The following is a 44,242-nucleotide window of genomic DNA, read 5'->3' as shown; positions in this document are numbered from 1 at the left end:
TACTGCGCGACCTGCCCGTCCTTGGGTGCGCGATACATCTTCCACAGCAGCTTGGGCATCCCGCGCACCGGCAGCGGCTTCGGCCAGTCCCGCGTGCGCATCAGAGCCTCGGTCCCGCCGTCGACGGTGATGACGGCGCCGGCCATGAAGTCGGCGGCCGGCGACAACATGATCATCACCCACGCGGCGAGCTGCTCCGGGGTTCCGTACTCGCGAACCGGAACCGGGAACGACTTCACGCTCTTGGCCTGTGGGCTGTCGAGCTGGGATCGCAGCAGGGGCGTCATCACCGGGCCGGGCGCGATCACGTTGACCCGGATGCCCTCCCCGGCCCACTCCGGCTTGGTGCCCTGCCAGCGTGACCACTGGGTGACCGCGATCTTCGATGCTGCATACGCGACCGGCGCGGTGACGCCGCGGCGTCGCAGGATCTGCCGGGTCGCCCCGGCGGTGTCGCCGTTGATGAGCCGCCGGATCGCACCGCGCGGCACCAACGGTGTCACGGTCGTCGAATTGGAGCCGAAGACAACCACTTTCGCCTTGTCCGCAGCAGCCAGAGCCGGGCGCCAGGCAGTCAGCAGATCAGTGACGCCGAGGACGTTGACCTCGGTGATCATTCGCTCGCGCCCCTTGGTCGGCCCCATCCCGGCGGCGAGGACCGCACCGTCGAGCGTGCCCTCGGCCTTGGCGAGGACCTCCTCGGCGGCCTTCTGCCGACCGTGCGCGGTCGACAGGTCGGCGACGACGTCGGCATCGCGCAGATCGACGCCGATCACCGTGTGCCCTTCCGCGCGTAGGGATTCGGCCACAGCCGCGCCCATCCCCGACGCCGACCCGGTCACCACGTATGTGCCGCCTCCAGTGGTCATACCATCCCTCTCTTGAATCTCTGATCGCTCTTGCTGTCACGCCGGCCGGCGCCGTGCCGGTCCTGCGTCCGTTCATAGGCGTCGTTGAACGCCCGCAACTCGTGGAGCAACGCCTCCGGGCTGCCCGGAGCGAGATCGGCGAAGACCTGCTCGAGTCGCTCGGCACGTAGCAATCCGTCCCGCCGGAAGGCCTCGCGTCCCGCATCGGTGGGACGGATCAGCTTGGAGAGCGAGTCCTCGACCTCGAAACGCTCGAGGTAGCCGTGTTTGATCGCGGCATTGACCTGCCGGTTGACGGTCGACTGCTCGAGTTCGAGTTCTTCGGTCAGTTGGCGAAGCGTGCGGGGCCGACCGTCGGACAGAACCCACAGGATGGCGAAGGCGGATTTCTCCAGCCCGACCGACGGCGGGAGCAGCCCCTTGCGCCGGGACATACGCAGCAACTCGGCCACCAGGTCTCGGTGTACCGGCGATTGCCACGGTTCGTGGTCCTCGGACATTGCTCCTCCATCACATCGACCAGGACGAATCTACTGTCCGGTTTGCCTATGTACGTTACATATGTATGCTGCATACCTCGAAGGAGGTCTCGCAGATGAGCCAAACACAAGGCCAGTTACCCCAGGAGGGAACCGAACAGGCACCCGCCGGCGCCGTCGGCAGCGTCGTGGCGCTCTGCTTCGGCGGACTCGTCGCGTCACTGATGCAGACCTTGATCATCCCGATCCAGCCGGATCTTCCGCGTCTGCTGGGAACCTCGATCGGCAACGCGTCGTGGATCATCACCGCCACCCTGCTCGCCGCGGCGGTCGCCATGCCCATCGCCGGTCGCCTCGGCGACATGTTCGGCAAGCAGCGCGTCCTGCTCGCCAGCGCCGTCCTGCTGACCCTCGGATCGCTGCTGTGCGCGGTGGGCGATTCACTCGTTCCGCTGATCATCGGTCGTGGCGTGCAGGGCCTCGCGATGGGTTTCATTCCGGTCGGCATGAGCTTGATCCGCGAGATCACCCCGCCTCACATCACGTCGATGGCCGTCGCCGCGATGAGTGCGACGCTCGGCGTCGGCGGTGCGATCGGTCTGCCCCTGTCGCGTGGATCGTCGAGACGTGGGACTGGCATGCCCTGTTCTACGTCGCGACGGGCCTCGGTGTGCTCATCATCGCCGCGGTCCTGCTCCTCGTCCCGCGGGTCAACACCTCCGCCGGCGGCCGCCTCGACATCCCCGGTGCCGTCGGTTTGGCCATCGGCCTCTCGGCCTTCCTGATCGCGGTGTCGAAGGCCAATGACTGGGGCTGGACCTCGGGCAAGACCCTCGGCCTGGGCCTCGGCGGCATCGCCGTTCTCGTCGTCTGGGGATTCTTCGAGCTCCGCCAGAAGGAGCCCCTGGTCGATCTCCGGACGACGGCCCGGCCGGCCGTGCTGCTGACGAACATCGCCGCGGCTGCCATCGGTTTCGGCATGATGGCGCAGTCGATCATACTGCCGATGCTGCTGCGGCTGCCCGAGGCGACCGGTTACGGCCTGGGCCAGTCGATCCTGGCTGCGGGTCTGTGGATGGCGCCCGGCGGTCTGATGATGATGTTCTTCGCACCGCTGTCGGGCCTGCTGATCAACAAGATCGGCGCGAAGTACACCCTTGCCATCGGCGCCAGCATCCTCGGCTGCGGCTACCTCTTCGCCTTCTTCCTCATGGACGCGGCGTGGAAGCTGATGCTGGCCTCGATCATCTGCGCCATCGGGGTGGGCGTCGGATACGCGGCGATGCCGACCCTGATCATGGGGTCGGTGCCGGCCACCGAAGCCGGCGCCGCGGTCGGACTGAACGGCCTGATGCGATCGCTGGGCACCACCGTCGCCTCCGCCGTCATGGCCCTCATCCTGGCCAGCGCGACCATCTCGCTGGGCGGCACCGAGGTCCCCGACGAGTCGACGTTCACCTGGTGCTTCCTGATCGCGGCCGCCGCCGCCTTCGTCGGCGTGGCGATCACCATGCTCATCCCCTCAAAGGGAAGAACATCGGGCATCGTCGAGGAGCAACCGGTACGCGTCCGTCACTGACCCTCCCCGAGCTGCCAAGCGGCCCGGTGGTCCTCGTGATCACCGGGCCGCTTCGCGTCTGCTTCACATGCCGCTGCGCCGCAACGTCACGCGGTAGGTGTAGTGCTCGGGCAGGAAGTGGCTGATCGCGAGTTCGACCGCCCGGCCACGCGAGTCGGTGTACAGCCGGTCGACGCGCAACACGGCGTGACCCACCGGACACCCGAGCCGCCCTGCGGTCTCGGCATCGGCGGTGGTGGCCGTGATCGATTGCGCGCATTCCTCGATCGGATACTGCAGGTGCGGTTCGAGCAGACCGATCATCGTGTGCTCGCTCGTCGCACCTGCCTTCACCTCGGGCGCATCGATCACGAGCCGAGCCACCGACTCCGGCCATGACACGGTCGTGACCACGAACGGCACCCCGTCGTGGAATCGCTGGAACACGATCCGGTAGACGACGTCGGTGTCGAGCCGCAGGCGTCCGGCAGCCTCGAGATCGACTCGGCGCGAGGGTGATTCGAGGACCTGCATCTCGGTGTCGGTCGAGAGGTTCATCAGGTCGTCGATCGAACCCAGTTGCCGCAGATACTGACCGGCGTTCTCGGTCGCGAAGGTCCCACGGCCGGGTACGCGATACACCGAGCCCTCGGTGACCAACTCGAGAAAGGCACGGCGTACCGTCTGCCTGCTCAGGCCGTACTCCTGTGACAGCTCGGACTCGGTGGGGAGCCGTACACCCCCCTTGTAGCGGCCCTGGGCGATGTGCGATCGCAGTTCGGCGGCCAGCACCTTGTACGCCGGCTCGGACTGCCCGACCTCGCTCATCCCACTCCCCTGTTCGAGTACGGCGGCTTCTGACGAGTCGACGCCGTCAGATACCGCCCCGTGCCACGAGTTGCGCGGCGATCACGTTGCGCTGGATCTCGTTGGTGCCCTCACCGACGATCATCAGCGGTGCGTCGCGGAAGTACCGTTCGACGTCGAACTCGGTGGAGTAACCGTAGCCGCCGTGGATGCGAACGGCATTGAGGGCGACCTCCATCGCGACCTCGGAGGCGTAGAGCTTGGCCATGCCGGCTTCCATGTCGCACCGCTCGCCCCGGTCGTACTGCTCGGCGGCGTGCCAGGTGAGCTGCCGGGCCGCGGTCAGCTTGGTGGCCATGTCCGCCAGGTAGTTGCCGATCGACTGGTGCTTCCAGATGGGCTGCCCGAAGGACTCGCGCTGCTGCGCATAGGCCAGCGAGTCCTCGAGTGCTGCGGTCGCGACACCCAGTGCGCGACAGGCAACCTGGATGCGGCCGGTTTCCAGCCCCTTCATCATCTGGCCGAAGCCCTTGCCGGGTACGGCGCCGAGGATCGCCGACTTCGGTGCGCGGTACCCGTCGAAGGAGAGCTCACAGCTCTCGACGCCCTTGTAACCGAGCTTGGGCAGGTCGCGCGAGACGGTCAGTCCGGGACCGTGTTCGACGAGGACGATGGAGATGCCCTTGTGCCGCGGCCGCGCAGCCGGATCGGTCTTGCACAGCAGGGCGATGAGCCCGGACCGTCGCGCGTTGCTGATCCAGGTCTTCGCGCCGCTGATCACCAGTTCGTCGCCGTCCTCCTTGGCCACGGTCGACATCGCCTGCAGATCGGAACCGCCGCCCGGCTCGGTCAGCGCCATGGTCGCCCGCATCTCCCCGGTGGCCATTCGCGGCAGGTAGTTCTGCTTCTGCTCCTCGGTGCCGAACAGCGTGAGCAGCTTCGCGACGACGGTGTGGCCGCCCATCGCACCCGCGAGGCTCATCCAGCCCCGGGCGAGTTCCTGGGTGACCTGCGCGTAGCACGGCATCGAGACGGGCGAGCCGCCGTACGCCTCGGGCACGGCCAGGCCGTAGATCCCGATCTGCTTCATCTGCTCGATCCACTTCTCGGGGTATTCGTTGGCGTGCTCGACCTCCTGCACGGTCGGCTTGACCTCGCGGTCGATGAACGACCGGACGGTCTCGACGAGGAAGGATTCTTCGGCTGACAGCGTGCTCATGAAGGGGTTCACCTGTGTTCTTCGCGGAGGGGCTGATTTGTACGGCCATTTTGTCGATAGGCCGTACCTATGTCAACCTTCCCATCGGACATCGAGGTCTGATAGAACCGTGAAGGCACGACTTTGGCCGCACATTTGAACCCGACAACCGGGTTGACACGATCACTGGGAGCAATGGTGCAGAGAAGACGAGGCGTTTTGGTGGCGCCGGCCTCCGACGACCGCAAGGCACGCAAGGCGCTGGCCTCCATCGCCGACGAGGTGGTCCTCGACCTCGAGGACGCGGTCACCCCGGCCAACAAGGACTCGGCGCGCGTCGCCGCCGCCGAACTCGTCGCCGAGTTCGGGGCCGAGCGCGCTGTCTCCCTGCGCATCAACGCCATCGACACCCCGTGGGCATCGGACGATCTGGCCGCCTGCGCCCAGATGCCGAACCTGACGTCGGTGGTGCTCCCGAAGGCCGACACCCCCGGCGATCTCCAGGAGGCCGACAAGCAGCTCGGCGATTCCGCCGTTCGTCTCCAGGCACTGCTCGAGACCCCACGTGGGATTCGCGACGCCGGAACGATCTGCGCGGCCACCGACCGTCTCGACGCCGTTCTGATCGGTTATGCCGATCTCGGCGCATCGCTCGGCCGGGCGTCGGGCCTGCCCATGCGGACCTGGCACGTCGTGCAGGACTCGGTCCTGCTCGCCGCACGCGCCGCCGGGGTCGACGTGATCGACGGCCCCCATCTCACCATCGCCGACGCCGACACCTTCCGTGACGCCAAGCGATGGGTCCGCGACCTCGGCTTCGACGGCACCTGGGTGATCCACCCGACCCAATTGGCAAGTGCGATCGAGATATTCACCCCGGACGCGGACGCCATCGAGGACGCGCGACGCGTACTCGAGGCACTGGAGAAAGCGGCCGCCGCGGGCGCCGGTGCCGCCGAGCTCGACGGCCGGATGCTCGACGAGGCTCTCGCCGTCTCGGCGCGCCGAGTCCTCGCGAAGGGAGCGGTCGATGAGTGAGGCGATCGCGGTCGGCGGGCCGTACTTCGACGAGCTGACGCACGGGCAGGTGTTCGACGACGCACCGTCGCTGACGCTGACCTCCGGACTCGCCGCCTCGCATCAGGCGATCCTCGGTGACCGACTCCGACTCTCGCTGGACGCACATCTGGCGGGCCGCGTGCTGGGCAAGGGCACGCTCGCTCATCCCGGCCTGGTGACCGACGTCGCGATCGGACAGTCGACGCTGGCCACCCACCACGTGAAGGCCAACCTCTTCTACCGTGGGCTGCGTTTTCTCAGCTATCCGAAGATCGGCGACACCCTCACCACCGTGACCGAGGTGGTCGGGCTGCGGGAGAACAAGTCCAAGCCCGGTCGCGCCCCGACCGGCCTGGCCGCCCTGCACATGGTCACCACCGACCAGAACGGCGCCACGGTTCTCGACTTCTACCGCTGCGCGATGCTGCCGCTGTCCCCGGCCCCCGACCCGGGACGCACCGTGCACGCCGACGACCTGAGCACCATCGGCCCCGGCGCGGATGCCGAACCGGCACTGCCCGACTGGGACCTGGCCACCTACCGGTCATCGGTCCGCGGACAACATTTCTCCCCCGAGCTCGCCGGACGCGTCTACCGCTCGAGCGCCGACGTGGTCTCCAGCGCACCGGAACTCGCTCGTCTGTCGCTGAACATCGCCGCCACCCACCACGACGAGCGAGTGGCCGGCAAGGCGGCCGGCGGACGGCTCGTCTACGGCGGGCACACCATCGGACTCGCTCTGTCGCAAGCCAACCGGGCCCTGCCGAACCTCGTCACCGTGGTGGCGTGGGACTCGTGCGACCACACCGGGCCCGTCCGCGAGGGCGACACACTCAGCTCGGAGATCCACGTCGAGGACGCCACCCCGCTCGACGGCGGGGGTGGAATCCTGCGGCTCCGGTCGAAGGTCGTCGCCCACGGCGACCGTGACCACCAGGCAGGGGAGGACCGCGACGTCCTCGACTGGCGCTACCACGTCCTGATGGCCTGACCCGAACACCTTTCCTCGGAGGATCTTTCGCATGAGCACCACACCCCGCCCGCTCGAGGGCCTGCGCATCGTGGAGGTGTCGAGCTTCGTCGCGTCACCGCTATGCGGTCTGACGCTGTCCCAGCTCGGCGCCGAGGTGATCCGCGTCGACCCCCTCGGCGGCGCCGCCGACACCAACCGGTGGCCGGTCACCGCCGACGGCAACTCCATCTACTGGACCGGCCTCAACCGCGGCAAGAAGTCGGTGACCGCGAACTTCCGGGAACCCGAGGGCCAGAAGCTGATCCAGGATCTCGTCACCGAGAGCGGGCCCGGTGGCGGCATCCTCGTCACCAACGCCGGCGGTCGTGCATGGATGAGCCACGAGACCCTGTCCGCGAAGCGCTCCGACGTCATCACCCTCGAACTGCTCGGACGCACTGACGGGACACCCGGTGTCGACTACACCGTCAATGCGGCACTGGGCTTCCCGGCGATCACCGGCCCAACCGACTACGCCGGCGTGGTCAACCACGCCCTGCCCGCATGGGACGTGGCCTGTGGCCTGTACGCAGCGCTCGCCATCACCGCGGCGGTACGACGCCGCGACCAGACCGGTGCCGGCGCTCAGATCACGCTGCCGCTGGAGGACACCGCCCTGGCGGTCGCGGGAACGCTCGGTTACCTCACCGAGCCGCAACTCGGCGGCGGTAGCCGGCCCGCGACCGGCAACGACGTCTACGGCACGTACGGAACGGATTTCGTCGCCTCCGACGGTGGCCGCTTCATGCTCGTCGCCCTCACCCCGCGCCACTTCCGGGACCTGGTCGCGATGACCGAGACCGGGGATGCGGTGGCAGCGGTCGAGAAGGCGCTCGGTGCGGACTTCACCGCGGAAGCAGACCGTTACACCCACCGCGGGATCCTCACCCCGCTGTTCGCCGCGTGGTTCGCCCGCCACTCCACCGCCGAGGTGGAGGCCGCCCTGGCGCAGAGCTCGGTGCTGTCGGAGCGTTACCGCACGTTCGACGAGGTGGTGGAATCCGGCGTTCTACAGAAGAATCCGCTGTTCACGGAACTGGAGCAGCCGGGTATCGGCAGATACCTCGCGGGCGGTCTCCCGGCCCGGTTCGACGGTGAGCACTACTTCACCGGCCCCGCCCCGGAGCTGGGATCTTCGACGGGTTTCTGACCCTTCGATACGGCCCTCCGCAAGCTCCGGGCCTACTCAGGGAGCGGAGAAATCCCGCCGGCTGAGGTGCGAGCGAACACCTCAGCCAGCGAGAGGGTCACCTGTGCGCGAGGTGATCCGGACGAGGTGCCGTACCGTCGAACGGTTCCTGCAGGGCATTCGACTTCGCGTTGAACACGACGAAGAGGTTGCTCCGCGGGTACGGGGTGATGTTGCCGGCCGAGGCGTGCAGGCAGTTGGAGTCGAAGTAGAGCGCCGAACCCGCGGGGCCGGTGATCGTGTCGATCCCGAGTTCGTCGGCGAGGGTCGCGACATCCTCCTCGTCCGGCGTGCCGAAGGGCGGGCGGTACGAGGTCAGCGATTCCCGGTGGTAGCCATCGGGTGTCGCGCCGACGCAGCTGACGAACCGACGGTGCGAGCCGGGGATGATCATCAGCGGCCCGTTGGTGGACAGGTTCGGGGTGAGTGCCAGCGACACGCTGAGTGCTCGCGGTGCGGGCATCCCGTCCTCGGCGTGCCAGGTCTCGAAGTCGGAGTGCCAGTAGAACGGTCCTCCGGCGAAGCCCGGCTTCAGGTTGATCCGGCTCTGGTGGATCGCGACCTCGTCGTCCAGGATCTGTTCGGCGACACCGCGGATCGAGTCGCGGTCACAGATCTCGGCGATGATGTCGCTGAGGCGGTGCACCGCGAACAGCGAACGCACGTCGCCATTCGAGGACTCACGGATGACCCGGTCGTCCTCTCCGAGTCGATCGGTGATGTCGGAGACCTCACGGAGACACGCGTCGATGTCGGCGGCCGACAGGACCTTGTTCTCGGTGTGGTACCCGCGGTCGGCATAGTGGCGCAGCTCGGGCGCCGACAGCGGCCCCGGGTTCCCCATGCTGCCCCACACGGTGTTGTGGGGTCGCGGTTCGATCTGGCTGCGGTGGGCGAGACGGGTCCGGTACACGTCGACGCCTCGGGTCGGGCTCTCGGTACGGGCATTGCGGATGTCGATGTTCTGGCTTGCTGTTTGAGTTACCACGATCGATTCGATCCTTTCCCTCATCCGGCAGGCCGCTCGGGACAGGGCATTCCGGCGGCAGGCAAGGTGATTGTGTTGTGCGCGAATCCGTCTCACGGGAACGGACCGCGAAAGATACGGCCGCAGGAGGCACGCGGTGATCTGCACGCACCTGATCAGGGCCGTATGTGTGCAGCCTGCCAGGGAAATGCGGTCCCCCGCAACCATGCTGGTATGCCGGTTGCGAAGGCCGCGCATCGTCGCGATCTCAGATGTGTTGCAGGACCACGGTCGCGATCGACGACGGTTTGCCCGACGAATTCGCCGATATGACGCGCACCACGGACAGGCTTCGGCCACGGTGCAGGGTTTCCGACGTGAAGGTCGTGGTGTCGGCGGCGTTGCACGGGCGGACGTAGGTGATGTCGATGCTGGTGGTGCGCAACTGCCCGTCCGCCTCGACCGACGACATCGCCGCGAGTTCGGAGGCGCAGATCAGGATTCCGCCGTGCACGCTGCCCATCCCGTTGGCCGAGAGGAAGGTCGGGGGCATGGTCAGCACGCCGGGCGCGGTGGGGACCAGGCCGAGCTGGTCGCGAACCGGGCTGGCCGGCGCGTCGAGGACGTCGGCGGTCGCATGCGCACCCGGTGAAGTCGGGGCGTCGATGAGGTGCGACCGCTGGACGATCGTCGCGATCGTGCGACCGGAGGGATCCGAGACCCTTCCGGTGGTCATCGCGCCTCGCTCGTCGCGGGCGACGAGTTCGCCGGTGACGTCCAGGACCGTCCCGTCGAGCGGCGGGTCGGCGACGAAGTCCATCCGGATCCCGAGGGACACCGGCCAGCGCCCCTCGGCGCTACCCGCGTCCACGACATATCCCGTCACGTCGTCACAGACGACGGCCAGCGCCCCCCCCGGGTGACGCCGGCGGCGGGATCGGCGAGCCACGGCCCGGTCTCGATTCGGGCCTCACCGCGTTCGGCGGACATCGAGAGTCCCCTGATCCGCAGCATGACCTCGGGTCCGCCGAGGTAGAAGTCAGACGAAGTCGTCGGCATGGAACGAACTTACTCAGCGTCGGGAATCGGCGTACTCCAGGATCACGTCGACGGCCCGCGCCGCGCTCTGGCAGGCGCCCTCCATCGTGGTGGTCCAGTCCGTCCTGGTCCAGTCGCCGGCGAGGGCCAGACCGTCGACCGTGGTGCGCTGGTCCGGCCGGATTCCCGCGGTTCCGGGACGCTGCGCGAACGTCGATTTCGGCATCCGAACCACATGACTGTGGATGACCTGCGCGTCCGCGGCCTGCGGGTAGTACCTGCGCAGCATGTCCATCTGGATGTCGGTGATCTCGGCGTTGGTCTTGCCGATCAGGTCATACGAGGCCGACACCGTCGTCGAGTAGAACCAGTTGTCCTTCGGTTCCCGTCCGTGCATGCGCTGCCGGTCCCAGACCTGTTCCAGCACTCCCTCACCGCCGTGGAGGATCTCACCCCAGTCGGTCATCCCGATCGACCGGTCGAGGTAGAGGTTGACGCTCACGATCGGGACGGGCGTGAGGTTGTCGACGGCCTCGTAGATCCGTTCGTGTCCCGGGACCTGATCGAGCAGCCCCTTGACGCTCCACACGGGTACCGCGCAGATGACCGCATCCGCCGCGACCTTCTCTCCGTCGGCGAGTGTCACCCCGGTGACGGTGCCGTCGGCGACGTCGATCGTCGAGACCACGGCGCGATGCCGGACGTCGACGCCCGCGTCGGCGAAGCGTTTCTCCGCGCCCGCTATGAACAGGGTGTCGAGGTCCACGGTCGGGAATCCGATGGAGACCGGGGTGCGGGTCGCGAGAGCGCGCCGCGCACCTGTGACGAGCAGATCGGCGGGCACCTTCGCCGACGAGATCTCGGTCTTGTCGCCGGTCAGGCCGATGACGATGCCATCCCACAGTGCGTCGCGTGCCGACTGTGGCATGCCGATGCGGCGGAACCACTCGTCGGCGGTCACCTCGTCGAGCCACTCGGGCTGGCGGAACGCATGCCGGATCAGCCGTGCCTGGGCGATCGCGGTCCGCACGCGGTCCACACCGGTCACCCCGGGGAGGTCGCCGATCGCGGCACGCAGTCCGGTCAACCCGCCGAACGCCGACTTGCGGGTGGCGCCGCCGGGCAACCGGAACGTCATGTGCCCCGGGAACTCGACGTGTTCGCGGGTTCCGACACTCTCGAGGTACCGCATGAGGTGCTCGTATCCACTGGCGAAGACGTGCTGCCCGTTGTCGGGGACGTCGTCCACCGCCGCCAGCGGCATCGAGATGGTGCGGCCACCGAGCGAACCGCGCCGCTCGAGGAGCGTGACCCGCTGCCCCGCCTCCGCGAGCCACACCGCCGACGCCAGACCGGCGAGTCCCCCACCCACGACAACGCAATGCATGCGCCACAGCGTATCGGTCAGCGGTGACCGATGTGAGATGGTTCGCCCCTTGCGTCTCAGTTCGTCATCCTGACGTTCCCGGCAGCAGGAGGACCGCTGCTGACAGGAGGACACCGGTCAGCCCGGCAACGTCTCACCACCGATCGGGGCGAGCACCTCACCGGTGTAGTAGGACGACAGCTGCTCGGCCGCGAAGAACACATACGACGGCGCGATCTCATCGGGCTGGGCGGCTCGGCCCATCGGCGCCTGCGTTCCGAAGTCCTTCACCGCCTCGGCCGGCATCGTCGCCGGGATCAGCGGGGTCCACACCGGTCCGGGCGCGACGCAGTTGACGCGGATCTTCCTCTCCAGCAACGACTGTGCGAGCGAATAGGTCAACGCCAGGACCGCGCCCTTGGTCGCCGAGTAGTCGATGAGACTGTCGTTGCCGCGCAATCCGTTGATCGACGAGGTGTTGATGATCGCGCCACCACCGGTGAGGTGGGGCACGGCGGCGCGGGTGGTGTGGAAGAAACTGTGGATGTTCACGTCGAACGTCCGGTACCACTGTTCGGGGTCCACTTCGAGGAAGTCGTCGACGACCTTCTGGTAGGCGACGTTGTTCACAAGGATGTCCAGACCACCGAGTTCGGCGACGGTACGTTCCACGACCTGGGCACAGTGATCCGGATCGCCCAGGTCGCCTCGGTACGCGCGGGCCTTGCGACCCTCCGCCTCGATGAGTCCGACGGTGTGGCGCGCGTCCTCGTCCTCTTCGAGGTACGCGATCGCGACGTCGGCCCCTTCCTTGGCGAAGGCGATCGCGGTGGCCCGGCCGATACCCGAGTCGCCGCCGGTGATCAGCGCCTTCTTGCCGGCCAGCAGGTCGCGGCCGCGGTACTCGCGCATCTCGTCGCGCGGACGGTCCGGCATGTCCCCGGTCTCGCCCGGATAGGGAATCGTTTTCGCTTCGTGTGGGGAGTTGCCCTGATCGGTCATGGTCGCCGGTTGCCCGCTGTGCCGCAATCGAAAACCTGAGACCGCACGAGCTCTCCGAGACGTGGCGATCCTGTGGCGCCCCGGGGATCAGGGATTCTCGTCGGGGACCTCCTGATCGAGCTTCTCGTCGAGCGTCTCTCCCTCACGCTGCTCGCGGGCCGTCGTCCCGATGCGGTCACTGGCCGACCAATCATCCGGTGGGTCCATCCCGTCCTCGAGCGGATCGCGGGCGAGATGGTCCTCGTCGAGGTCCTCGGCGCCCACCGTCGAGGTCAGATCGGGGTTGACTCCCTCCGTCGCCGCGGTGGCGTCGGTGCTCTCACTGTCGGTACTCATCACGACCTCCTCAATCTCGTCGGGCAACGATCTCGTCGGCGACACTTACGTTCGCCACGGCACCGTGCCTACCCGAGCACCGAACGACCAAAACAAGAGCGTTGACCTGCTAGTTCGTCCATGTCTCCGATCGGTCCGCGACACGGGTCGGGTCGATTCTTGCCGCTGATGAAACCCGGGTAAGCTCATATTTCGCCCGAGACCGCCGGCGCTGTCGTTTTTGCGTGCCTTCTTAGCTCTAGGGGTGACCGTGCCAAAGACCAACAACATTCCTGCCGATGATTCTCGGATTCGTCACGTCGGCAGCTTTCGGTTCCTCTTCGACACCGAGGAGTGGTGGTGGTCCGACGAGGTGGCCGAGATGCACGGCTACCAGCCGGGTGAGGTCACCCCGACCACCGAGCTGCTGGCCGGTCACAAGCATCCCGACGACCGCCACGCCTTCGACAAGATGGTCGCGACGATGCTGAGCCGACGCACGCCGTTCTCCAGCCGTCATCGCATCATCGACACCTCCGGCGCCGTCCACCACGTCGCGGTGGTCTCGCAGCAGATCATCGACGAGCACGGCGTACCCATCGGGGCCGAGGGCTTCTACCTCGATCTGACCGGGTACGACGAGCAAACCGTCAAGTTCCAGGTCGACGAGCACGTCGCCCGCTTCCGCGAGAACCAGGGCGTGATCGAACAGGCCAAGGGCATGATCTCGATGGCATATGGGGTCAGTCCCGAGCGCGCGTTCGAGGTGATGCGCTGGCGTTCGCAGACGGCCAACGTCAAGGTCAACGAGCTGGCCAAGAACATCGTCTCGGGCGTCCACAGGTACGTCGTGCTTCCCGACCCGGTGCGACAGTCCTTCGACCACCTCCTCCTGAACGCTCACCAGAACGAGAACTGAGACCTTCCCGACACGCATCGTCGTCGGGTTTCACAATCGTCGTACCGGGGTATCCGCAAGCCAACTGCCGACTCTCGGCAATTCTGCGGTGAAGAGCCGCAATTCTGCGGACCCGGTTGAGCCAACAGCCGTTCATGTCTCGAAGTGAACGGATGGAACAGTGGACGGACGTGTTATCGGGCAGCTCGGCGGTGCGGCGACCCTCGAGAAGGTGCACAGCTCACGGACGACGCGGTCGAGCACCGCGCACATCCGCGTCGCTTCCGTCCCGCAGTCGCATGTCTACGTCCGGCATCTCTCGCCGGTGAACGGGTCGGTCAGCCTCCTGGACACCGGTGCCGTGTCGGTGACCCGACTGCCCGATCCGGTGCCTGCTGACGGCGCCAAGGTGCCCGGCGGATGGTGGCCGCCGCTGATGCTCGACCCGCGGTGGATTGCCGAGCACCACAACGAGTTCGACGTGTTCCACATCCACTTCGGCTTCGACGCGGTCGAACCGTCGGTGATGGCCGACGTCCTCGGTGAACTCGACCGTCACGACAAGCCGCTCGTCTACACACTGCACGACCTCCGCAACCCACACCACCCGGAGCCCGGCGCCCACGAGGAGGTCCTCGACCTCCTCGTCCCGGCCGCGGACGAGGTCATCACGCTGACCCCGGGTGCGGCCCAACAGATCTCGCAGCGTTGGGGTCGGTCCGCGACCGTCCTCCCGCACCCCCACGTGGTGCCGCCCGCCCGCTTCGCCCCGCGCGAGGCACCGACCGACGAGTTCATCGTCGGCGTACACGCCAAGAGTGTGCGCGCCAACATGGACCCGCTCCCCGTCATCATGACCCTGCTGGACGCCGCCTCCGACTATCCGGACATGACGATTCAGATCAACCTCCACGACGAGGTCTTCGTCCCCGGGAACCACTGGTACAAACCGGACTTCGGCACCACCGCACTCGCGCTGTCGCGCCACCCGTATGCCCGCGTGCGGGTGCACGATTACTACACGGACGATCAGCTGTGGGACTACCTCGGCGCACTCTCGGTCTCGGTCCTGCCCTACCGGTTCGGTACCCACTCGGGCTGGCTGGAGGCCTGCCACGACCTGGGCACCGCGGTGATCGCGCCCAGCTGCGGCTTCTACCACGAACAGCAGGAGTGCTTCACCTACGACTTCACCGAGGACCATTTCGATCCGGAGTCGCTGGTTGCCGCACTGGCACAGGCATATTCCGCGCGTCCGGCACCGGCGATGTGGCGCGATCGCCGCGCGCAGCGGTTGTCGTTCGCCGAAGCCCACGCGGGCCTCTACACCCGGGTATTGGATGCGTGAACCGCTGCGGATCGCCATCGTCGCATCCAGCAGGTACCCGATAGCGCAACCGTTCGCCGGCGGCCTCGAAGCCCATGTCTGGCATCTGACGCGGGCGCTGACCCTTGCCGGTCACGAGGTCACGCTGTTCGCGGGAGCCGGCAGCGACCTACCGGTCGAGTCGGACCGATTACGTGGCGAGCTGTTCGAGCCGTCGGCGGCGGCCCGGTCGGATGTGTCGATGCCGCCGGTCGAGGTGCTGCACGATCACCACGCCTATCTGTCACTGATGCTCTCGTTCACCCGGAACCCGGATGATTTCGACGTCATCCACAACCACAGCCTGCACTACCTGCCGGTCGCGATGGGTCCCGCCGTCGACACCCCGATGGTCACCACGTTGCACACCCCGCCCACGCCGTGGCTCGAATCGGCACTGGCGCTTGCACCGGATACCAGGTGCGTCGCGGTGAGCCGGCACACCGCCCACGCGTGGTCGCATGTTCTCGGTTCGATACCGGTGGTACACAACGGTGTTCAGTTGGATCGTTGGCCGATCGGCACCGGCGGTGACGACCTGGCGTGGTTCGGCCGACTCGTGCCGGAGAAGGGCGCCCACCTCGCCATCGAGGCCGCCCGCATCACCGGTCGTCGGCTCCGGCTCGCCGGACCGATCAGCGACAAGACCTACTTCCGTGATCACGTCGCGCCGGCCCTCGGCGACCGGGTCAGCTACGAAGGTCATCTGCACCAGCACGAACTGGCCCGGCTGGTCGGGTCGTGCGGCGCTGCGCTCGTCACACCGGTGTGGGACGAGCCCTACGGACTCGTCGTCGCCGAATCCCTCGCCTGCGGAACACCAGTGGCGGGATTCGCTCGCGGCGGCATCCCGGAGATCGTCGGTGACACCGCCGGCATGCTGGTCCCGGGCGATGATGTCGTCGCGCTCGCCGAGGCCGCCGAGAAGGCATTCACGATCGACCGACGGGAGGTGCGCCGTCGCGCCGAGCAGCATTGTTCCGACATCGCGATGATCGATCGGTACACCGACATCTACGCCGAACTCGTGGCCGATCGAGAGCGCCGAGGCTCCGGCCGACTCGCCGGGGCGTTGTCGGCATGATCGGCTATTACGTCCACCATCAGGGTCGCGGGCACTGTTCGCGGGCCGCCGCCATCGCCGCGCACTTACCGACCGGCGTCGTCGCGCTCACCAGCGCCGAACTGACCGATCCCGCCTTCGACGAGGTCGTCGTCCTGGACCGTGACGACGCCGATCCCTCTCCCTCCGGCATCGACGCCGGCGGTCTGCTGCATTGGGCACCTCGGCACGACGCCGGGTTGCGCAACCGGATGGCCCGACTGGCGGATTGCGTCGCGACGCGGCGGCCGGCCGCGGTGGTCGTCGACGTGTCGGTGGAGGTCACTCTGTTCCTCCGGCTGCTCGGCGTACCGGTCGTGGTCATGGCGATGCCGGGCCTCCGCGACGATCTGCCCCACCAACTCGCCTACCGCGCCGCCGACGCCATCATCGCTCCCTGGCCCGGCGACCTGTACCAGCCGGACTGGCTCGTCGAGCACCTGTCCAAGACGGTCTTCACCGGCGGCATCTCCCGCTTCGACGGCCGGCCACAGGTCGCCCACCCGACCTTCGCCGCCGACATCCTCGTTCTCGGCGGGACCGGCGGCAACGCCGGGGCAGCGCATCCGGCGATCGGTCTGGCCGACGCATTCCCCGATCTCAAGGTGGTCGGCCTCGGCCCGGCCTTCCGAACCTGGGTCGACGACCCGTGGCCGTTCCTGTGCAGTGCCCGCCTCACCGTCATCGGAGCGGGTCAGGGAAGTGTGGCGGATGTCGCCGCGGCTGGACGTCCCGCCGTCGTCATGCCGGAGGACCGTCCGTTCGCCGAGCAGCGCGCCACCGCGAACACTCTCGCACGTTCAGAGCTCGCTCTGGTCGCCTCGACGTGGCCCGACATCGACCGTTGGCGATCGATCGTGGATTCGGTCGGTGATTCCGAACCGGCGTGGTCCCGGTGGCAGACCGCCGGCGCCGCCGAGCGGGCGGCCCGCGCCATCGAAGCGGTGGCGAGATGACGACCGGAAGTGAAGAGGAGACCGTCGCGGTGATCACCATCGTGTCGGGACGCCACCTGCATCTGCGCCGGCAACTCGAGGCGTTCGAGCACTCGACCGTGCGACCCGACGTCCACATCGTCGTCGCCATGGACGACGCCGACATCGATGGCATCGTCGCCGACTCGGCCGACGCGGGGCCTCCGACGCGGGTCGTCCACGTCATCGACGAAGCACCCGGCACGCTTCCGCTCGCCGACGCTCGCAACACCGGCGCGCGAGCCGCCATCGACGCCGGGGCAACACTGCTGGTGTTTCTGGACGTCGACTGCATCCCCGGGCCGGACCTGGTGCAGCGTTATCTCCGGTCATGCGCTGCGACACCAGAACTGCGTCTCCTCTATTGCGGGCCCGTGACCTACCTGCCACCTGAGCACGAGGTCTTCGATCCACGCGAGCTCCACCATTTCCTCGACCCGCATTCCGCACGTCCGGCACCAGGCCCGTGCCAGACTCAACTCTCCTCGGAGATGACGCTGTTCTGGTCCTTGTCCTTCGCCGTCTGCTCCACCGACTGGCTCGAGATCGGCGGGTTCCACACCGGCTACCGGGGTTACGGAGGTGAGGACACCGATTTCGCGATGTGCGCCGCACGCAACGGCTTTCGCATTGCCTGGGTCGGCGGCGCCCACGCGTATCACCAGCACCACCCGGTATCGGACCCGCCCGTCGAGCACCTCGAGGACATCCTCCGCAATGCACGACTGTTCCACCGGCGGTGGGACCGGTGGCCGATGGAGGGATGGCTGAACGCCTTCGCGCGACAGGACCTCATCTGCTACGACGAGGCCGTCGCCGATTGGCGCCGGACAACGGTCGAACGATCGAACGGCTGACCGCCGGTTACTTGCGGAACTTCGAGAACCCGATGGTCACGCCTCGAGTCGCCTCGGCGGGCGACGATTCCGCGTACCGGACCGAGTAGGTATCGGTAACGGTCTGGACGACCCGCCATCCGAACGTCGACTCGTCCAGCTCGACGCCATCCACGAGCTGGCCCCTGACCTCACCGACCACGCCGTTGGAGGCCAGGTGCAGGGTGATCTCCATCGAGGAACTCTCGGCCGCTGCGGAGATTATCTGTGAGCAGATCTCGTCCACCGCGACCTTCGCGTCGATCACGTCGTCGAGCGACCAGTCGTCGATGTACAGAGCCGTCTCGACCAGGGCGCGCACCAGCGCAAGACGGTCGGTGGACGCCGGGACCCGCAGCACCGTTGGCAGACTGCCGTCGATCGATAGCTGGGAAGTGGCGTCGGAGTCGGTCATCAAGTGAGTCTTCTTCGCACGTCGATTTGAGTGGATCTTCATCGGTCTGCTCATGAATGCCCCGCGATGGTCTCGTTCAAACCGCGAATCTTCAGCCGCCACGCTGAACGTGCTCCCCTAAGCACGTGACCAAAACGTTAGCAGAGGCGTCAACTGAACCGACGGCATCGGCCGGGCGGGAGAACGCGACGTCCACCCGCCCTCATCTGGGACAACGACCGACGGCTCCCACGGCGACGTTTCAGCGCGAGGCGCCTGCGGTACCCGACGGACACAGTCACATCGGAGTTCACCACCACCTCGCGAAGGGACAGCTATGCCAGATCTCACACCTGAACGGGAGGTCGCCTCGCGCGAAGCCATCGCCCGACGACCGGCCCGGAAGTCGCGCGGACTCAACGCCCTCGGTCTTCTCGGATTCTTCTGTCTCGGACTGATGCTGGTGCTCGGCGGTATGGCGATCGCGGCCGGCGCCGGCGACCGGGACGCGACCGTCTGGCTCGCCATCGGCGCCGTCATCGCCGGTCTCCTCGCGGTCGGCCTTCTCATGGTCAGCCGAGTTCTCCTGCGGCGGAGGGCGGGTCGCGATGGCGAACGGGCCCACCAGGATCCGATCCAGCCGGAGACCACGGCCGAGGAGGCGGAGCGCTACGAGGAGCGGTACCACGGTTTTCCCGTCGACCACGAAGGCAAGCACGAACGGGCGCGGGTAGAACGCCGCGACGACCACAACGACCATCGAAAGGCCTGAAGCATGCGCGCAGTGACCTGGCAGGGCAAACGAAACGTATCGGTGGAGACCGTGCCCGATCCGAAGATCATCGAACCCACGGACGCCATCATCAAGGTCACCTCGACCAACATCTGCGGTTCCGATCTGCACCTCTACGAGGTGCTCGGTCCATTCATGAACGCGGGGGACATCCTCGGCCACGAGCCGATGGGGATCGTCGAGGAGGTCGGTTCCGACACCGGGGATCTACGGGTCGGGGACCGCGTCGTCATTCCGTTCCAGATCTCCTGCGGCTCATGCCAGTTCTGTAATGACGGATTCATGACGCAGTGTTCGACCACCCGCGTCACCGACCAGGGCACGGGGGCGGCGCTCTTCGGCTACTCGCAGCTCTATGGCTCGGTGCCGGGCGGGCAGGCGGAGTATCTCCGTGTGCCGCAGGCACAGTTCACCCACATCAAGGTGCCGATGGAGAACCCGGATTCCCGCTATGTGTACCTGTCGGACGTTCTCCCGACGGCATGGCAGGCCGTCGAGTACGCCGAAATCCACAGCGGCGGAACGGTGACCGTTCTCGGACTGGGACCCATCGGTGACATGGCCGCACGTATCGCCGCCCACAAGGGCGCGCGGGTGATCGGCGTAGACCGCGTGCCCGAGCGCATCGCGCGTGCACAGGCGCGCGGCATCGAGACGGTCAACATGGACGAGGTCGACGATGTCGGCGAGGCGATTCGCGACCTCACCGGTGGGCTGGGCACGGACTCGGTCATCGACGCCGTCGGCATGGAAGCCCACGGTTCACCACTGAACAAGGCCATGCAGACCGTCGTCGGTCTGCTCCCCGACCCGATCGCGCGTAAGGCGATGTCGGAGGCGGGTCTCGACCGACTGGGCGCGCTCTACTCGGCCATCGACATCGTCAAGCGCGGCGGGACGATCTCCTTATCCGGCGTGTACGGCGGTGCTGCCGATCCGTTGCCGATGCTGACGATGTTCGACAAGCAGATCCGGCTCCACATGGGGCAGGCCAACGTGAAGCGGTGGGCCGACGACATCCTTCCGCTGCTAACGGATGAGGATCCGCTCGGTGTGGACACCTTCGCGACGCATGAGCTCCCGCTCGACGAGGCACCCGACGCCTACGCCAAGTTCCAGCGCAAGGCGGACGGGATGGTCAAGGTCATCCTGAAGCCCTGACCGAGACCGAGAGCCCGCGCCGATGCCTCCGGCGCGGGCCCTCAGTACCCGAACGTGTGACCGCAGTTGGTATGACCGCAGTTGGTATTGACCGCAGTGGTTACGCGTGCTTGAGCAGGGGCGCCTCGTACTCTTCCTCGTCGGCAACCTCTTCACGCAGCGTGTCGAGAATCCGGGTGAGAAGCCTCGACACGTGCATCTGCGAGATCCCGACATGCCGGGCGATCTCGCTCTGGGACATCGAACGGAAGAACCGCAGGGTGAGGATCGTCCGTTCGCGTTCGGTGAGCCGCTTGACCGCCGGCTGGAGGGTCACGAACTCCTCGATCATGTCGAGTCGCTCGTCCTCGTCGCCCAGAGTGTCGGCGAGCGTCCAGCCGTCGGTGGACGAACCCGCCTCGGCATCAATGGAACTCGCCGTGTACGCCGACCGCGCGACCATCCCTTCGATGACCTCGCTGACCGGTAGTCCGAGGTGCTCGGCGATCTCACTCGGTCGTGGCGACCTACCGAGGGACTGCAACAGCTCCTCGCTGGCCTTCGCGATGTTGAGTGAGGCCTCCTGCGCACGGCGTGGCACTCTGATCGACCACGTGCTGTCACGGAAATACCTCTTGACCTCGCCCATCACCGTCGGGACGGCGAAAGCGAGGAAATTGTTGCCACGCTCGACATCGAATCTGTCGACTGCGTGCATGAGACCGATCCGCGCCACCTGGCGGAGATCGTCGACCGGTTCGCCACGATCGGAGAACCGTCGTGCGACGTGATCGGCGAGCGGTAGACACCGCTCGATCACTTCGTCGCGTTTCTTCGCACGTAAATCGTCGTCGCGTTCACTGCGGATCTCACGCAGTATCGGGAGGACGTCGCTGTAATCATCGTGCTCGGCGCGTTCTTGTGCCGCCATTTGTCACCACCCAGACGTTCTGATCTTGCGACCGATGGGCTGACTGCTGCCCCATCTAGCATGGATTGCAATGCGCGCACGCGACTCGACGCGCATCGCTACTAGACAATCATGTTCTTCGTCGCACGTCCACCTCCGGCGTCTCACCATGCGAGATTCCGAAGCGGGTGAACGTAACCTTCTCGACCTTGTTCGGCACTCGAAACACCCGTAGGGTGAGGAGTGCGGTTCAGGTAGGAGCTGCGCAGTAAGAGCGAGAGGGCACCCAGGGCTCCTCGGCTCAAGCGACATCACGGCTTATCTCCGTTGAGGACGATCGTGAACTTGGGGTCTCGCGCCATCACCGGCGCCGGACACTGGCCGGGCTCGATCGTCGATCGATCGCTCGGCACGCCTCCTACTGAGACGAGCAATCCATGCCACTCACCACCTCGACAGTCTTCCGTTCGGCGTTCGACACCGGCAGCGGGCCGTCGACATCATTCTCCAGGCGCTTCGATTCCGCGAGATCCTATTGCGTACAGCGCTTTTCCGGCAGTGTCGACCGTGAGACGGCCGCCGACTTCGCGGCCGCCCTCGACCGCGTCGCGCGTGATCGAGTTCACGGCGTCGTCCTGGATTTCTCCGCGGTGAACTTCTTCGGCGCGATCGGACTCGTACTGCTTCAGACCTTCGTCGACGACGCCACCGAGCGATCGATTCCTGTTGTCCTGGTGGGCGAACGAACCGTCAGCCGTCCACTGGAGATCTGCGGGATGACATCCTACGTACGGATCTTCGACACCGTCGACGACGCCGGACGCGAGCTCACCGAAGGTGAGATCGGTCCCAGTACAACGAAACTCGCCGCCTTCGAGTAGAAGTCCGCCGGCTCTCCCGGCAGGTCACCTCTTCACGGTGATCTGCCGCGCTATCTCGACGAGCTTGGTGTTCGATTCCTGGGACAGCCTCTTCAACAGCTCGAAAGCTGCCACGGCATCGATGCTGAAACGCTCCATCAGGATGCCCTTCGCCTGGCCGATCACATCGCGGTTGGCGAGGGCGCTGTGGAACTGATGGTCCTTCTTGATGGTGTTCCAGGCCAACGCGGCGTGGGTGGCGTAGACAACGCCGATGTCCTCGGCGTGTAGGTCGAAGACCTGTGGCTCGTCCGCGAAGAGGTTGAGCGCACCGATCTTGTTCTGGTTGGCGAAGAGCTGGAAGGACAGCACGGAACGGATCGGCACCTCGTCCATCGCGCGACTCCGATACTCCGGCCACCGCTCGTCCTTCTCGAGGTCGTCGACGCGGACAACCCGGTCGTGGAGGGCAGCCGAAAGGCACGGTCCCTCACCGACCTCCGCCTGGATGCGATCATGCAATTCTGCGATCTCGTGCGTCGAACCGAAGGACTCGATGGATCGTCGATCCGTCGCGACCGTGAGTCCGGCGTATTGGGCACCGGGGATCTCCGACACCGCACCCTCGACGATGGTCTTGGCCACCAGTTCATCGTCGGCCTCGTCCCCGTGCAGTTCTCGAGCCATCTCCGCGATGCGAAGATGGACGTCGTCGTTCGCGTTGGTCACGATCGGACTCCTTCCCGGCGGGCGGGGCGTAGCGGGACCGTCCGGCCGCCGCGGCTGTGTGGACCCGAGTACCCAACTTACCGTGTGCAAACCCCCTGAACGGGGTTTCAGTGCACTGGACGATCTCCACGCGTCCAGCTCGCAAATCCACCCCTTTTCCGCAAAGTCACCCCCGAGTGGGTGGTGGGTTTGCGGAAAAGGGGTGGGTTTGCCTCAGCGGAACGCGGCTTCGCCGGTGAGGGCACGTCCGATGGTGAGCTGGTGGACCTCGGAGGTGCCCTCGTAGGTGAGGACGGACTCGAGGTTGTTGGCGTGCCGGATGACCGGGTACTCGAGCGTGATGCCGTTGGCGCCCAGGATGGTTCGGCACTCGCGGGCGATCTTGATGGCCTCTCGGGTGTTGTTGAGCTTGCCGGTGCTCACCTGTTCGGGGGTGATCTCACCGCGGTCCTTCAGACGGCCGAGGTGGTAGGCCAGCAGATGCCCCTTGCCGACCTCGAGTGCCATGTCGGCGATCTTGGCCTGGGTGAGCTGGTACCCGGCGAGCGGCTTGTCGAAGACCTCGCGGGACCGGGCGTAGTCGATGGCGGTCTCGAGGCAGTCGCGGGCGGCGCCGATCGCGCCGAAGATGATGCCGAACCGGGCCTCACCCAGGCTGGTCAGCGGGCCGCGCAGGCCCTGCGCCTTCGGCAGCACAGCGGATTCCGGCAGACGGACGTTGTCGAGGACGAGTTCGGAGGTCACGGACGCGCGCAGCGACATCTTCTTGTGGATCTCCGGCGCGGAGAACCCGGGGGTGTCGGTGGGGACCACGAAGCCGCGGATGCCCTCATCGGTCTGGGCCCACACGACCGCGACGTCGGCGATCGAGCCGTTGGTGATCCACATCTTGGTGCCGTTGAGCAGCCAGTCACCGCCGTCGCGCTTGGCGTTGGTGCGCATGCCGGACGGGTTGGACCCGAAATCGGGTTCGGTCAGGCCGAAACATCCGATCGCGTCACCGGCGGCCATGCGCGGCAGCCACTCGTTCTTCTGCTCCTCCGAACCCCAGTGGTGGATCGAGAACATCGCGAGCGAGCCCTGCACCGACACCAGGCTGCGGATACCGGAGTCGACCGCCTCGAGTTCGAGGCAGGCAAGACCGTAGGCGGTGGCGCTCATGCCCGGGCAGCCGTAGCCCTCGAGGTGCATACCGAGCGCGCCGATCTGACCGAGTTCCTTGGCGATCTCGCGGGCCGGGAGTTTCGCGTCCTCGAACCAGTCGGCGATGTGCGGCCGCAGACGCGCGTCGGCGAAGTCGCGGACGGTGTCGCGGATCGCGATCTCGTCGGCGTCGAGCAACGAGTCCAGGGCGAAGAGCTGGGTCAGAGTGCTGGGGCGAGACATCGGAACCTCCGGGGAGTCGGGCGGCGTAGAACTGATCCTACAAGTCCGGCGAGAACGTTGCGAGAACGTTTGCATGGACTAACGTAGGGGCTCCGACGCGCAGCGTCAACAGAGGCACTCGACAGGAATGGGGACCAGCGTGGCCGGTGGTCAGCGGACGCCGACGCTCAAGGAGATCGCCCGGCGCGCGGGGGTCCATGTGTCGACGGCGTCTCGGGTGCTGCGACAGTCGGAACCCGCCGACGGCTGGTCGGAGTCGGCACTGAGGGTCCGCGAGGTCGCCGACGAGTTGGGCTACCAGCGCAATCTCTGGGCGGCGAGTCTCCGCACCCGCAAGACCACCACCCTCGGCGTCGTGATGACCCGACTCACCGACGGCGTGGTCGCCACGACCTACCAGGGCATCGAGCAGGAGGCCACTCGCGCCGGCTACTCGGTGCTCCTGTCCAGTCCACCCGACGACCCGGAAGCCCAGCGTGCGGCCATCGAACTGCTCGTGGGACGGCAGGTCGACGGCCTCCTCCTCAGCGGATTGCATCGCCCGGGCCGGGAGTTCATCGCCTCGTTGCGGGTGGGCGGCGTACCGATGCTGACTCTGACCAGGCATGCAGACGCCGGACTCCCCTTCGTCGGCGGCGACGACGTGCGCGGCGGCGCCCTCGCCGCACGGCACCTGATCGATCGCGGGTACACCGACCTCGCCGTCATCGCCGGTCCCGCTCACGCGACGACGGCAACGGATCGACTCGCCGGCTTCCGGGCCGAGACCACGGCGGCAGGTATCGAACTTCCCGACTCGCGGGTCGTCGCATCGAGTTTCGAGGTGCGCGGCGGCACCGAGGCCGGGCAGGTTCTGCTCGACGCACCGAACCGGCCGCGGGCGATCTTCGCGGTGTCCGACACCATCGCCGTCGGTGTGCTCGGCGTCGCCCGCGACCTCGGACTACGTGTCCCCGAGGACCTGGCCCTCGTCGGCTACAACGACATCCCGATCGCCGCGCAGCTTCCGGTGCCGCTCACCACGATCCACTCCCCCGCCCTGGAGATCGGGCAGACCGCGGTGCGCGGGTTGCTGGATCTGATCGCGGGACGCGACGTCGAGTCGCGGCGCCTGCCGGTCGAGCTGATGGCGCGCGGAACCACCTAGAAGGGCTGCGCGCCGCGTATCAGAAATGCTGCGCGCCGCCGTCGATCGAGATCTCCTCGGCAGTGATGAACTTCGACTCGTCCGATGCCAGGAAGGCCACCACGCCGGCGACCTCGTCGGCCTCGGCGGCGAACTGGTTGAGGAAGGTCATGCCCATCCCGGCAAGGCGTGGGTTGGCCTTGTTCGTCTCCTCGATGCGTTCGACCATGCGGCCCGAGCCCATCGGCGTGATCACCGCACCGGGATGGACGGTGTTGACACGAATGTCGTGCTGCCCCAACTCCGCGGCGAAGGCGCGGGACATCCCGACGAGCGCGTGCTTGCTTGTCGTGTAGTGAACCATGAACGGCTGCAGCTTCTTTCCGGCGAGCGAACTGATCAGGACGACCGATCCCCCGCCACGGCCGATGAGGTGGGGAGCCGAGGCGGTGACGGTGTTCCAGACGCCGGTCACGTTGATGTCCATGGTGTCGCGAAAGCTCTGCGGGGTCACCTCGTCCCAGGTCTCGGGGATGCAGATACCCGCGTTGGCGACGACGACGTCGAGCCCGCCGAGCGCCTCGACCCCATCGGCAACCGCGGCCCGAAGACCGTCGAGATCTCTTGTGTCGCAGCGGGTGAGAATGGCCTTGGCGCCGAGGTCCTCGACCAACCGCTGTGTCTCGGCGAGATCGTCCTCGGTGGCCGGATCATACGGAACGCCCGGAAGCGGTCCGACGACGTCTACGCCGATGATCTGCGCTCCCTCGGACGCGAGCCGTACCGCATGGGCTCGGCCCTGTCCTCGGGCGACGCCCGTGATGAACGCAACCTTGTCCGCCAAACGCGCCATGCCGATCCTTGTCTGCCGTAGATGTCGGGTCCGTGATCAGTCAACTGACTGCACACCTGGCCGACCCTACCGACGACGGCCGGACGCGAAGTGGTTTCCGCCCACTCACCGGTACGCGACGGCCCGATCAGGGATTGACCGCCGCGGCACGTGCCGAGTCGAGCGCGAACCGATTCTCGTCCCATCCGTCGGCGAGCGGGCCGAAGAAATGGAAGCGCACCCTCTTCACGCGGTAGAGCCACCGCCCGTCCTGCTTGACCAGCTCGTCGGTGTAGCGACCGGCAGCGATCGACGCGACACCGTCGAGGACGCACGGCTGCCAGAGGAATGACCGGGCAACAGCCGTGTCCCCGTCGATCTCGATCTCGAGGTTGGTGATGAAGTGCCAGAACGAGGTGAGGCCGCCATCGGCGAGTCCTGCGAAGAAGGCGCGCATCTCGGTCCTGCCCCGCGGGTTCGACAGGCCGTCGAACTCACCGTCGTCGGTGAACAGAGTCATCAGGTCATCCCAGTTCCCGTCGTCGAGGTGACGGCAGTATCGCGCGTCCAGCGCGCGGATCGCCTCGAGATCTTCGAGGCGCGTCAACCGCGCAGCCAGATCGGGTTCGGTGCTCATGCTCATGCGCATCCTCCAGAGTTCGACGTCGGACAGCGGAATATTAACGTACGTTCATGTGATCTACACCATAAACTGGGCTCCTGGGAGCGTCAACCAACCCACGAATCCGCTTTCTTGCTGGCGGAACCACGCCGCCCTACCCTGAGCGGATGAACACCCGATCGCCATCGGCCACCGCCGCATCCCGCGACCGCATCCTCGACGCCGCGCTCGACGAGTTCTTCACCGCCGGATTCCACGGCGCGACGATGCGCACCATCGGCAATCGCGCTGGTTGCAGCGCCGCAAACGTGTACAACCACTTCGAGAACAAGTCCGATCTGCTGGTCGAGATCCTCCGCACCGCGAGTGACGAACAGTTCACCGCGACCCGCAACGCGATCCGCCGGGCCGGCAAGGACCCCGTCGAACAGTGGCGCGCAGCCGTCGTCGCACACGCCCTCTACACCGCGCAGAAGCCGCGCGAATGCCTGGTGGCGAACACGGAACTGCGCTACCTGGGCGAGATCGACCGCAAGCGTGTCGTCGGCTCGCGCGACGCCCAGGAGCAGCAGTTCATCGACATCGCCGAAAGAGCGGTCGACCAGGGACTATTCCACATCGACCGCGTGCACCAGGCAGTCACCGCGGTCCTCCTGATGTGCGCCGGGATCCCGGTGTGGTTCCGCCCGGACGGGCCGCGGACCGCGTCCGAGGTCGCCGAGGATTACGGCCAGTACGCCCTCAACCTCGTCGGATACCGCCCAGACCTCGGTCAGGCATTGACCGCGCGCTGACCCGGTGCTCTAATGGTGAACGCACGTTAATGAGTGGCCGCGAGCACAACCCCGATCACCCCGGCCCGCATTCACTAGGAGAAGGCCATGACCCATCGGCCGTCACAGCCCCGGACCGACAGCCCGCGATACCTGACCGAGGATCGGATCGCCATCCGCGACCTCGCCCGTGACTTCGCCATGAAGCAGGTGCTGCCGGTCGCCAACGAACTCGACCCCGTCCAGGGGACCATCCCCGACACGCTCAAGAAGGCGATGGCGGAGGTCGGGTTCTTCGGCATCATGATTCCCGAGGAGCACGGCGGCCTCGGGCTCGGCGTCTTCGAATACTGCCTTGTCGCCGAAGAACTCTCGCGGGCGTGGATGAGCGTGTCAGGACTGTTGGCGCGCGGCAACGGCATGGGCGGCGGATTCACCCCCGAGCAGGAGTCCGCACTGCTGCCGCGCGTGGCGCGCGGCGAATATCTCGGCGCCTATGCGCTTTCCGAGGCCGAGGCTGGTTCCGACGTCGCCAACATCTCCTGCCGGGCGACCCGTGACGGCGACGACTGGGTCGTCAACGGCACCAAGATGTGGTGCACCTACGCCGACGAGGCCGACTACCTCGTGCTGTTCGCCCGTACCGATCCGAACAAGGACCCGGCCAAGCCGCATCGGGGCATCAGCGCCTTCCTCGTCGAGAAGGAACGCGGCCTGTTCCCCCAGGGCATCTCCGGCACCAAGGTCCGTAAGATCGGCTACTTCGGCTGGAACACCTGGGAACTGTCCTTCGACGATTTCCGCATCCCCGCCGACCGCATGCTCGGCGAGGAGGGCAAGGGCTTCTACCTCGCGGTCAGCGGGCTCGAGGTCGGTCGTGCCCACACGGCGGCCCGCGCGATCGGCCTGGCCCGCGCCGCACTCGAGGACTCCATCGCCTACATGCACACCCGCAAGCAGTTCGGCCACGAACTCGCGGACTTCCAGCACCTGCGTTTCAAGATCGCCAGGATGGCCGCCGACATCGAGGCGGCGCGGCAGTTGATGTACTCGGTCGCCACCGACATCGACACCGGCCGGCGTTGTTCGCTCGAGGCCTCCATGTGCAAACTCGTCGCCACCGAGATGGCCGAACGGGTGACCAGCGAGGCCGTCCAGATCCACGGTGGCGCCGGCTACACCACCGACTTCCAGGTCGAACGTCATTGGCGCGACGCACGTCTCACGAAGATCTTCGAAGGCACCAGCGAGATCCAGATGCGGATCATCTCCGACGAGTTGCTGGGCAGGGCCGGGTCATGAGTTCCGCCCTCGCATCGATCCGCGTCGGTGTCCGGACCTCGACCGGCACCGAACCGGCCGCCGATGTCCTCTACCGCCACGGGCTCCGCATCCCCGCTCGTTCACCGTCGTTCGGGATGGTGGTGGCGGAGTGGCTGACCGACCCGGTCCCGGCCGCCGAACGGGTCGGTGTCACCTGGTCGGCCACAAAGCCGATCACCGGGTCGGACCGTGTCCACGCCACCACCGTCGTGACCCGCGTCGGACCCGACGGCATCGACCGTGAGGTCCGGCTGCTCGACGACGCCGGACGGGTTCGCGAATCCGGAACGGAAACCTGGCGTACCGAGAACCGGCCCGAAGTGATTCCGTCGCTTGACTTCTGTTCGATCGAGTGGGGTGAGCAACTGCGTGAACGCCTGCATCACGACGCCGCGTTCACCTCGTCGGTCTCCACCTGGGACGGCACCGTCGGACTGCGTTGCGGTGACCGCGAAGTGCACCTGCGCATCTACAAGGGCCAGGTCATCGACGTCACGCGGCGCGCGCTCCTGGGTGCCACGTTCACCTTCGAAGCGGCCCCTGTCACCTGGGTGGATCTGATGCTCTCCGACTCAGATGACTTCATGCGTCGCGCACTCCGTGGTGAGTTCTCCTCCGCCGGAAACGGATACGAGTATCTGCGATTGACCAAGCCGCTCCACGCGATCATCCAGAACGCGCGGGCGATGGCGCGGGAGGTGCACTCATGATCGAGGCACGCTACCTCGAGATCCGGGGCGCGTTGGCGTTCGTCGAGATCGTCACCGCCGACCCCACCACGCCGGTCCGACGCGTCGCCGACCTACCGACGGTGCTGTGCATCCACACCGCCGGACAGAGCGGCGTCCAATGGCGGCGTGCCGCACAGGACATCGCCGACCGCGGCTACCGCGTCATCGTCCCGGACCTACCGGGTCACGGACGCTCCGAGCCCTGCCCAACCGGCCCGATCACCGACCTCGGCGACTACGCCGACTGGCTCACCGCCGTCCTTCGGCGCCTGGACGTCGAGCGGCCGTATGTCATCGGGTGTTCCATCGGCGGCAAGCTCACGCTCGAACTGGCGACGCGACCCGACTACCCCCTCGCCGGGGCCGTGGCCATGGCTGCCGAGACCGGACCCGGTCGGGTCAAGATCGCCGGTCTACGACGCGAACTCGAGGATGTCGCCGGACCCGCCCGCGCGGATCGCACCTACCTCGGCAGCATGGCCTCCGTAGGACGGGCGGTGCCCGCGGCGCGGGCACATCTCATCGGCCTCATGCACAAACGTGAGGACCCGGAGATCTCCTCGTCGGACCTCATCGGCTGGGGCAGTCACGATGTCCGCGACCGGCTCACCGAACTCACCTGTGGCCTGCATCTGGTCTGCGGTGCCGACGATCCGTGGATCAGCCTGGACGCCGTCCGCCGAGCCGCCGACGAGATCAACGAACTCGACGGTCCGCGTGCGGAGTTCACCGAGCTGGCCGGATACGGCCACTATCCGATGGAGGAGCTCCCCGACTTCGGTTCGCGCGCCGACGCCTGGCTGCGGTCCCTGCCGGCCGGCACGCGCACCCCGGAGGTCGTGTCATGACCGTCACCACCCGTCCCACGCTCGCCGGGATGCTCGCCGACCTCGTCCAGAAGTCCCCGGACAGCCCGGTGGCGATGGACGTCGCCGACGGCGAGGTGATCACCCTCGCCCGATCCGAACTCGCACGACGAGTCGAGCGGCTGCGCGAAGAGCTGTCCGACATCGGTGTCCGTCGAGGCCAGTGCCTGGCGGTATATCTGCCGAACTGGTCCGATGCGCTCGTCTGGCAGTTCGCCGCGTCGGCCGTCGGTGCGCACGTCATCGGGGTCAACACCCGGTACAACGTCGGCGAGGTCGCCCACATCCTGACCTCGGCGCGGCCTGCGGTGGTCGCCGTCCCCGCGCAGTTCCACGGGCTCGACATCTTCGGCACCTTGCGCGATGCGAGTTCGGCGGCCGATCCCGTTCCCGCGATCGCGGTCGTCCCCGGGCCGTTGAGTCCCACCGCGACGCCGTCCGACTTCGATCTCGGCGCGGGAGCCTGGATCGCCGGAAGTGGCGACACCACCGGCGTTCACGCACCCGCGACCCCATCGACGGCGGCATGGACACCTGCGGGTGAGCGCGCTGCGGACACCGGTGAACTCGGGGTCGCATTCACGACCTCGGGCTCCACCGGGACCCCCAAGCTCGCCGCGCACCGGGATTGCGCCGTCGTCCGCCATGCGCATGCCGATTCCGTCATCATGGACGTCCGCCAGGGCGACGTGGTCCTCGGCGTCCTACCCGTGTCGGGTGTCTTCGGATTCAGCACTGCCATGGCCGGTCTCGCCGGTGGCGCAGCCATCCTGATGGAGCCCGTCTTCGACGCGGTGGCCACCCTCGATCGAGTCGAATCGCTGCGTGTGACCCACATCGTCGGCGGCGACGACCTCTTCGGGCGCCTGTACGACACCTGGCATGACGGCCGGCGTACCGACCTGAGCTCGCTGCGTTGGCTCGGCATCGCGGACTTCCTCGGCCGGTCCCATGACATCGCCCGGTGGGCGCGCGACGAGGCCGGCGCCCAGACGACGGGTGTCTTCGGTTCGTCGGAGGTCTTCGCTCTCGCTCTGCTGTGGTCTTCCGACGACCCGGAATCGTTGCGCTGGAACGGCGGTGGCCGGCCGGTGGAGGATGCCATCGAGGTCCGTGTCGTCGATCCGTTCGACGACCGCATCCTGGGAGCCGACGAGGAGGGTGAACTGCAGTTCCGCGGTCCCAACGTCGTCGACGCGTATCTCGGCAGCCCGGAAGCCGCCACGCGGGCATTCACCACCGACGGCTGGTTCCGCAGCGGCGATCTCGCGCGCACCCTCGACACCGGTGGCTTCCGTTATGTGTGCCGCATGGGGGATGTGTTGCGGCTACGAGGTTTCCTCGTCGACCCGGCGGAGATCGAACACCGCCTCGCCGAACACGAGAACGTACAGACCGCGAAGGTCGTCGGGATCACCGGTTCTGGTGGTTACACCGAGGCGGTGGCCTTCGTCGTACCCGTCGCCCCCGACGCCGACCTCGACGCCGCCGCGTTGAAGGCCTGGTGCCGCGACCGCCTGGCCGCATTCAAGGTGCCTGCCGCCGTACACGTGATCGAGGAGATGCCGACCACGGTCGGGGGCAACGGAACCAAGATCCGGGCTGTCGAGCTGCGCGACTGGGCGCAGCGGTGGGCAGGCCAGGAAGTGGACTACCGCAAAGGAACACCCGCATGAGCGTGAACACCGCACCACCCGCAGCCGACGATGTCGTGATCTGTGAGCCACTCCGTACGCCCGTGGGACGCTACGGCGGTTCGTTCGTCGACGTCCCGGCGACCGACCTGGCCGCGACGGTGATCTCGGCACTGTTGCAACGCACCGCGATCGACCCGGAGAGTGTCGACGACGTGATCTTCGGCCAGTGTTATCCCAATGGCGAGGCGCCGGCCATCGGTCGCGTCGCCGCACTCGATGCGGGACTCCCCGTCACCGTGCCGGGTTCCCAGCTCGACCGACGCTGCGGTTCCGGCCTACAGGCGGTACTCGATGCCGCGATGCGCATCCAGACCGGGGTCGCCGAGCTGGTGATCGCCGGCGGCGTCGAATCCATGAGTCGCGCAGAGTATTACACCGAGTCGATGCGATGGGGCGCCAAGGGTGCGCCGGCCACCCTGCACGATCGGCTGGCCCGCGGCCGCGTCACCGCGGGCGGAAAGAACCATCCGGTCCCCGGTGGCATGCTCGAGACCGCGGAGAACCTCCGCCGCGAGTACTCGATCCCGCGCCGGGAACAGGACGAGTTGGCCGTCGAATCGCATCGACGGGCCGTGGCCGCCATCGAGAGCGGCAAGTTCGCGAAAGAGATCGTGCCGGTGTCGGTTCCGCAGCGCAAAGGCGACGACCAGGTCGTCGACCGCGACGAACATCCCCGTGCCGACACCACGCTGGAGTCGCTGGCCCGACTGCGGCCGATCATGGTCAGGTCCGATCCCGAGGCGACCGTCACCGCCGGCAACGCCAGCGGTCAGAACGACGGCGCCGCCGCCACACTGGTGACCACCCGGGCGAATGCCGAACGCCTGGGTCTCGATCCGCTCGCCCGCCTGGTCACCTGGGCGGTCGCCGGTGTCGGACCGGAGGTGATGGGCATCGGCCCGGTCCCCTCCACCGCCAAGGCACTCGCACGGGCGGGTCTCGAACTGTCCGACATCGATCTCATCGAACTGAACGAGGCCTTCGCCGCCCAGGCGCTCGCGGTCACTCGAGAGTGGAAGTTCGCCGACGCCGATTTCGAGCGCACCAATGTCAACGGGTCGGGTATCTCATTGGGTCACCCGGTCGGTGCGACCGGCGTGCGGATCCTGACGACACTGCTGCGTGAACTCGACCGTCGTGAGGCACGTTTCGGACTCGAGACCATGTGCATCGGTGGCGGCCAGGGGCTCACCGCGATCTTCGAGCGGGTCTGAGACGATTCAGCCGACGAAGCCGGCGACCCACCGCTCGAAATGCCGGACGTCGCCGCCGTTCGCCTCGAACCATCCCCAGGCCCCGCCCGGCGCGCCGGTCACCTCGTCGATGACGAGGTCGATGGCCTCACGCGGAGTCCGCAGGATCGGAGCGGCGAGTGTGGTGCCGGCCGGGATTCTCCGCCGCTCGCGCAATCGTGCGAAGACCCCGGCGATGAAGTCCTCGGTGCGCTGGTAGTCGGCGATCACCGAATCCGCCTCGACCCCGGCGAGGAGCAGTGCGATCGCCACGACCATGCCCGTACGATCCTTGCCGGCCGCGCAGTGCACGAGTGTCGAACCGGTGGAATCGAATTCGTTGAGAGCCGCGGTGAGCCGGTGTTGCCCGGTGCGGATGACCGACGAATAGATCTCGATGAGCGCCGTGTCGGCGAGCCGGTCGATACGCGCACTCGACGACACCTGCCGGTTGACGACCCGCACACCCGACGGCCAGGTGACCGCTATCGGCTCGATCTCCGTGGGGTTCCGCAGGTCGACGACGGTACTCGGCGGCCACGGCACCCCCGCCGGGTCCTCGTCGGCGGGATAGGGCGCGTCGCTGCGGATCAACACGTTCGGCATCGTGACACCGCCCGACGCGAGGGGCAGCCCACCCAGGTCCCGAAGATTTGCGAACGTCCGGAGCCCGGCATCGGAGGAGAGGGTCACGCGATTCCCGTCGTTGTCACTGACAAGTCGCACCTCAGGATACTGAAGTCTGGACCCTGCGGTATCCGTGCGTGAGCTATCTCTCCGGCGTCGCCCCCAGGCGGGTCTGCGCATCCCGGAACATCGCCACCACGGCCACGCGTACGTCCGTCCGGTTCACCACGGGACGGTCCCACTCGAATCGCATCTCGACGACCCCTTCCGGGACGGTGACGTCGAAGATCGCGGCTTCGTGATCGAATCCGGTCATCACGGCCGCAGTCGCGTCCCGTCGTTGTCCGAGAGCGTGGCAGATGACCAGTGAATCGTCGGCGTGGTCGCCGTTCATGTGCGCCAGCACCCCGGCCACCACGTCCTCGGTGAACTGCGGTGTCGTGTCGTCACCAGCCATGTCAGCCTCTCTCGTCGATCTCGTCGAGGGTACTCGGCGCCGTCATCTCGTCTCCGGACGGTGTTGCCCCGGGACACGATGGAGCACTCACGTACGGTGAAGCGATGACCGGGTACCACTCCTACGAGCCGGCCGCGGGCCACCGGCTCGCCCATGACCCCCTCAACGCGATCATCGCGCCGCGTCCCATCGGCTGGATCTCCACGGTGTCCGACGCCGGGGTGCGAAATCTCGCCCCCTACAGCTTCTTCAACCTCTTCAACTACTCCCCTCCGATCATCGGCTTCGCCAGCATCGGCTGGAAAGACACTGTCGCCAATGCCAAGTCGACCGGTGAGTTCGTGTGGAACCTCGCGACCGAGGCGATCGGCGAGCAGATGAACCAAACCTCCGCCGCGCTTCCTGCGGACGTCGACGAGTTCGACCACGCCGGCCTGACCGCGGTCGACTCCGACCTGGTTCGCCCGTCCCGGGTCGCGCAGAGCCCGGTCAACTTCGAGTGCCTGGTCACCGAGGCCTTTCAACTGCGGTCCGCCGCAGGCGAGTCCGTGGACACCTGGATGGTCCTCGGCGAGGTCGTGAAGGTGCACATCTCGACGACGCTTCTCGGTGACGACCTGACCTACGACACGGCGCTCCCCCGGCCCCTGTTACGCGCCGGCGGCAAGGGTGATTACTTCATTCCGAGCGACGAACACCATCTCTACATGGAGCGGCCCCAGCCGATGACGCGTTAGGTTCCCGACGCCGCGCGCTGGATCGCTGCCGCCGTCGGCATCCCGGTGCGCGCCCCGACGTGAACCACCGACAACGACGCTGCTGCCGCACCACGCCGCGCAGCCGTCACGAGATCGTCGCCGGCCGCAAGGGAAGCCGCCAGCACGCCGTTGAAGGTGTCGCCGGCACGTACAGGTCGCGCAGTTCCGAGGCGTTGGGGGTGAGGATGTCCGGAACCGAGAGCACGCCGACGAGTTCGTCGAGCACCGGGGCCGGATTGACCACGCACGGGACGCCCTGTTCCGCAGCCGCTTTCACCGCGGCAATGGCTGCGTCGGGGGCTATCTCGGTGCTGACGAGTACGCAACCGTCTCCCCAGCCCGCGGCGCGGGCGACGGCCGCGCGCACCCGCTCGGGGTCGACACGCGCATTCGCCCCCGACCCCACCGCGATCTGATTCTCGCCGGACGGATCCACCACGATCAGCGCGGCGCCGGTGGCGACTCCGGCGACCCGGGTGACCTCGGTGACATCGACGCCCTCGTCCGCGAGCTCCGCGAGAGCCCCCGCTCCCATCTCGTCGTCACCGACCGCGCCGCAGTACCGGACAGCCGCGCCTGATCGCGCCGCCGCGACAGCGGCGTTCGCCCCCTTGCCACCTCCGTGGCGGGCCACGTCCGGCCCGACGACGGTCTCGCCGGGGCCGGGCAGCCGATCGGCACCGACGACGAGGTCGACGTTCACGGCCCCGACGACGAGCACCTTCCCGATGTCAGCATCGGTCATGACAGCTCCTTCGACGTCGGCACAGGCAGGTGCGCACGATTCTGGCACCTCAGAACGGCGCCGGACCGTCCGCCCGCTGACGACGTTCCCGCCCGCGCTGGTTGCGGGTTCGGCACCGTCGGCTCAACGGTCGCAGTGGTTGCGGGTTCGCGCGGTGGCGCCTCCTTCCCGCTTATCGAGTTCAATAGGCGGGAAGGAAACGGGCGCGCGGGAAGTGGCAGGTGTAGCCGGACGGATACCTCAGCAGGTAGTCCTGATGCTCGGGTTCGGCCTCCCAGAACGGCCCCGCGGGCTCGATGGTCGTGACCGCCGCACCCGGCCACAGGCCCGACGCGTTCACGTCGGCGATCGTGTCCCGGGCCACCTGCTCCTGCTCCGGGCTCAGCGGGAAGATCGCCGACCGGTAGCTCGTCCCGACGTCGTTGCCCTGCCGGTTACGAGTGGTCGGATCGTGGATCTGGAAGAAGAACGCCAGAATGTCCCGGTACGTGGTCTGCGTCGGGTCGAACACGATCTCGACGGCCTCGGCATGACCGGGATGGTTGCGATAGGTGGCGTGGTCGTTCTGACCGCCGGTGTAGCCGACGCGGGTGTCGAGGACACCCGGCTGCTTGCGGATCAGGTCTTCCATCCCCCAGAAGCATCCGCCGGCGAGGACCGCGGTCTCGGTGCCGGGTCGGACGGTGATCTGGCCGGTGTCGGTGGTCATGCGGTCTCCCCTTCGGTATGGGTGTCTGCGGTTGTGGTGTCGCCGAACAGCCCGGCGTACTGCCCGTAGCCCTCGGCTTCGAGGTCGCGAGCCGGGATGAAGCGCAGGGCTGCCGAATTCATGCAGTAGCGCAGTCCGCCGGCTTCGCGCGGACCGTCGTCGAAGACGTGGCCGAGGTGGCTGTCGGCCCCCGACGAACGCACCTCCGTGCGTCGCATCCACAGGGTGCGATCGGACTTGGTCGTCACGGCGGCGGCGTCGATGGGTCTGGTGAAGCTCGGCCATCCGGTGCCGCTGTCGTACTTGTCGGTGGACGAGAACAGCGGCTGGCCGGAAACCACGTCGACGTAGATACCCGGCTCGTGGTTGTCCCAGTACTCGTTGTCGAAGGCGCGCTCGGTGCCGTCGCGCTGGGTGACGCGGAACTGCGCGTCGGTGAGGCGGTTCAGGGCCTCGGGGGTCTTGCGGTATTCGTGGCTCACGATTCCTCCTGTCGACGCCGGCCGCTCGTCGATCTGGCAGAGCTCTCCGGCGTCATCATGCGCAACAACGTGGGGTCCCGATTTGGTCCCGCGCAAGTGAATCCGACAATTCAGGCTGGTGAATCCGGCTGCGTGGTCGTCGTTACCCTGAGGACCGCCAACCAACGCAATGGCGGTCAGGAGTTCTCCACGTGACGATCGAGCACGGAAGCGCCGAAACCGGCGTCGACGCAGACGAGGGTTACCAGCGCGGGCTCACCGCGCGCACCGTCCAGATGATCGCCATCGGCGGTGCGATCGGCACCGGACTCTTCTACGGGTCGGGCGGAGCGATCGAGAAAGCCGGACCGGCGCTCGTCCTCGCCTATGCACTCGCAGGCCTCGCCATCTTCATCGTGATGCGGGCACTCGGCGAGTTGCTGATCTACCGTCCGATCTCGGGCGGGATCAGCGAGTACGCCGACGAGTTCCTCGGCCGCTTCGCCGGGTTCAGCCAGGGCTGGACCTACTGGGCCGTGTGGACCACCACGTGCATGGCCGAGATCACCGTCGCCGGCAAGTACATCAACTACTGGTGGCCGTCGGTCCCCGTCTGGCTGACCGCACTGGTCGCACTTCTCGTCCTGTTCTGCGCGAACCTCATCTCGGTCGGGCTGTTCGGAAAGGCCGAGTTCTGGTTCTCCGCGATCAAGGTGACCGCCATCGTCGGCATGATCGTCGTCGGCATCGGCGTGCTGCTCCCGATCTCCGGGTTCGGCCCGGAGACCGGACCGTCGGTCACCAATCTCTGGAACGACGGCGGATTCTTCGCCACCGGCTTCAGCAATGCCATGCTCAGCCTGCAGATCGTGATGTTCGCCTATGTCGGCGTCGAGCTGGTCGGCGTCACCGCGGGTGAGGCCGAGAATCCGCGGGTCACGCTGCGCAAGGCGATCAACTCGGTGCCCTTCCGCATCGGCATCTTCTACGTCGGCGCCATCATCGTCATCTTGTCGGTGCGCAGCTGGAACGACTATCAGGAGGGCGAGAGCCCGTTCGTGTCCGTCTTCTCCTACATCGGCATCCCCGGAGCCGCGGGGATCGTGAACTTCATCCTGCTGACCGCCGCCCTGTCATCCTGCAACTCCGGTATCTACTCCACCGGCCGTATGCTGCGGTCGCTGGCGCACACCGGTGACGCCCCGAAGCAGCTGACGAAGCTGTCGAGCCGCAAGGTCCCGGCCGCGGGCATCGCCGTGAGCGCTGCGGTGATGGTCCTCGGCGTGGTGGTCAACGTGTTGGACCCCGAACACGCCTTCGCGTACATCACGGCGGTCTCGACGGTCGGCATCATCGTGATCTGGTCGACGATCCTGCTGTGCCAGATGGCCTTCCGGCGCAAGGTCGCACGCGGCGATCTGCCCGCCTCCGACTACCGGGTGCCCGGGGCGCCGGTCACCACGTGGCTTGCACTCGCGTTCCTGGTCATGGTTTTCGTATTGCTCTTCTTCGACGAGGACGGGCGTATCGCGCTCATGGTCGGTGCGGTGTGGTTCACCGGAGTCGGCATCGGTTACCTCGCGTGGACGCGCAACGCCGGGGAGTTGGCCGACCGCGAGGTCTGAGCATTTTTCGGAGGCGGCAGGCAGGCCGGGTCCGGACCGCCGCGACCTAAAAAGCTCGCCGGTCGAACAACGCTCGTCCATGGCCCTGAAACCTCGGTCGGCCTGGTCTATAAGGAAAAAGGTCGGAGACCTCGCTCGCGATCCACCGCTCCCAGATCGGGCGGATCAGTTCGGGTATCGAACCCGCCCCCCTGCAGCGGGTCACCGCGGACGCCACCGACGACGCCGACCAGCCGTGCTTCGCCGACATGACGTGTGGTTCGCAGAGCACCATCAGATTGAGTCAATCTATGCCACTGTCACTTAACTACCTCAACGACACTTCGGGATCGGGTGGTCGCACGCATGCGCCACTGGTCCTGTGATCCTTCCAGAGGGTCTAGTAGCTGCCGCACCATAGGGATTTGACTGTAACGAGGAAGCTCCGCCGAGTTCTCCCCGTGTGTCTACACCGGCGGGGGAGCGTTACCGCGCATAAGCGGCACCAGAGCGGGCCGAGTGCATGTGCTCAACGGTGCCAGCGAAGGACAGGCCAAGTAGGGGGGCTTTCGATTCCAGTCCATCGACTCTTCTGCGTTGCGAGTCGTCGCATTAGGTCGATCGCGTCGTCCACGGTCAGGGTGGAGTACTCAGGTTCCGCTGTTGGCCTGCGGCACGGCACCTCGGAACTTTCGATGATCTCATCGGATGGGCGCTCAAACGCGCTCTTCGCCGCGTTCGCGACGATCTCGCGGTTTAGGCGCCGAGTCTCGCCACGAGTGAGCGAAAACGGCGACCTGTGCCACAGGTCTGATCGCAGCATCACAAGCGCACGTTTAGGGCTCAGCGGGTAGACGATAACCCCGCTCAGCGCGGTGCCGGCGTTGCCGTCGCGAGCGAACGGTGGACCGGCGATCAAGACGACAGGTTCATCGGATGTCACAAGCGGTCCGGAAGGTTCGTAAACCGCCCAGTTACGTTTGAAGAGTGTCGACGCGTTGACATTCTTGACCTGTTCGATCAGCATTCGAATTGCCCCCGCCGTGCTATCCACGAGTTGGTCCTGAACTGAATGTTCAATCTGCGTGCTCGTCGCGTGAGGTGCCATCCGTGTGAGCAGTGAAAGCTTCACTACGTCGGGAGCTTCCGCAATGATCAGTGATCGCCGACGGGCGGCGGCAGTTCGACCGATCTGTAACCCAAGAAATACGGCCAGGTCAGCTTTAAGACCCACGTCGACAACAGGGCCGAGCTCGCCTTCCACGAGCCTTCCGACTCTCTTTGCAGCCTCGTTCTCAACTCTCGACAGGTACGTCTCCACCCACCTCGATGGCGCGTCGTCCATCGCGTGGTGAGGGACCGTGTACAGGTCGCGCTCGAAAGCGATGCTCTTAGGCGCGAGAGGTCGCTTCGCACGACGCGAGTCAACATCAACTGTCTTCACAAGTCCGTCGATTGTCCAGCGGCGGAGATAGAACTCCGGGACGTAGTGGTGGCGCCTGGCCTCCTCGCCTACCGCCATGTCCCGCGACTCTTCAAGAAAAGCGTCACTCAGCCACTCGTGAACAAAGCGGTTCTCAGCGATGACCTGGAGAATATCCATCAAACTAGTCTATTTCTCACCCATGACACTCGGACCTAATGTCGGAGGCGTCCGGTAACTTCACGACCAAACGAAACACGGTAAGGGAGTGCCCAGCTCATGGCTGTGGAGTGGACAGTACTGATTAGAGCCGCAGGTCCGATCGCGACACGAGTCGCGCTACCGCCCATACAAAAGTGGACTGTTCCGTGGCGCGTCGCGCGCGCCGTACGGAAGCGCGCGAAGCGAGAGGAACTGCCACGACCCCCTTACTGGCCCCTCAAGCGGTACCTGAGCGAGGGGCATGCTGACACCGCATTCCAAAGTGGAGACCCAGATCAATACGATCGAGTATCTTCCGATCTCAGGGGGTTAGGTAAACGGCGCGAGACCTGGTCGCCAAACGGACAACAGTCGGACGCGCTGGTCGCGATATTGCTCAGTGAGTACACACGTAGCGTGAGCCCTAACCGCGCGACAGAGACGCAAATACGCTCCGCCATAGGCGAACTGAAAAAGCACTATGCGACCACCACTTCCAAGGGCAGCCACTACCGAACCTCGTTCGCGACCAACCTCGAGTCGCTTCCACCAGTCCGGGCCACTCGTGCACGAGAACTGCAGAGCCAGCACCCCTCAATCGAACGAGTAGTATTCGAAGTTGCGCAAGCACAGAACAGACGGCAGGCGATCGAAGACTGGGCACAGACTCATCCCAACTGGTTATCCGAGTCGGAGGCGCCTGTCCTTGCGTGGTTCGCTGACTTGGCTGCAGACTACACAGCGACGGCAACAGCGAGTTTGATGGTTTACGCCGTCGAGGCTGGCGCGACACCCGCAGACTACTGGCTCATCCGCGCGGCCCTTCTCGACTGCGGGGACACGGACCAGGACCAGCGCGCGGCCATCTCACAGTTTCTCGGTCGGCATCCCCTTGCTGACGCCGTCGCCGCATATCTGCGCCAAGACCTTAACGCAGCTCACCAGCATCTCGAGCGGTGGTTGCCGATCGATATCGGAGAGTCAGCGTTTAAGGCCGCAGTGGAGTACCAATTCGCCTGCGCAGCAGAAGATCAAGAGGCGATGCGCTCAATCGCGACCGCTTCGCACGAGAAGTTCGGTAGCACGACTCCCCTCCTGGACCACACCAAAGCACGACTGGGCCGAGCGGCCCGACGCGAGTCCGCTGTACAGTTCTCAGACTTGCAGGAGTGTCTGGACCTCGCCATCATGATTCGCGACGAGCGGCGCCGATGGTTCGGCGAAAGCGCAGAAGCACTTAGCCTCGCCGTTGACGCCGCAAATCTATTAGGTGATCACGAGTTTGCGCTGAAGCTCACACAGCCAGCCCCGGACGGCGACGCGATTCCCGAAGAAGCGAGTGACGCATCCATCTTGGCAAGCGCAGCCATGTCGGCGGCTCATATCCTCGACTCCAACGAAGTGGACATCTATCGCTCTCGTCTAAGCCATGACGACCCTGTCGGCCACCAGGTGGATGCACTGACTGCGCAGCGTGGCGGCGACACGGAGAGCGCAGCCGAGTCGTGGCGACGCGCTTACGAACTCTCCCGGGATGCCAACGACAAACTGAACATCGCATATCAGCTGGCCCTCGTTGGGCACATGCCAACTTCGCTACCAGTCGTTTCACCCGAAGTCAGTGCACAACTCCAACTCATCGATTCGGCCGCTCGTGGCATCTATGGACAAGTTCAGACACTTATCGCCCAGGCGAGGAGTAACCGGTTATTGGCCATTGCCGCATCCGAGCTCCTCTACCGTCAGGGAAGAGCGGAGGATGCGGCAAAACTGGCGATACAAGTCGGCGAGAAGCTCAATGACCCCTATCTCCTTATGGCAGCGGGGTCTTACTTCGCTCACGTCAGCAAGATTGAGGATGCGGTTGCAGCAGCACGAACTGCGATCCAGGTGGCACCTCAGCGATGGGGTCGACGTGTCGAAGCGTGGGCATTCTTGGTGGAATTGCTCGTTCAGTCTGGACGTTGGGCGGAGGCCGCCGACTCCGCAGCGCAGTACCTTGCGCACGTGCCGAGTAGTCCGGATGCGCAATGGGCGCTTGTAGTTTGCCAGGCGCAACTCGGCGATATCAGCGCCGCGTTTGATACGTACTCTGTCGCCGGTTCGCCGAGACCACGCACTGAGTTCGAAGCGATCGTATGGGTGGAGCTTTGGCGACACGGGAAGCACAGCGTCAAGACCTCGATCGCCGAGTTCAAGGTTCTTCTGGATGATTGGAAGGACAACGAGCGCGTCCTCGAAGCCGCGAGTCGGGCACTTCTCTTCTCAGATAGAAATCCCGCGGCCAACGACCACTACGATGTCGAGACGTTGCTAGCCGATCTAATCCAGAAGCTGCCCAACGTATTCCACCGACACGCGATCGATTCAAACGATCCACTCGCCACCCTTGCAACGATCGTCTCGGACCTTCCCGACACGACCGAGATCGATTCCAAAATCGCCTCCGGCGAGTTCCCGCTCGGTGTTGCTTCGACCGTGTTTCGTCGTCCCTACACCCAACTCCTCGCGTCCCGCGGCGGACCTGTGTATACGGAAATCGAATCGCATTGCCCGACGATGCCGAAGCCTTGGCATGGGTCGACTATCGTTGTCGACGTCTCTGCTCTCAATACTCTCTCCCTACTTCCGGATCTTGCTGACGTCCTCCTTGGTTACGCAGACCCGAGCCTGCAAGGTGTGAGCGCACAAGCCCGCGACGCGGCGCAGGCTGTGCGAGAACTGGAAATGCAGTCGACTATGACTGTCGGACGATCTCCTGACGGCACGCCGCGCGTTCTCACTATCACCGAGTCAGAGGCTCAAGCCCGACACCTGCGTGCCCGACGCATACAACAGCTATACGCCAAACTGCAGGTCGTCGATCATTTGCGAGTTCGACACCTCCCGGAGATTTCATCTAAGGACGGCGACTACGTGTGGCTGACCGCCACCGATCGAGCTTTCGTTATTGACGCCAGTCTCTGGTGTGACGACGCCTGGGTTCGACGTTTTGCGGAGTCACGGGGAGTCGCGACATTCTCGACCCGCCAGCTGGTCGCCGATGCGGTCGACAATCACATTGTCCTGCCAGAGTTGGCCGAAATCGCGGAAGCGCAGTTACTCTGCACCGGCCACGTACCCGCGGTCGTATTACCAGCCAGGCTTGAAGACGCGGCCCGTCTCACCGGGTGGCGCCCCACCGAACTAGCCCACGTCATTGCGTACGCGCCGCATCACTCCGATCCGGTGCGGCTCGTGGGCTTTGCAGTCAAAGCGATGACAGAGTCGCATAACGATCCCGAATCGCTGGCCGGTTGGACATACGCGGTCGCTTTCTGGCTTATCCGAGTCTCCGGGTCGGCGACAGACTGCAGCCAGAATTTGGTCGCGTTACTGTCACGTATAATCCGAGAGCGTTGGTTGAACCCCTCAACCCTCCCTCATGTGTTGTCAGGTATACGCGCTGCCGCCATCGCATCCGGCCGAGATGTCGAAGACCCCCTGGCTGCTGTACTTTCCGCGCACTATCAGTTCCTTGCCAGACGCACCAATCACAAGCTGGCGGCAGACCACGTTCGAGCGTTAGTTGCGCTAGGCGCACCCACCGACCGCATGACGGCGCTCAGCGTCATACTCAGGACGAATTGATAGACCACGCATTTGGACTAGCTGTTTGAGGGATAGCGGATCTCGGAACTGAGGTTTTCCGCCAGCCTCAAGTTTGGACGCTACGTCGGGCTCGTGCACCCAGACCTCCGTCCAATGCGTATATGCCGTGCGGAAGCTG

42 protein-coding genes and 2 pseudogenes are annotated in these 44,242 nt (G+C 66.2%); 22 read left to right on the top strand and 22 right to left on the bottom strand.

Features of this window, described 5'->3' with window-relative positions:
- A partial coding sequence (locus GOAMI_RS20555) for an SDR family oxidoreductase (RefSeq protein ID WP_006438534.1) occupies positions 1-869 on the bottom strand: 869 nt, incomplete at its 3' end.
- Complete coding sequence (locus GOAMI_RS20550; protein ID WP_006438533.1) at positions 866-1,369, bottom strand: MarR family winged helix-turn-helix transcriptional regulator; 504 nt, start codon at positions 1,367-1,369, stop codon at positions 866-868. The genes GOAMI_RS20550 and GOAMI_RS20555, both read right to left, overlap by 4 nt.
- Positions 1,370-1,464: 95 nt before the next feature.
- On the opposite strand from GOAMI_RS20550, the pseudogene GOAMI_RS20545 reads away from it, so the two are divergent.
- Positions 1,465-2,927 (top strand): annotated as a pseudogene (locus GOAMI_RS20545) (MFS transporter).
- Positions 2,928-2,990: 63 nt separating this feature from the next.
- On the opposite strand, the gene GOAMI_RS20540 reads toward GOAMI_RS20545, so the two are convergent.
- Together GOAMI_RS20540 and GOAMI_RS20535 are read right to left on the bottom strand one after the other, a co-directional pair.
- Positions 2,991-3,734: a GntR family transcriptional regulator gene (locus GOAMI_RS20540; protein ID WP_006438530.1), complete on the bottom strand. Its 744-nt coding sequence runs from the start codon at positions 3,732-3,734 to the stop codon at positions 2,991-2,993.
- Between the two features lie 46 nt (positions 3,735-3,780).
- Entirely contained in the window at positions 3,781-4,932 is a 1,152-nt protein-coding gene (locus GOAMI_RS20535) for an acyl-CoA dehydrogenase family protein (RefSeq protein WP_006438529.1), read from the bottom strand.
- Between the two features lie 201 nt (positions 4,933-5,133).
- Here GOAMI_RS20535 and GOAMI_RS20530 point away from each other — a divergent pair, with 201 nt between their 5' ends.
- From GOAMI_RS20530 to GOAMI_RS20520, 3 genes are read left to right on the top strand one after another with little or no spacing between them, the layout of a single operon-like run.
- Positions 5,134-5,949, top strand: coding sequence for an HpcH/HpaI aldolase/citrate lyase family protein (locus tag GOAMI_RS20530; RefSeq protein ID WP_081598280.1), 816 nt, complete (start codon positions 5,134-5,136; stop codon positions 5,947-5,949).
- Complete coding sequence (locus tag GOAMI_RS20525) at positions 5,942-6,961, top strand: MaoC family dehydratase (RefSeq protein WP_006438527.1); 1,020 nt, start codon at positions 5,942-5,944, stop codon at positions 6,959-6,961. Before GOAMI_RS20530 ends, GOAMI_RS20525 begins: the two co-directional genes overlap by 8 nt.
- Positions 6,962-6,992: 31 nt before the next feature.
- Positions 6,993-8,132 (top strand): CoA transferase, encoded by a 1,140-nt coding sequence (locus tag GOAMI_RS20520; protein WP_006438526.1) that lies wholly within the window; start codon positions 6,993-6,995, stop codon positions 8,130-8,132.
- 97 nt (positions 8,133-8,229) lie between these two features.
- On the opposite strand, the gene GOAMI_RS20515 is transcribed toward GOAMI_RS20520, so the two are convergent.
- The 6 genes from GOAMI_RS20515 to GOAMI_RS20495 form a co-directional block, all read right to left on the bottom strand.
- Positions 8,230-9,159, bottom strand: a complete 930-nt coding sequence (locus GOAMI_RS20515; RefSeq protein WP_040005058.1) for a phytanoyl-CoA dioxygenase family protein — start codon at positions 9,157-9,159, stop codon at positions 8,230-8,232.
- Positions 9,160-9,406: 247 nt separating this feature from the next.
- Positions 9,407-10,009 carry a PaaI family thioesterase gene (locus tag GOAMI_RS20510; protein WP_006438524.1) on the bottom strand — a complete coding sequence of 201 codons (603 nt, stop codon included), beginning with the start codon at positions 10,007-10,009 and terminating at the stop codon, positions 9,407-9,409.
- Positions 10,010-10,020: 11 nt separating this feature from the next.
- A complete protein-coding gene (locus GOAMI_RS23845; protein WP_006438523.1) occupies positions 10,021-10,197 on the bottom strand; it encodes a hypothetical protein in 177 nt (58 codons plus the stop codon).
- A gap of 13 nt (positions 10,198-10,210) precedes the next feature.
- Positions 10,211-11,623 carry a hydroxysqualene dehydroxylase gene (locus GOAMI_RS20505; protein WP_328512018.1) on the bottom strand — a complete coding sequence of 471 codons (1,413 nt, stop codon included), beginning with the start codon at positions 11,621-11,623 and terminating at the stop codon, positions 10,211-10,213.
- 57 nt (positions 11,624-11,680) lie between these two features.
- Positions 11,681-12,544 carry an SDR family oxidoreductase gene (locus GOAMI_RS20500; protein ID WP_006438521.1) on the bottom strand — a complete coding sequence of 288 codons (864 nt, stop codon included), beginning with the start codon at positions 12,542-12,544 and terminating at the stop codon, positions 11,681-11,683.
- A gap of 87 nt (positions 12,545-12,631) precedes the next feature.
- Positions 12,632-12,880, bottom strand: a complete 249-nt coding sequence (locus tag GOAMI_RS20495; protein ID WP_006438520.1) for a hypothetical protein — start codon at positions 12,878-12,880, stop codon at positions 12,632-12,634.
- A gap of 250 nt (positions 12,881-13,130) precedes the next feature.
- On the opposite strand from GOAMI_RS20495, the gene GOAMI_RS20490 reads away from it, so the two are divergent.
- The 5 genes from GOAMI_RS20490 to GOAMI_RS20470 all read left to right on the top strand — a co-directional run bounded on the left by GOAMI_RS20490 (position 13,131) and on the right by GOAMI_RS20470 (position 18,056).
- The gene (locus tag GOAMI_RS20490; RefSeq protein WP_040005057.1) at positions 13,131-13,778 is read left to right on the top strand and encodes a PAS and ANTAR domain-containing protein; all 648 of its coding nucleotides are present in this window, start codon (positions 13,131-13,133) and stop codon (positions 13,776-13,778) included.
- Positions 13,779-13,938: 160 nt separating this feature from the next.
- Positions 13,939-15,105 (top strand): glycosyltransferase family protein, encoded by a 1,167-nt coding sequence (locus tag GOAMI_RS20485; protein WP_006438518.1) that lies wholly within the window; start codon positions 13,939-13,941, stop codon positions 15,103-15,105.
- A complete protein-coding gene (locus GOAMI_RS20480; RefSeq protein WP_006438517.1) occupies positions 15,098-16,207 on the top strand; it encodes a glycosyltransferase family 4 protein in 1,110 nt (369 codons plus the stop codon). Before GOAMI_RS20485 ends, GOAMI_RS20480 begins: the two co-directional genes overlap by 8 nt.
- Entirely contained in the window at positions 16,204-17,181 is a 978-nt protein-coding gene (locus GOAMI_RS20475; protein ID WP_006438516.1) for a hypothetical protein, read from the top strand. The genes GOAMI_RS20480 and GOAMI_RS20475 overlap by 4 nt, the downstream gene beginning before the upstream one ends.
- Entirely contained in the window at positions 17,178-18,056 is an 879-nt protein-coding gene (locus tag GOAMI_RS20470) for a glycosyltransferase family 2 protein (RefSeq protein ID WP_006438515.1), read from the top strand. Before GOAMI_RS20475 ends, GOAMI_RS20470 begins: the two co-directional genes overlap by 4 nt.
- A gap of 7 nt (positions 18,057-18,063) precedes the next feature.
- On the opposite strand, the gene GOAMI_RS20465 is transcribed toward GOAMI_RS20470, so the two are convergent.
- Entirely contained in the window at positions 18,064-18,489 is a 426-nt protein-coding gene (locus tag GOAMI_RS20465) for an ATP-binding protein (RefSeq protein ID WP_006438514.1), read from the bottom strand.
- Between the two features lie 316 nt (positions 18,490-18,805).
- Here GOAMI_RS20465 and GOAMI_RS20460 point away from each other — a divergent pair, with 316 nt between their 5' ends.
- Positions 18,806-19,240: a hypothetical protein gene (locus tag GOAMI_RS20460; protein WP_006438513.1), complete on the top strand. Its 435-nt coding sequence runs from the start codon at positions 18,806-18,808 to the stop codon at positions 19,238-19,240.
- A 3-nt stretch (positions 19,241-19,243) separates the two neighbouring features.
- Entirely contained in the window at positions 19,244-20,422 is a 1,179-nt protein-coding gene (locus tag GOAMI_RS20455) for a zinc-dependent alcohol dehydrogenase (RefSeq protein WP_006438512.1), read from the top strand.
- A 100-nt stretch (positions 20,423-20,522) separates the two neighbouring features.
- On the opposite strand, the gene GOAMI_RS20450 is transcribed toward GOAMI_RS20455, so the two are convergent.
- Positions 20,523-21,332, bottom strand: a complete 810-nt coding sequence (locus GOAMI_RS20450) for a SigB/SigF/SigG family RNA polymerase sigma factor (RefSeq protein ID WP_006438511.1) — start codon at positions 21,330-21,332, stop codon at positions 20,523-20,525.
- Positions 21,333-21,748: 416 nt separating this feature from the next.
- On the opposite strand from GOAMI_RS20450, the gene GOAMI_RS20445 reads away from it, so the two are divergent.
- Entirely contained in the window at positions 21,749-22,192 is a 444-nt protein-coding gene (locus GOAMI_RS20445; protein WP_006438510.1) for an STAS domain-containing protein, read from the top strand.
- 24 nt (positions 22,193-22,216) lie between these two features.
- Here the strand turns inward: GOAMI_RS20445 and GOAMI_RS20440 are convergent, their stop codons facing one another.
- Positions 22,217-22,900, bottom strand: coding sequence for a GAF and ANTAR domain-containing protein (locus tag GOAMI_RS20440; protein WP_006438509.1), 684 nt, complete (start codon positions 22,898-22,900; stop codon positions 22,217-22,219).
- A 213-nt stretch (positions 22,901-23,113) separates the two neighbouring features.
- Entirely contained in the window at positions 23,114-24,286 is a 1,173-nt protein-coding gene (locus tag GOAMI_RS20435) for an acyl-CoA dehydrogenase family protein (protein WP_006438508.1), read from the bottom strand.
- A gap of 127 nt (positions 24,287-24,413) precedes the next feature.
- On the opposite strand from GOAMI_RS20435, the gene GOAMI_RS20430 reads away from it, so the two are divergent.
- Positions 24,414-25,433, top strand: coding sequence for a LacI family DNA-binding transcriptional regulator (locus GOAMI_RS20430; RefSeq protein ID WP_006438507.1), 1,020 nt, complete (start codon positions 24,414-24,416; stop codon positions 25,431-25,433).
- Between the two features lie 19 nt (positions 25,434-25,452).
- On the opposite strand, the gene GOAMI_RS20425 is transcribed toward GOAMI_RS20430, so the two are convergent.
- Together GOAMI_RS20425 and GOAMI_RS20420 are read right to left on the bottom strand one after the other, a co-directional pair.
- Positions 25,453-26,265: a mycofactocin-coupled SDR family oxidoreductase gene (locus GOAMI_RS20425; RefSeq protein ID WP_006438506.1), complete on the bottom strand. Its 813-nt coding sequence runs from the start codon at positions 26,263-26,265 to the stop codon at positions 25,453-25,455.
- Between the two features lie 127 nt (positions 26,266-26,392).
- A complete protein-coding gene (locus GOAMI_RS20420) occupies positions 26,393-26,881 on the bottom strand; it encodes a nuclear transport factor 2 family protein (protein ID WP_006438505.1) in 489 nt (162 codons plus the stop codon).
- Between the two features lie 152 nt (positions 26,882-27,033).
- Here GOAMI_RS20420 and GOAMI_RS20415 point away from each other — a divergent pair, with 152 nt between their 5' ends.
- From GOAMI_RS20415 to GOAMI_RS20390, 6 genes are all read left to right on the top strand, one after another.
- Entirely contained in the window at positions 27,034-27,660 is a 627-nt protein-coding gene (locus GOAMI_RS20415; protein WP_006438504.1) for a TetR/AcrR family transcriptional regulator, read from the top strand.
- 87 nt (positions 27,661-27,747) lie between these two features.
- Positions 27,748-28,941: an acyl-CoA dehydrogenase family protein gene (locus tag GOAMI_RS20410; RefSeq protein ID WP_006438503.1), complete on the top strand. Its 1,194-nt coding sequence runs from the start codon at positions 27,748-27,750 to the stop codon at positions 28,939-28,941.
- The gene (locus tag GOAMI_RS20405; protein ID WP_006438502.1) at positions 28,938-29,672 is read left to right on the top strand and encodes a hypothetical protein; all 735 of its coding nucleotides are present in this window, start codon (positions 28,938-28,940) and stop codon (positions 29,670-29,672) included. Before GOAMI_RS20410 ends, GOAMI_RS20405 begins: the two co-directional genes overlap by 4 nt.
- Positions 29,669-30,541: an alpha/beta fold hydrolase gene (locus GOAMI_RS20400; protein WP_006438501.1), complete on the top strand. Its 873-nt coding sequence runs from the start codon at positions 29,669-29,671 to the stop codon at positions 30,539-30,541. The genes GOAMI_RS20405 and GOAMI_RS20400 overlap by 4 nt, the downstream gene beginning before the upstream one ends.
- Positions 30,538-32,235, top strand: a complete 1,698-nt coding sequence (locus GOAMI_RS20395) for an AMP-binding protein (RefSeq protein ID WP_006438500.1) — start codon at positions 30,538-30,540, stop codon at positions 32,233-32,235. Before GOAMI_RS20400 ends, GOAMI_RS20395 begins: the two co-directional genes overlap by 4 nt.
- Positions 32,232-33,470: an acetyl-CoA C-acetyltransferase gene (locus tag GOAMI_RS20390; RefSeq protein WP_006438499.1), complete on the top strand. Its 1,239-nt coding sequence runs from the start codon at positions 32,232-32,234 to the stop codon at positions 33,468-33,470. Before GOAMI_RS20395 ends, GOAMI_RS20390 begins: the two co-directional genes overlap by 4 nt.
- A 6-nt stretch (positions 33,471-33,476) precedes the next feature.
- Here the strand turns inward: GOAMI_RS20390 and GOAMI_RS20385 are convergent, their stop codons facing one another.
- Entirely contained in the window at positions 33,477-34,181 is a 705-nt protein-coding gene (locus GOAMI_RS20385) for a tyrosine-protein phosphatase (RefSeq protein WP_006438498.1), read from the bottom strand.
- Between the two features lie 76 nt (positions 34,182-34,257).
- The gene (locus tag GOAMI_RS20380) at positions 34,258-34,572 is read right to left on the bottom strand and encodes a DUF2470 domain-containing protein (protein ID WP_006438497.1); all 315 of its coding nucleotides are present in this window, start codon (positions 34,570-34,572) and stop codon (positions 34,258-34,260) included.
- Positions 34,573-34,676: 104 nt separating this feature from the next.
- Between GOAMI_RS20380 and GOAMI_RS20375 the strand changes: the two genes are divergently transcribed.
- Positions 34,677-35,309: a flavin reductase family protein gene (locus GOAMI_RS20375; RefSeq protein ID WP_006438496.1), complete on the top strand. Its 633-nt coding sequence runs from the start codon at positions 34,677-34,679 to the stop codon at positions 35,307-35,309.
- On the opposite strand, the pseudogene GOAMI_RS20370 reads toward GOAMI_RS20375, so the two are convergent.
- From GOAMI_RS20370 to msrB, 3 genes and pseudogenes are all read right to left on the bottom strand, one after another.
- Positions 35,306-36,075, bottom strand: a pseudogene (locus tag GOAMI_RS20370) (PfkB family carbohydrate kinase). The gene GOAMI_RS20375 and the pseudogene GOAMI_RS20370 sit on opposite strands and share 4 nt — an antisense overlap.
- Positions 36,076-36,256: 181 nt before the next feature.
- Entirely contained in the window at positions 36,257-36,784 is a 528-nt protein-coding gene (gene msrA, locus GOAMI_RS20365) for a peptide-methionine (S)-S-oxide reductase MsrA (RefSeq protein WP_006438494.1), read from the bottom strand.
- Positions 36,781-37,266 (bottom strand): peptide-methionine (R)-S-oxide reductase MsrB, encoded by a 486-nt coding sequence (gene msrB, locus GOAMI_RS20360; protein WP_006438493.1) that lies wholly within the window; start codon positions 37,264-37,266, stop codon positions 36,781-36,783. The genes msrA and msrB overlap by 4 nt, the downstream gene beginning before the upstream one ends.
- A gap of 191 nt (positions 37,267-37,457) precedes the next feature.
- Between msrB and GOAMI_RS20355 the strand changes: the two genes are divergently transcribed.
- Positions 37,458-38,870, top strand: a complete 1,413-nt coding sequence (locus GOAMI_RS20355; RefSeq protein WP_006438492.1) for an amino acid permease — start codon at positions 37,458-37,460, stop codon at positions 38,868-38,870.
- A 508-nt stretch (positions 38,871-39,378) separates the two neighbouring features.
- Here GOAMI_RS20355 and GOAMI_RS20350 read toward each other — a convergent pair.
- Positions 39,379-40,452, bottom strand: coding sequence for a DUF4238 domain-containing protein (locus GOAMI_RS20350; RefSeq protein ID WP_006438491.1), 1,074 nt, complete (start codon positions 40,450-40,452; stop codon positions 39,379-39,381).
- Between the two features lie 438 nt (positions 40,453-40,890).
- Here GOAMI_RS20350 and GOAMI_RS20345 point away from each other — a divergent pair, with 438 nt between their 5' ends.
- Entirely contained in the window at positions 40,891-44,103 is a 3,213-nt protein-coding gene (locus tag GOAMI_RS20345) for a tetratricopeptide repeat protein (RefSeq protein WP_157228354.1), read from the top strand.
- Positions 44,104-44,242 lie beyond the last annotated feature (139 nt).

This window comes from Gordonia amicalis NBRC 100051 = JCM 11271 (assembly GCF_000332995.1).
GTDB classification, from domain to species: domain Bacteria; phylum Actinomycetota; class Actinomycetes; order Mycobacteriales; family Mycobacteriaceae; genus Gordonia; species Gordonia amicalis.
Note: the sequence above shows the minus strand (reverse complement) of the source record. Positions and strands in the feature narration are given on the sequence as shown.

What these genes read in the sequence shown, in the direction of transcription:
- GOAMI_RS20495 (WP_006438520.1), bottom strand. Translation starts at nt 12,880, where the DNA reads ATGAGTACCGACAGTGAGAGCACCGACGCCACCGCGGCGACGGAGGGA.
- GOAMI_RS20470 (WP_006438515.1), top strand. Translation starts at nt 17,178, where the DNA reads ATGACGACCGGAAGTGAAGAGGAGACCGTCGCGGTGATCACCATCGTG.
- GOAMI_RS20480 (WP_006438517.1), top strand. Translation starts at nt 15,098, where the DNA reads ATGCGTGAACCGCTGCGGATCGCCATCGTCGCATCCAGCAGGTACCCG.
- GOAMI_RS20455 (WP_006438512.1), top strand. Translation starts at nt 19,244, where the DNA reads ATGCGCGCAGTGACCTGGCAGGGCAAACGAAACGTATCGGTGGAGACC.
- GOAMI_RS20350 (WP_006438491.1), bottom strand. Translation starts at nt 40,452, where the DNA reads ATGGATATTCTCCAGGTCATCGCTGAGAACCGCTTTGTTCACGAGTGG.
- GOAMI_RS20450 (WP_006438511.1), bottom strand. Translation starts at nt 21,332, where the DNA reads ATGGCGGCACAAGAACGCGCCGAGCACGATGATTACAGCGACGTCCTC.
- GOAMI_RS20525 (WP_006438527.1), top strand. Translation starts at nt 5,942, where the DNA reads ATGAGTGAGGCGATCGCGGTCGGCGGGCCGTACTTCGACGAGCTGACG.
- GOAMI_RS20465 (WP_006438514.1), bottom strand. Translation starts at nt 18,489, where the DNA reads ATGACCGACTCCGACGCCACTTCCCAGCTATCGATCGACGGCAGTCTG.
- GOAMI_RS20395 (WP_006438500.1), top strand. Translation starts at nt 30,538, where the DNA reads ATGACCGTCACCACCCGTCCCACGCTCGCCGGGATGCTCGCCGACCTC.
- GOAMI_RS20400 (WP_006438501.1), top strand. Translation starts at nt 29,669, where the DNA reads ATGATCGAGGCACGCTACCTCGAGATCCGGGGCGCGTTGGCGTTCGTC.
- GOAMI_RS20460 (WP_006438513.1), top strand. Translation starts at nt 18,806, where the DNA reads ATGCCAGATCTCACACCTGAACGGGAGGTCGCCTCGCGCGAAGCCATC.
- GOAMI_RS20415 (WP_006438504.1), top strand. Translation starts at nt 27,034, where the DNA reads ATGAACACCCGATCGCCATCGGCCACCGCCGCATCCCGCGACCGCATC.
- GOAMI_RS20445 (WP_006438510.1), top strand. Translation starts at nt 21,749, where the DNA reads ATGCCACTCACCACCTCGACAGTCTTCCGTTCGGCGTTCGACACCGGC.
- GOAMI_RS20405 (WP_006438502.1), top strand. Translation starts at nt 28,938, where the DNA reads ATGAGTTCCGCCCTCGCATCGATCCGCGTCGGTGTCCGGACCTCGACC.
- GOAMI_RS20420 (WP_006438505.1), bottom strand. Translation starts at nt 26,881, where the DNA reads ATGAGCACCGAACCCGATCTGGCTGCGCGGTTGACGCGCCTCGAAGAT.
- GOAMI_RS20425 (WP_006438506.1), bottom strand. Translation starts at nt 26,265, where the DNA reads ATGGCGCGTTTGGCGGACAAGGTTGCGTTCATCACGGGCGTCGCCCGA.
- GOAMI_RS20375 (WP_006438496.1), top strand. Translation starts at nt 34,677, where the DNA reads ATGACCGGGTACCACTCCTACGAGCCGGCCGCGGGCCACCGGCTCGCC.
- GOAMI_RS20410 (WP_006438503.1), top strand. Translation starts at nt 27,748, where the DNA reads ATGACCCATCGGCCGTCACAGCCCCGGACCGACAGCCCGCGATACCTG.
- GOAMI_RS23845 (WP_006438523.1), bottom strand. Translation starts at nt 10,197, where the DNA reads ATGCCGACGACTTCGTCTGACTTCTACCTCGGCGGACCCGAGGTCATG.
- GOAMI_RS20540 (WP_006438530.1), bottom strand. Translation starts at nt 3,734, where the DNA reads ATGAGCGAGGTCGGGCAGTCCGAGCCGGCGTACAAGGTGCTGGCCGCC.
- msrA (WP_006438494.1), bottom strand. Translation starts at nt 36,784, where the DNA reads ATGACCACCGACACCGGCCAGATCACCGTCCGACCCGGCACCGAGACC.
- GOAMI_RS20500 (WP_006438521.1), bottom strand. Translation starts at nt 12,544, where the DNA reads ATGACCGATCAGGGCAACTCCCCACACGAAGCGAAAACGATTCCCTAT.
- GOAMI_RS20475 (WP_006438516.1), top strand. Translation starts at nt 16,204, where the DNA reads ATGATCGGCTATTACGTCCACCATCAGGGTCGCGGGCACTGTTCGCGG.
- GOAMI_RS20390 (WP_006438499.1), top strand. Translation starts at nt 32,232, where the DNA reads ATGAGCGTGAACACCGCACCACCCGCAGCCGACGATGTCGTGATCTGT.
- GOAMI_RS20535 (WP_006438529.1), bottom strand. Translation starts at nt 4,932, where the DNA reads ATGAGCACGCTGTCAGCCGAAGAATCCTTCCTCGTCGAGACCGTCCGG.
- GOAMI_RS20520 (WP_006438526.1), top strand. Translation starts at nt 6,993, where the DNA reads ATGAGCACCACACCCCGCCCGCTCGAGGGCCTGCGCATCGTGGAGGTG.
- GOAMI_RS20550 (WP_006438533.1), bottom strand. Translation starts at nt 1,369, where the DNA reads ATGTCCGAGGACCACGAACCGTGGCAATCGCCGGTACACCGAGACCTG.
- GOAMI_RS20380 (WP_006438497.1), bottom strand. Translation starts at nt 34,572, where the DNA reads ATGGCTGGTGACGACACGACACCGCAGTTCACCGAGGACGTGGTGGCC.
- GOAMI_RS20435 (WP_006438508.1), bottom strand. Translation starts at nt 24,286, where the DNA reads ATGTCTCGCCCCAGCACTCTGACCCAGCTCTTCGCCCTGGACTCGTTG.
- GOAMI_RS20430 (WP_006438507.1), top strand. Translation starts at nt 24,414, where the DNA reads ATGGGGACCAGCGTGGCCGGTGGTCAGCGGACGCCGACGCTCAAGGAG.